Genomic DNA, 50,456 nt, shown 5'->3' with positions numbered 1-50,456 from the left:
CTCAGCTGGCCGGGCGGCGCGCGGCGCTCCCTTTTCCCCCCACCCCCCCGCGCCGCCGGCGCCCCCCCCCAATTAAAAAAAGCCATGCCCGAAACCCTGGGTTTGGGGGGCTTCGCTGTTGATCGATTGATACCAGCTTCGCGGCTTACGCCGCTCCCACAAGCAACGGCTAATGCCCGCCTGCCGATGCCGCACCCGCTCCCGCACCAAACGGCGGCTTGGCCAGCCACACCAGGCCGATGATCAACAGGAACACCCAACCCAGCAGCAGGAAAATATCGTTGAAGCCCATCTGCGAGGCCTGGTGATTGATCATCTCGTTGAGCACCGCTGCACCGTGTTGCAGGTCGCCCTGCCCCATGGCCGTCACCTGCTGATGCATGCCCGGATCGTACAGGGACACGTGTTCGGTCAGATCAGCATGGTGCTGCTGGGTACGACGCGCCCACAACCAGGTGGTCAGCGACGCCGCGAAGCTACCCGCCAAGGTACGCAGGAAGGTCGCCAGGCCGGAGCCGGCGGCGATCTCGCGGCCATCAAGATCGGACAGCAGGATCTGCAGCACCGGCATGAAGAACAGCGCCAACCCAACACCCATCAGCAACTGCACACCAGCAACGTGCTCGAAGTTGACCTGCAGATTGAAACCCGAACGCATGAAACTGGTCATCGACAACACGAAGAATGCAATCGTCGCCAGATAGCGCATGTCCACCTTGTGGCCAAACTTGCCCAGCACCGGCGCCACCATGATCGGCAGGATGCCCAATGGCGCTGTAGCCAGACCGGCCCAGATCGCGGTGTAGCCCATGTCGCGCTGCAACCATTGAGGGATCATCAAGGCCACCGAGAAGAACGCGGCGTAGCCAACGATCATCGCCAAGGTACCGGCGCGGAAGTTACGATGCCGCAGCAGCTTCAGGTCGACGATCGGGTCCTTGTCGGTCAGCTCCCAGATCACGAACACCGCCAGCATCACCACAGCAATGCAGGTCAGCACCACGATCTTGGTCGAGTTGAACCAGTCTTCCTCGTTGCCCAGGTCCAGCATCAGCTGCAGGCAGCCGACGCCGATCACCAAGGTGACCAGGCCGACGTAATCCATCTTCGGTCGTTCGGTGGTTTCAACGCGATGGCGCAGCTGGCTGCCAACAACCGCCGCGGCGATCACACCCAGCGGCACATTGATCAGGAAGATCCATTCCCAGCTGTAGTTGTCGGTAATCCAGCCACCGAGGATGGGACCGGCAATCGGCGCCACCACGGTGATCATCGCCAGCAAGGCCAGTGCCTGCCCGCGTTTCTCCCGTGGATAGATCGATACCAGCAGCGACTGGGTGATCGGGTACATCGGCCCAGCCACGAAGCCCTGCAGCGCGCGCGACACCACCAGCATGCCCATGCTCTGGGCGATGCCGCACAACAAGGAAGCGATCGAGAACGCGATGGTCGCCCAGATGAAGAGTTTCACTTCACCGAAGCGGCGGCTCAACCAACCGGTCAGCGGCAAGGCAATCGCGGTGCTGACTGCGAACGAAGTGATGACCCAGGTCGCCTGCTGCGAGCTGGCACCAAGGTTGCCGGCTATCGTCGGCAACGAGACGTTGGCGATGGTGGTATCCAGCACCTGCATGAACGAGGCCAGCGCCAGGCCGGCCGTGCACAACGCAACATTGGCTGGCCCTGCGCCGACCGTGGTGGCCGGCGCCGTGGGAGCTTGAGCGGACATGGTGACCTCAGCTGGCGCGCGCGGACTGCGGCAGGTTGTCCTGGATGATGCTGTGAATCAGCGCGTCGGCATCGTGCAGCTGCTTGGCATAGACCTGCGTGCCGTACACCGTACCCTTGGCCGCATCGGCCGGCAGCACCGTACCCTTCTGATCGTGCAGGTTGACCTCGGCCTTCATCGACAGGCCCAGGCGCAGCGGATGCTCGGCAAGCTGCTTGGCATCGACGGCGATGCGCACCGGCACCCGCTGCACGATCTTGATCCAGTTGCCGCTGGCGTTCTGCGCCGGCAGCAGCGAGAACGCCGAGCCGGTACCCAGGCCGAGATTGGTGATGTGGCCCTTGTAGGTGACGTCGCCACCGTACAGGTCAGAGCGCAGCTCCACTTCCTGGCCCAGGCGCATGTGCCGCAGCTGGGTTTCCTTGAAGTTCGCATCCACCCACATCTGCTCGGCCGGCACCACCGCCATCAAGGCGGCACCCGGCTGCACGCGCTGGCCGACCTGCACCGAGCGACGTGCGACATAACCGGTGACCGGCGCAACGATGCCGGCACGGGCGTTGTTGAGATAGGCCTGGCGCAGCTGCGCCGCAGCCGCCTGCACGTCGGGCTGGGTGGCGATGACGGTGTCGTCGATCAGCGCGCGGCTGCGCTCGACAGTCTCGCGCGAACCGGCAACGGCGGCTTCGGCAGCGGCCAGCTCATCACGGGCATGGGCCAGTTCCTCATTGGAGATGGCACCACTGGCAGCAAGGTCACGGCGGCGGGCGAAGTCTTCGCGTGCGCGCTTGACCGATACCATCCGCGCGTTCAATTCCGCCTGCGCACCCTCGGCGCTGCGGTACAGGCCGCGCACCTGGCGCACGGTGCTGGCAAGGTTGGCCTGCGCCTGCTGCATCGCCACTTCGGTATCGGCCGGGTCCAGCTGCACAAGCAATTGGCCCTGCTCCACCTTCATGCCGTCATCGGCGGCGATGGACACCACGGTACCGGTGATCTGCGGGGTGATCTGCACTTGGTTGCCGCCAACATAGGCGTCGTCGGTTTCCTCGGCCCAGCGGCCCAGGAAGTAGTACCACGCGGCAAACGCTGCCAGCAGGATCAGGATGACGAACAACAGGCCGCGCAGCAGCTTGCCGCGACGGCTGGGAGCGGCGGCTGCCGCTTCGGGGGAGGTTGTCTGGCTCATTCGGGGGACTCTCAGGAATGCGTGGTGTCGTTGCCAGCGGCAACGGCCGGCGCTGTGTCGGCGGTGGGCTGGAAGCCGCCGCCGAGGGCGGTGCTCAGACGTACCGAAGACAGCAGCTGCTGTGATTGCAGGTTGCTCAGCCCTTGCTCGGCCTGCAGCAGGCGGTCCTGGGTACTGAGTACATCGAGGTAATTGCCGATACCGGCGCGATAGCGCTGCTGCGCCAACTCGTAGGCGGTCTGCGCGATGCCACGCAGCTGCTGCTGCGCCTGCACCTGCTCGGCCAGCGAACGACTGGCGTTGACCTGGTCGGCAACGTCGCGCAGGGCCTCCACCAGGGTGTGGTTGTAGGTGGCCACGGCAAGGTCATAGTCCGCGTCACTGCTGGCCAGGCCAGCGCGCAGACGACCGCCATCGAAGATCGGCAGGCTCAGCGCCGGTGCCAGCAGGCCGAAGGTGGAGCCGCTTTCCAGCAGGCTGCCCAGGTCCTTGGACACCACCCCGCCCAAGGCGGTCAGGTTGAGGTTGGGATAGAAGCGGGTCTTGGCGACCTTGACCTGCTTGTCCGCCGCTTCCACACGCCAGCGCGCGGCAACGATATCCGGACGCCGGCCCAGCAGTTCGCTGGGAACCATACCTGGCAGCTGCAGGGCCAGCGGATTCAATTCATTCGGAACCTTGATGTCCAGGCCGCGATCCGGCCCTTTGCCGAGCAGCGCGGCCAGCGCATTGCGCGACACATCGATCTGCTGCTGCGCGGCCAGCTGCTGCTGTTGTGCGGCCGGCAGCCGGGCCTGTGCCTGCTGCACCTGCAATTCACTGTCGATACCGGCGGCGCGACGCTGGCGGGTCAGCTGCAAGGTCTTTTCGGCGCGCGCCAGTTCGTCACTGGCAACACGCTGCAGTTGACCGGCATGGGCCAGCTGCACATAGCCCTGGACGATGGCAGCAGCCAAGTCCAGGCGCGCAGCCTGCGCATCCACGGCAGCGGCGTGGCCACTGTCGACGGCGGCTTCCCAGGCAGCACGCTTGCCACCCCACAGGTCGACGCCATAGCTGAAGTTGGCCACGGCCTGCACGCTGCCCATGTAATGGCCGCCGATTTCATCACCGGCCATGGATTCGGGCAGGCGCATGCCGGTATAGCCCGGTGACAGCGACAGGTTGGGTTTGCGCTCGGCATTGCTGCTGGCGGCATGTGCCTGCGCCTGGCGCAGGCGTGCATCGGCTGCCTCCAGCGACGGAGAGCCGCGCAGGGCTTCGTCGATCAGCGCATCCAACTGCGGATCGGCGAGTGCACGCCACCAGTCGGCGGCAGGAAAGCCTGCCGCACTGAGCGGCGTACCGGCGAGGCTGCGGCTGCTGTGCAGGCTGTCGGTATCCAGCAGTCGCCCCTGCGGTTGCAGGCCACGGCTGCTGGCGCACGCGGCCAGGGCAAGAACCAGCGCCGCGGCCAGGAGGCCGCGGGCGGGTGAAACCAGGGATGTGGGGGAGGACATGGTTTTCATGGGGTCATCAAGGAGTCACGTATGCGCAGCAGCAAGGACATCAACATCTCCCGCTCCTCCGCCTGCAGGTCACGCATGGCGTCTTCCATCACCTTGTCGCCACGCTGTTTCAAGCGCAGCCACAGGGCACGGCCTTCATCGGTGAGCACGATCTGCAATGCACGACGGTCCTGCGCATGCGTCTCGCGGCGCACGCAGCCAAGTGCTTCGAACTTGTCCAGCAGACGGGTCACCGCGCTGGGGACCTGGTCCAGGCCGCGTGCAAGCTGGTTGGCGGTACAGGGCGCCATGTGCATCAAGGTCTTCAGACCGATGTAGTGGCTGAATCCAAGGCCGAGGTCTTCCTCTGCCATGGAGGCATCAAGCTGCCGGGCGAGGCCATCGCGGACTTGCCGCAGCAACAGGCCAAAGCTGGGGGGCTGGGTGGTGTCAGCACAGATCATAGGCGGGCATTTTCCTTCCAGATGGAATATTTCTCAATGGAAATATTCTACTTGGTATCAAATGCTGTGTTGCACCAATGGTGTCTGCGGCCGACCTGGAAACAGTAATGGCTGTGCTCGTGGCCCGGTAATACAATCCAGCCAATGAATGACGAAATCCAGCCAACCACAGGCGCCACACTTTCTTCGGTCCGGCGCCGGGCACCGCAGGGATTTGACATGCAGCTGCCCGCCCCGCTGCTGCGTGACCAGGAACTGGACTGGTTCGAGCGCGACGATGGCCCGCCGGTGTTCGGCTTCCGCTTCGACAGCCCGCAAGGCCTGGCCCGCGAGGTGGACTGGCACCAACACGCGCGGGCACAGCTGATCTGCGTCGAACGTGGCTTGCTGACCACCCGCACCCGTCACGGTACCTGGTCCTTGCCGGCGGGTTCGGGCGGCTGGATGCCCGCGGCCGAGCCGCATACGGTGGTGATCGACGGCCCGCTGCGTGGCTGGGGCATGGCCCTGGCCAGCCCGGTTTGCGTTGATTTACCCCACGATCCCTGCGTGATCGGCATTTCCCGCCTGCTCAATGCCTTGGCCGAGCGGATCAGCGACTGGTCGCCGGAGCAGCCGCTGTCAGCGCCCCAGCAGCACATGATGGATGTACTGCTGGACGAGATACGGCAGGCGCCGCGCCAGCGCATGCATCTGCCGATGCCGGCCGATCGCCGCCTGCTGCGGATCGCATCACAGCTGCTGGCCGAGCCCGCCGACGACCGCAGCCTTGCGCAATGGGCGCAGTGGGCGGGCCTGTCGCCGCGCAGCCTGAGCCGCCACTTCCGCGATGAGACCACCTTGAGCTTCGCCCAGTGGCGGCAGCAGGCACGGCTGGCCGAGGCGCTGCGCCGCCTCAACGACGGCCATGGCGTGGCCGACATCGCCCATTCACTGGGGTTCAGCAGCCCCAGCGCCTTCGTGATCGTGTTCCGCCGCCACTTCGGCCTGCCGCCGGGCCGCTACCAGAGCCGGGCCGATCAGGGGCTGGAAGGCGGGCTCGATCCGGTCCGTGGCTTGGCATCTCCGCCGCCATCCGGATAATCGTCGGATCAGGCAGCCGGCGGTCCCCGCCTTGGCTCCGCACAACAGGTAGCACCCACCCGCAATGACTGAGTCTGCACGCCCCGCTTACCATGGCTTCGAACAGCAGCCACTGCGCGAATACGCTGAACGCGCCTATCTCGACTACTCCATGTACGTGGTACTGGACCGCGCCCTGCCGTTCATCGGCGACGGGCTGAAGCCGGTACAGCGCCGCATCATCTATTCGATGAGCGAACTGGGCCTGGGCGCCGCCGCCAAGCCCAAGAAGTCCGCCCGCACCGTCGGTGACGTCATCGGTAAATACCACCCGCACGGTGACAGCGCCTGCTACGAGGCGCTGGTGCTGATGGCGCAGCCATTCTCGTTCCGCTATCCGCTGATCGAGGGCCAGGGCAACTTCGGCTCCAGCGACGACCCCAAGTCGTTCGCGGCCATGCGTTACACCGAATCCAAGATGACCCCGATCGCCGAGATGTTGCTGGGCGAGCTGGGTCATGGCACCACCGACTGGACCCCGAACTTCGACGGCACCCTGGAAGAGCCGACCTGGCTGCCGGCGCGCCTGCCGCACCTGCTGCTCAATGGCACCACCGGCATCGCCGTGGGCATGGCCACCGACGTACCGCCGCACAATCTCAATGAGATCGTCAGCGCGCTGGTGCGCCTGATCGACGAGCCGGACACCTCCATCGCCGAGCTCTGCGAGCACGTGAAGGGCCCGGATTACCCGACCACCGCCGAGATCATCACCTCGCCGTCGGACCTGCGGAACATCTACGAGACCGGCAACGGCAGCGTGCGCGCGCGCGCCACCTTCAAGAAGGAAGGCAGCAACATCGTCATCGATGCACTGCCGCACCAGGTCTCGCCGTCCAAGGTGATCGAGCAGATTGCCGCACAGATGCGCGCCAAGAAGCTGCCGTGGCTGGAAGACATCCGCGACGAATCCGACCACGCCAACCCGGTGCGCGTGGTGTTGATGCCGCGTTCCAACCGCGTCGACGCCGAGCAGCTGATGGGCCACCTGTTCGCCATCACCGACCTTGAGCGCAGCTACCGCGTCAACCTCAACGTCATTGGTCTTGATGGGCGTCCCCAGGTCAAGAACCTGAAGATGCTGCTCAGCGAATGGCTGCGCTTCCGCCAGGACACGGTCACCCGCCGCCTCAACCATCGCCTGCAGAAGGTCGAGCGTCGCCTGCACCTGTTGGAAGGCCTGCTGGTTGCCTTCCTCAACCTGGACGAAGTGATCCGCATCATCCGTACCGAGGACGATGCCAAGGCTGCGTTGATCGCGCGCTTCGCACTGAGCGAAGAGCAGGCCGAGTACATCCTGGAAACCAAGCTCAAGCAGCTTGCGCGCCTGGAAGAAATGAAGATCCGCGGCGAGCAGGATGAGCTGGCCAAGGAACGCGACAAGATCCTGGCCATCCTGCAGAGCAGCGCCAAGCTGAAGAAGCTGGTCAAGGACGAACTGCTGGCCGACGCCAAGAAGTTCGGCGATGAACGCCGTTCGCCGCTGGTGCAGCGCGGAGCCGCCCAGGCCATCGACGAAACCGAGCTGGTGCCCAGCGAACCGATGACCGTGGTGCTGTCGGAGAAGGGCTGGGTGCGTGCGGCCAAGGGTCACGATGTCGACGGTTCGACCCTGAACTACCGCGATGGCGACAGCCTGCTGGCGGTGGCGCGTACGCGTAGCACGCAGCAGGTGGCCTTCCTCGATACCGAAGGCCGCGCCTATTCCACGCCGGTGCATACCCTGCCCTCGGCGCGCGGCAATGGCGAGCCGCTGACCGGCCGCTTCTCGCCGGCCTCGGGCAGCAGCTTCGTCACCGTGGCCAGCGGCGACAACAACACCCGCTTCGTGTTGGCGTCCACCCACGGCTACGGCTTCGTCACCCGCTTCGAGAACCTGACCGGCCGCAACAAGGCCGGCAAGGCAATGCTCAACCTGTCCACCGGTTCGGCGGTGCTGACCCCGTCCTTGGTCGCCAACCCGGAAACCGACCGCATCGTCGCGGTCACCAGCGCCGGCAACATGCTCGCCATCCCGGCCAGCGAGCTGCCTGAGCTGGACAAGGGCAAGGGCAACAAGATCATCGAGATCCCCAAAGCCAAGCTCTCCACCGAGCGTGTGGTGGCGGTGGTCGCGGTTGGTCCGGGCAATACCCTGCAGGTGCGCAGTGGTCAGCGCACCATGAACCTGTCGTTCAAGGACCTGGAGACGTATCTGGGAACGCGGGCGACGCGCGGGCATCTGCTGCCGCGAGGGTGGCAGAAAGTGGAAGGCCTCGAAGTTCAGTAAACAGAGAAGGCCGGGCAATGCCCGGCCTTTTTTTGCTTGTGCTTGTGGGAGCGGCATCAGCCGCGAAGCTAAAGAAAAAACCGTCACCGGCAATCAAAAATCACTACAGATCCATTGCTTTCAGCTTCGCGGCTGACGCCGCTCCCACAAACAGCAAAGTAATCAGCACCGTACTCGCAACTGGAGAACCCCATGCAACCCGACTTCTGGCTGCAACGTTGGCAGAACGGTCAAATCGGCTTCCACCGCAACGAGGTGATGCCGCTGCTGCAGAAGCACTGGCCCGAGCTGCAACTCCCGCAAGGCAGTCGCGTGCTGGTGCCGCTATGCGGCAAGACCCTGGACATGCACTGGCTGGCAGCCCAAGGCCACCGCGTGCTCGGCGTTGAACTGTCACCGATGGCCATCGAGCAGTTCTTCGCCGAGGCCGGTATCACCCCGCAGCGCCACAGCAGCCAGTACGGCGAGCATTACAGCGCCGGGCCGATTGAAATCATCTGTGGCGATGCCTTCGCGCTGGATGCGGAACTGCTGGGGGATATCGCCGGCGTCTACGACCGCGCGGCGTTGATCGCCTTGCCACCACACCTGCGTCAGCACTACCGCGACACCTTGTACGGGCAGTTGCCGGTAGGCTGCCAAGGCGTGCTGATCACCCTGGAATACCCGCAGGACGAAAAGCAGGGCCCGCCGTTCTCGGTGGAGGAAGCCGAAGTGCAGCGCCTGTTCGCCAGCCCGTGGCAGGCCGGCCTGCTGGAGCGGCGCGACATCCTCGACCAGCAACCGGATTTCCGCGCCGACGGCGCAACCGCGCTATCCACCGCCGTCTACAGGCTGCAGCGCCTGTAATGCCCGTAGTGCCGACCCATGGTCGGCAGGGGCGTTACCGATAGATTCAAATGCCGACCATGGGTCGGCACCACAGAATCAATGCGCCGGGGTGCCCTTGGCGTCCATCTTGCTCAGCTGGTACAACTCAAGACCAATACGCTTGATCAGGCCCAGCTGCTTCTCCAGCCACCAGGCATGGTCTTCCTCGGTGTCACGCAACTGCAGCAGCAGGATGTCGCGGCTGACATAGTCACCCTGTGCTTCGCACAGTTTCACACCGGCGGCCAGGTTGGCACGCACCTGGTATTCGACCTGCAGATCCTTCTCCAGCATCTCCATGACGGTCACGCCCGGCTCGAAGGTGTGCGGACGCATGTCCGGATTGCCACCAAGGAACAGGATGCGGCGCAGCAATGCGTCGGCGTGTTCGGTCTCTTCTTCCATCTCATGACCGATACGCTCGTATAGCGCCAGCAGGCCCTGATCCTCGTAACGACGGGAATGGATGAAGTACTGGTCGCGCGCGGCCAGTTCGCCGCGCAGCAGCTCCTTCAGGCACTCAACGACTTCGGGTTTGCCCTGCATGGGGGGATGCTCCTGATGATTCGATGTGCATAGGGTGCCCCATCTGCAAACCCAATGATCTAATCGGAATCACTTTCAGTTGCGATTCCCTCTCCTTCGGCTTCACAAGCTGTCTACAATCGCGACAGAACCGCTACCGGGGGTAGGCCTGTGCTGCGTTGGCTGCTGCGTTCGCTTTGGATTGTATTGGGGCTTTTGCTGGTAGTGCTGCTGGTCATCTGGGGCTTGCTGCGCGGCAGTCTGCCGCAATTGGACGGGGAGCTGGCCCTACCGGGGCTGTCTGCGCCGGTCAGCATCCAGCGCGACGCGCTGGGGGTGCTCACCGTCGAAGCCGCCAATGAGACCGATATGGCCCGCGCCCTGGGCTATGTCCATGCGCAGGAACGCTTCTTCGAGATGGACCTGATGCGGCGCTCGGCCGCCGGCGAGCTGTCCGAGCTGTTCGGCGCCAAGGCCTTGCCGCTGGACAAACGCATGCGCGTGCAACGCCTGCGCGCCCACACCCAGCAGAACCTGGGCGCGGCCCTCGGCGACAAACGCGGCGTCATCGAGGCCTACCGCGACGGCGTCAATGCCGGCCTCGCCGCGCTGCCGGTCCGGCCCTGGCCTTACCTGCTGCTGCGCCAGCAACCACGCCCGTGGGAACTGGAGGATTCGGTGCTGACCGGGCTGGCGATGTACGCCGACCTGCAGGACCCCGCCAATACCCGCGAACTGGCGATGGCACGCATCCGTAGCGTGGTGCCGCCAGCCCTGTACGCATTGCTCGCCCACGACGGCAGCAGCTGGGATGCGCCCTTGTTTGGCGAGCCCCGTGGCGATGCCGTGTTACCGGATGCGGCAACGCTGGACCTGCGCATGCAAACTGGCACTGCGCCACCTGCGCCGGTCGCGGCGGACTCTGATGTCCTAGGTAGCAACAACTTCGCAGTAGCAGGAGCTCTGACTCCCGACGGCCGCGCCATCATCGCCGACGACATGCACCTGGGCTTGCGCGCGCCGAATATCTGGTTCCGCGCACGCCTGCGCTATGCCGACCCGACCGCGCCGGAAGGCAAGGTCGATGTTGCTGGCTTCACCCTGCCCGGCCTGCCTGCGGTCATCGTCGGCAGCAATACGCGGGTGGCCTGGGCCTTCACCAACAGCTATATCGACACCGCCGACTACACCCCCCTGCCCGCGAACACCCCGCTGCGCACTTTCAACGAGTCCATCGTCGTCGCCGGCGCCCGCCCGGAGTTGCTGCTGGTGCGCGAAAGCGATTGGGGGCCAGTGCTGCATGAGGAGCCCGGCGGGCAACTGCTGGCCCTGCGCTGGGTTGGTCAGCAGGCCGGCGCGGTGCGCCTGGATTTCGCCGACATGGCAAAAGCCGCCGATCTGGACTCTGCCTTTGCAGTAGCCGATCGCTCAGGCATCCCCGCACAGAATCTATTGGTCGCCGACCGCAGCGGGCGCATCGCCTGGCGCCTGATCGGCGCGCGCCCTGCGCGTGACCCGACCTGCCATGCCGATGCAGCCATGCAGGTCAGCTGCACGCCATGGCCAATCCGCACCGATCAGGCACCAGCGCTGATCGACCCACCCGATCACCGCCTGTGGACCGCAAACGGTCGCGTGCTCGATGGCGCTGCACTGGCCGAGGCCGGTGACGGCGGCTATGACTTCGGCGCACGCGCCAAGCAGATCCGCGACGGCCTGTTCGCCCGCGAAAGCTTCAAGGAAAGTGACCTGCTGGCAATCCAGCTCGACGACCGTGCCCTGCTGATGGAACGCTGGTGGAAGCTGCTGCGGCAGACCGTCGAGCACAGCGATGATCCGGCGCTGAAGCGACTGGAAGTCGCCAGCCGCCAGTGGCAGGGCCGCGCTTCCACTGATTCGGTCAGTTACCGGATGGCGCGTGGCTTCCGCGGCATCCTGATGGACAACATGGAAGGCACGCTGCTGGCGCCGGCCAAGGAACAGTTGGGCGAACGTTACATCCCCCCCAAACTGGCCCAGTTCGAAGGCGTGCTGTGGCCTTTGCTCAGCGAACGTCCGCCGCACCTGTTGCCACCGCCTTATGAGAGCTGGGATGCATTGCTGGCCGACAGCGCCCGCCAACTGGAAAAAGATCTGGCCGAACAGGGCCCGGATCTGGCGCAACGCAGCTGGGGCGAGCGCAACACGGCCGCGATCTGCCATCCAGTCTCGGTAGCGTTGCCCGGCCTGTTCAAACGCTGGCTATGCATGCCGGCCCAGCCATTGGCAGGTGACGACAACATGCCGCGCGTGGTCGGCCCCAAGTTTGGTGCATCCGAGCGCATGGTGGTGTCGCCCGGTCACGAAGCCGACGGCATCGTGCACATGCCCGGCGGCCAGAGCGGCCATCCGCTGTCGCCGTTCTGGGGCGCAGGCCACGACGACTGGGTGGAAGGCCGGCCAACTCCGTTCCTGCCAGGTAAGGCAGCGCATAGCTTGAGTTTGAGCCCGCGCTGAGTAACCAGCACATGGCTGCCATCTGATTGTGGGAGCGACGAGCTTGGGTGTCACCGCTTCAGCTGGCGTCTGAGTGTGGGAGCGGCGTAAGCCGCGAGGCTGGAGTTAGCGAAGCCACCGATGCATCTGCGACCTGATGGTGTTTCTGCTTCGCGGTTTACGCCGCTCCCACAAACGGCTAATACGCGCTTACTTCAAACGCACCGTCCACTCCACTTCGAGCTTGGCTTCGGCGTCGAACAGGCGGCTGATCTGCACCCAGCTGGCGGCCGGATACTTGCCGTCGGCGAAGAAGGTCTTGCGATCGGGAATGGCCTTGATCAAACCATCCATGTCGGTGGTGAACACGGTTTCCTTCACCACCTGGCTGCTGTCGGCATTGAACTGCTGCAGGATCTTCGTCAGTTTGCCGTAGCAATCGCGCACCGCGACGTGCATGTCCGCGCCTCGGCACGGAACGCCGGAGATATGCAGCGTGTCACCGTCGCGTACCACGCCGGTGTAGCCGATATCTGTTTCCCAGCTGCCAAGCTGATGCCGCTCCAACGGCACTTCGCCGGCGTGGGCGAACGAACTGCAGAACAGGCCAAGCATCACCAACGCACAAGCGCGCATCGGAAGTCCTTTTTGTTGGATGTAGAGGGAGGAACTGCAGTTTCCTGATCAGGCAGATGGATTGTGCAACCTGTAGAGCGGCCCTTTTCCGGTCCCTCCCCGACGGCGAAGAGGGACCTTGAAGCCAATGCAGGCCGATACATCCAATGACCATCTGATCGACTTGCTGCTTAGCCCGCCAAGGCCTGCTCGTGCACGCCGGCTACAGCGCGGCCGGAAGGATCGGCCATGCTGGCGAAGCTGGCATCCCAGGCAATCGCCGCCGGTGACGAGCAGGCAATCGACTTGCCACCCGGTACGGTTTCCGACGCCGCATGGCTGGGGAAGAACTGCTCGAACACGTGGCGGTAGTAGTACGCCTCCTTGGTCTGCGGCGAATTGTGCGGGAAGCGCTTATCGGCCGCTGCCAGCACGCGGTCACTGACCTGCGCTTCGGCGTGCGCCTTCAAACCGTCGATCCAGCCGTAGCCGACGCCATCGCTGAACTGCTCCTTCTGCCGCCACAGGATCTCCTTGGGCAGATAGCCCTCGAAGGCTTCGCGCAACACCGCCTTCTCGATGCGGCCGCTGGCCTTGTCGACCATCTTGTGGCGCGCGTCCATCTTCATCGCCACATCGAGGAACTCGCGGTCCAGGAACGGCACGCGCGGCTCCACGCCCCAGGCCATCATCGACTTGTTCGCGCGCAGGCAATCGTAGTTGTTCAGCGCATCGAGCTTGCGCACCAGTTCCTCATGGAACTCACGCGCGTTCGGCGCCTTGTGGAAGTACAGATAGCCACCGAAGATCTCGTCACTGCCTTCACCGGACAGCACCATCTTCACGCCCATCGCCTTGATACGTCGCGCCAGCAGGAACATCGGCGTTGATGCGCGGATGGTGGTGACATCGTAGGTCTCGACGTGGCGGATCACTTCCGGCACCGCATCCAGGCCTTCCTCGAAGGTGTACTCGAAGCCGTGATGCACGGTGCCCAGCATTTCCGCCGCCACCTTGGCCGCGGCCAGGTCGGGCGAGCCTTTCAAGCCGATGGCGAAGCTGTGCAGGCGCGGCCACCAGGCTTCACTCTGGCCACCATCTTCGATGCGGTTGCGTGCATAGCGCGCCGCAACCGCGGCGACCAGGGACGAATCCAGGCCGCCGGACAGCAGCACGCCGTACGGTACGTCGGTCATCAGCTGGCGATGCACGGCGCGCTCGAAGGCCTCGCGCAGTTCGGTCAGCGATACGTCCACACCTTCCACCGCCTCGTACTCGCGCCACGGACGCTCGTAGTACTTGCTCAGCGTATCGGTGCTGCTGTCATACCAATGGCCGGGCGGGAACTGCGCGACATCGGCGCAGGTGTCGGACAACGACTTCATTTCCGAAGCCACGCACAGCCGGCCCTGCTTGTCGTGGCCCCAGTACAGCGGCACCACGCCGATCGGGTCGCGGGCGATGATCACGCGCTGCTTGGCGCGGTCCCACAGCGCGAAGGCGAAAATGCCGTTGAGCCTGTTCAAGTAGGACGCCGGTTCGTCTTCGCGGTACAGCGCGTTGATCACTTCGCAGTCCGAGCCGGTCTGGAAGGCGTAGGGCTGGGTCAGTTCCTTCTTCAGCTCCTGGTGGTTGTAGATCTCACCGTTCACCGCCAATGCCAGCTGGCCGTCGTCGGACAGCAACGGCTGCGAGCCGCCGGCCGGGTCGACGATGGCCAGGCGCTCGTGCACCAGGATGGCGCCGTCGTCCACGTAGACGCCGCTCCAGTCCGGGCCGCGATGCCGCTGGCGCTGGGATTGTTCAAGCGCCTGCCGACGCAGCGCCTGCAGGTCGTCACCGGATTGCAGGCCAAAAATGCCGAAGATGGAACACATGGGAAAGCTCCTGGGTTGTGTGGGGACAAACATTGGAAGCAACAGCCTCAAGACCTGCAGCCGCTCGGTGTTCCCGCCCCGGCCACAAAAAAACCCGCATCGGCCGATGCGGGTTTTCTGGTGTCCTGAGCGTGTTGCCTGTTCTAGCTCTGGTCGCAGTCCCGCAGTGGCCGCGCACGATTATTCGCGCGCAGATTATTGCGGTTGTTATTGTTGACGGCGGTGGCCAGGAACGAGGACATGGCGCTGACCGTATCCCGCTTTCGGCGTCGGCGCAACTGTTGCTTTGGCAACCGATTCAGCGGCCGGGCCGGCGCACTCCGCGATAATCGCCCGCCCATTGCCCGGACCCGCTGGATGCCCCGTCCCACACCCCGCGTGCTGCTATACGCCCTACCCCTGTTCATCCTGCTCGGTTGCGCGACAAGGCCCAGCACCCGCCCGCCCAGCGACAGCGAGCGCGATGCGCTGTCCGCAGCCGCCGATGGCCAGTTCGATTCCGCCCTGCGGGTGGCAAAGATGTATCAGGCCTGGAACGATCCGCGTGCATTGGACTGGTACGCGCGCGCAGCGGCGACAACGCCGCGCACCCACCGCAGCACCGCCGCCGAGGAGCAATTGGGCAGGATCCTTGAGCGCGGCCGCCTGGACAGCAGTGACGAACCGCAAAAGCCCGAGGACGTCCGCTTCAAGCCATCGCCACGCAAGGCATGGCGCTGGTACCAGAGTGCCGCCTACCACGGCTCGCCGTATGCCATGTCCGATCTGGCACGCTGGTACGAAGGCCAAGGTGACATGGCGGGCGCACTGCGCTGGCGCCTGCGTTCGGCGGTGTACATGCGTGAGCTGTACAAGCTGGACGCATTGCGCAAGGCAACCCTCGCCTCAACCGAAGCCACGCGCCTTGCCCCCGACCAGCCCTCCTCCAATGCGACCATCGCCCGCATCCAGCGGCGTGCCGCGCGCGGTGACGCCGAGGCCCAGGTCGATCTTGGTGCCTTGCACGAAGCGGGCATCGGCATGCCCGCGGATATGCGCGAGGCGCTGCGCTGGTACCAGCGCGCGGGTGAGCAAGGCAATGTCTATGGCCAGTACTTCAGCGGCTTGGCGCTCGGTCGCGGCAGCAAGGGCCTGCCGAAAGATGAGACGGCAGCAGCGGCATGGTTCGCGCGCGCCCAGGCTCAGGAGTTCTATCTGGCCGAGGAGTCGTACTGGCGCAGGGCCATCGCGCCGCCGTTCTTCATCTTCGAATAGATCGATCAGGTCTGTACACACAACGTCCGCCGCAACAAGACTGCATCAGCAGAGCGATGTCGCGCAGAATGACGCACAAGTACCTGCAGAGTTGGACATGACGACTACCCCGGTTTTCCACGAAGAAACCATCGACCGCGCGCGCATGCAGCAGATCATCCGTGCGCATCCGCGTGCAGCGGTGTTCGAATCCTGCACCATGGACGAAGGTGATTTCTCGCGCCTGGACATGGATGGCTACCAGTTCAAACAATGCTCGCTGACCAAAACAAACTGGCTGGCTGCATCGCTGGAAGAAAGCCAGTGGCAGAAATGCCGTGGCAGCCAATGCGATTTCAGTTCAGCTCAACTCAGTGACTCGCGCTTCGATCATTGCGACCTCAACAACAGCTTCTGGCGCCGCGCAACGTTGTCGTCGGTGCAGTTCAAGGACTGCAAGCTGACCGGCGCCCACCTGCAGGAAGTAAGCGGCTGGGCATTGGAGTTCCGCGACTGCCTGCTGGTCAGTGCCGACCTGCGCGGAATGTCGTTCCGCAAGGCAGAACTGGAAGGCATGGATTTCTCCGATGCAGACCTGTCCGGCTGCGACTTCCGTGATGCCGTGTTCAGCGGCGGCAGCCTACGCAACGCACAGACCCGGCTGACCCGCTTCGAAGGCGCCGACCTGCGCAATACCGATATCAGCGGGCTCAACGTGATGGACGCCAAGTATTTCAAGAAAGTGGTGATCTCACAGCGGCAGGCTGCAGCGGCGCTGGCGGCGTTTGGATTGATTGTTGATTGACTCCAGAGCCGTCGGCCAGACGGCTTTGCTGGACTTACAGCGAGAGGCTGTAAGCAAGAAATTCGGCATCAAGCACCCAGCCCTCGGATACATACAGCGCCTGTGCGGATTCATTGCTGACAGCCGTGGACAGTGAAAGCCGTATTGCCCCAACTGCACGCCCATAGTCTGCCGCAGCCCCCAACAGCTGGGCAGCAACCCCGGTACGCCGCGCCTCAGGAACTACAAACAGATCGTTGAGGATGAAGCTGCGGGCCGCGGAAACGGACGAAAAACTGGGATAGAGCTGTGTGAATCCGACTGCAGCACCGCTGTCCTGGAGCGCAAGAAAGATCACGGACTGGTTGTGCTGGAAGCGCTCCAGCAGGAAGGCGCGCGCCAGCGCCAGATCGCTGGGCTTGCCATAAAAGACCCGATAGGCGTCAAAGAGCGCAACCAGCGCCTCGATATCCGCAACGCTGGCTTGCCGTATCTGAAAGTTCTGTATCTGATTCATATTTTCCTTGGACCAGGTTCGAGTCAAGCCGATATAGCGCAACAACTAAATATGTTGGCGCGCAGGAAAGCCCCCTGGTGGCTCAAGCGCCGCGAACGCCCTTGATTCCGGAAATCTGGAATCAAAATGCGGCATGAACACGGTGACCATGGACTGCGGCCCCCGCGAAAGCAAGGTGTTTGCTGCACCTGGGCGCAGCAAACACCCCAACGCTGACCTGCATCACGTCCCACTGCCGCAGGCAGACAAACAGCCAAGCCCCAATGTACTTGGTCCAAAGATGAGATCGGTGACTCTCGATCACCACCTCCTGATAAATCTCGCCCGCTTCCCTCGAACCCTGCGACCTACCACTGCGCGCGCAGCCCTCTCAATCTGCAATTCGGCCGCGCTAGCGAGCGCAGGAATACTCCTTGGCGCAAGCAAAATATCCAACACTCCGTTTCTACCGACTCGCTTTCCGCCCGCAGCAACAACCAACGCCAGAAACCCAGCAGAAGAACCACGCACATTGGCTCAACCTGCACGGCTTTCCTCGTCATCTTGCTCAGCCCCGCTTCGCCAGCACGCCGCCGTTCTAGAGGTGCTGTGAGCACCAGCACAGCCATCACTGTTTTGCTGACCGCGCGACTTTCCGTACCCCACAAACAGGCGCTGAATCAGCTCGGTACAGCTCAAATATCCAATGTCTGTTTTTGCACTTGATTCTGAACCTGCTCGATGTAGCTTTCGACGAGCTGTCAATCAAGCCGCTTCGATAGAACCAACAAAGTGAGGGAGTCAAGATGGGCGTTCTAGATGGGAAAGTTGCGCTTGTAAGCGGGGGTGCACAAGGTATCGGAGCTGCAATTGTGCGCCGTCTGGTGGAGGAAGGCGCCCTCGTTGTTTTCGGCGATGTTCTCGATGACAAGGGCAGCAGGCTGGCAGAGCATCTGGGCGAACACACCCGCTTTGTTCACCTTGACGTCACCAGTCCCGACAACTGGGCCGCGGCGGTAAAGCTGGCGCTGAATGCATTCGGAAAGCTGGATATCCTCGTGAACAACGCTGGCATCGCCAAAAACGGGCCGTTCCTGGATCTGAGCATCGATGACTGGAGCGCCGTGATCAATGTCAATTTGAACGGTGTCTTTTACGGGATGAAAGCTTCTGCAGAAGCACTGATCGCATCTGGAGCCGGATCCATAGTCAACATATCTTCTATTGCCGGATTTATCGGATACGAAGCGGTTGCTCCTTACTGCGCCTCCAAGTTCGGCGTACGTGGCCTTGGCAAATCCGCCGCCTTGGAACTCGGCCGGTATGGGGTGCGGGTCAACTCCGTGCACCCAGGTTTGATCGATACTCCAATGGCTGCATCGCTGGTAGCGCAGGATCAGAGTCACGTCGCTCTCAACCGCTTGGGAAGGCCACAGGAGATCGCCAACCTGGTTGTGTTCCTCGCCAGCGATGCATCAAGCTTCTCCACCGGGGCCGAGTTTGTTGCCGACGGCGGCGCACTGGCCGGAATGGTCGGTCAGCTGAGCAACGTGGAACCATAGGAAAGACCGGAAAACGCTGAAGAAATCCCAATCGCGCAAACCTTTGGAACACAGTTACTTCCGTCGGCCATTCGGGCGTGTTTCCGCGCGGCACCGACCAGCTCATGCTGCCATGAGCCGGTCAGCCAAGCGCCTAGAGCGGCCGGGCCAGACTGCAATCCAGCAGATGTACGCGTAGAGGCGGACCATTATCTATTGGTGCGGGCACCAGCCACTTTCACGGATTGCCGCGGCCCTCGGGCTATGACTCTGGCTTTCCATTGCCAACTTGCTTCCATTTGAAACGCATGATCTCCGACTTCGCAACTAGAGTTGCGTGCGTCTGTGGTCACGCAAATACTGTGGGCGCGCGAGTGCCCCACGCCCCGGCTTCGCCAACAGCAGGGTAGAGGCTTTAATGCAGGAATTTCCTCTCCGATCTTGTTGCCACTTGCTGAAGGCATGCAACCTCCACCCGGTTGCGCCCGCCGCGTTTAGCTGAATAGAGCGCCTGATCGGCACAACGCACCAGGACCATCGGGTCTTCCTCAAGCACAGGAATGCCGACCGCAACGCCGACGCTGATGGTCACCCGCCGTCCTGCAGCAGCACTCGCCTGCTCCACCGCGCTACGCAGGCGCTCACCACGCGCAAGCGCAGCGTACCGGTCGCAATGCGGCAGAATCAGCACGAACTCCTCACCACCATAGCGCGCCACCAGTTCATCAGCATCCATCACCTGCGCGGCCAGGGTCTGCGCGACGCGGCGCAACTGCAGGTCACCGATGTGGTGGCCGTGGGTGTCATTGAGCTGTTTGAAGTGGTCTACGTCGATCATCATCACCGCCAACGGCTGCTGCTGTTCCGCGCAGCGCTGCCATGCCCGTGGCAGGGCTTTCTCCATCGCGTGGCGGTTGGCAATGCCGGTGAGCCCGTCGGTGACGGCCAGCGCAGAGAGCCGCGAATTGGCGCTCTGCAGCTCGGCCGTGCGTTCGTTGATCCTCCGCTCAAGCAGTCGGTTCTGCGCATTGATTGCGCGGGTGCGCAGCCGCACCACCGCCACGACGAACAACAGACCAGCTACGCCAAAGCCCACCCGAACCCAGGGCCGCTGGTACCAGAACGGCGCGACCTGCAGCGGGTAACTCATCACTTCGGTTGGCGCAGCACCAAGAACGCGCGCCTGCAGCTGGAAGTCGTAAGTGCCGGCTGGCAAGCGCTGGTAGGTCAGCTCGCGCCCAGCCGTCCATGGCGACCATTCGTCGTGATAGCCCGGCATCCGATAACGGAACTCGACTTCCGGCTCCATGCTCTGCACGCCGAAGCGCAGGGCCAAGCCCGCCCCGGCTGGCAAGTGCGGCGTTGTTTTTGGCAACAGCGGCAACAGTACGGGCGGATGGTTCGGTCCCTGCAGCTCGATGCGATCCAGCCGCGCCTGTGGTGGTGCCGCGACCGACTCAATCGCAGCAGGATCCAACTGCAACACGCTGTCGCGGGTAACCACGCGCAGTTGGCCATCGCGATGCAGGGCAACCGTCATGAAGCCCGGCACGCGGCTATCACTGACCTGCTGCAGTTGGAACGTGGTCGCACCGGGCTTGCGCCACCACAGCTGTCGCGCCGTCCAGGCAAAGCTGCCCTTGGCGTTATCCTCGCCTTCCAGCTCCATGGGTGCTTGCAATCCGATGAGCACAGGCAACTCGGCCGCAACAAACCGGTCGCCCTGCAGACGGTGCACCTGATTGCCCGTGATCCCATACAGAACGCCGCCAATGCGGACCAGCCGCGTCCCTTGCTTTGCCGCGTCGGGCAGCCCTTGCGCCGCGCCATAACGCTGATCGCTGAGCAATTGACCACTATCAGCATCGAAGCGCCAGCGATGCGCACCACCGACCGCGTCACCAGCCCATATCTCACCCGCTGCGGTCTCATACACACCATGGACTGCCTTGCCGTCGGTCTTCCATTCCGCCACGACCTGCCAGCGCCCGCTGCGCTGGCCAAGCACGATGATCCGGTTGCTGGCCATGGCAAACATCAGCCCTGGGTCGAACGCCGAAGCCAACAACCTGCTGACGCTGTCACCCAAGGTCGCTGCCAGCAGCCGACGCGGCTGAGACTGTCCCGCGTCCAGCACCGACAGACCGTAACGATCACCGATCAGCAGACCCGCAGACGTACCCTCCAGTGCAAACGTCTCAAGATCCCGATGCGGCCATTGCTGTTGCGAAAATTCCGGCGTCGCCGTGGTCGAGGCCTGCGCACTCCACACACCCATGCTTGCCACCCACAGGCGGCCGTCATACCAGGTGCTGTCGAAGATGCGTCCGTTCAGGCCATGCAGGCGGCCATAGCGCGTCCATGGCAGCGACCAGCGCAGGCGCGCGATGCCGTTCTCGCCCGAGATCCACACCGCGCCTTCGCGATCCTCCACCAGGTCGTGCATCTCACCCGCACACGCCGCAAAGCTGTCGAGCAGCCGCAAACCGGGCGAGAAACGCATGATCGTGCCGTCGAAACTACCAATGGCGAAGCCGCCATCGGCAAGTGCGATACCGGTGTACGGCTCGTGCAGACGGAAAGCCGCGTCGGCCTCCGAGTCGAGCTTGCGCACGCGCGTGCCATCGCTGAAATGGAAGCCATCGGCCGCGGCAAACAACAAGCCGCCACGGTACGGCCAGGCCGCGGGAATACGCAGCTTGGCGAGCGACTCCATGCCTTCGACCAGCACCATCGCCGCCTTGTCGACCCGGTAAAGCCCTTGCCCGGGAACCCGGAAGAAGACCTCGTCGCCAGCCACCAACGGGCGTGTCCGTGCGCCAGCGGGAAGCTGCATGCGCGTGGTGCTACCGTCCCTCTCGAGTACGAACAAGGCACCGGCGCTTACCGCGTGCACGCCACGCGAGGTTTCCCCCAGCGAGAAGACCTCGACCGGTCCTTGCACCAGACCCGCACTGGCCAAACGTGGCAGCAGGTCAATGAATTTGTGGGTGCCATCCGCCTGCCGCAGCAAGCGCCCGAACACCCCCGCGCCGGCGACATGGATGCTGCCATCGCGTGCCAGCATGATCGAGTACACCGGCGCCTCGCCCGATGCCTCCAGCAGCTCCCATACGCCGCTGCGGAAGATCATCACGCCTTCGCCACTGGCGGCATAGAGGTTGCCTGTGCGGTCGACCACCACGCCGGGATAGGTTGGCGCGGCGGGCAACTGGCTTACCCCGAACTGACGCAGCAGCGGCAAGCCATGCATTGTGGTGGTGGCGTGCGCGAATGGCAGCACGCACACCAGCACAAAGAGCATCAGCCCGTTTCGGAACCACATTTGAACACTGTCCATCTCGCCCCCCCGGCAAGATTGTGCACCTGCACCGTAACAGCTCAGTCCAGCAGTTTTTCGATCAGTGTCCGGTACAGGTCAGGCAGCGCTTCCAGGTCGGCGACGCGCACGTTCTCATCGACCTGGTGGATGCTGGCATTGACCGGCCCCACCTCGATGCACTGTGCGCCCAACGGGGCAATGAAGCGGGCATCGGAGGTACCACCGCCGGTGCTTTCTTCGGGTGTGGCACCGGCGAATTCGGTCAGTACGTCGCGGGCAACACTGCGCAGGCGGCCTTCGGGTGTGTAGAACGGCTCGCCGCTGCGGTGCCAGTGCAGGTCGTAGTCCAGACCGTGTCGATCCAACAGCGCGCTGATCTCGGCCTCCAGCTTGTCCGCATTCCAGTGCGGGTTGTAGCGCAGGTTGAACATCACCTGCAGCTCGCCGGGGATCACGTTGTTGGCGCCGGTGCCGGCATTGATATTGGAGATCTGCAGGCTGGTGGACGGGAAGCTTTCATAGCCATCGTCCCAATGACGGGCGGTCAGTTCGGCCAGGGCCGGCGCAGCCAGATGGATAGGGTTCTTCGCCTTGTCCGGATAGGCGACATGACCCTGCACGCCTTTGATCCGCAGCTTGGCCGAGAGGCTGCCACGGCGGCCGACACGCAGCAGGTCACCGAGCTTGGCGGTGGATGACGGCTCACCGGTGATGCACCAGTCGATGCCCTGCCCGCGTTCGACGAAGAGCTTGGCAACATGGCGCACGCCATCGATGGCATCCCCTTCCTCGTCGCTGGTCAGCAGCACTGCCAGCGTACCGGGATGGTTCGGATGCGCGGCAACAAACTGCTCGGCCGCAACCACGAAGGCGGCTACGCTGCCCTTCATGTCGGCAGTGCCGCGCCCGTACAGCACGCCATCGCGCACCTCCGGCTTGAACGGGTCGCTGCTCCAGGCCTCTACCGGGCCGGTCGGCACCACATCGGTGTGGCCGAGCAGCACCAGTACTGGCGCGCCGTTACCGTGGGTGGCCCATAGATTGTCGACTTCGCCCAGGCGCAGGTGCTCGCAGTTGAAGCCGGCAGCCTTGAGGCGGCCGGCGATCAGTTGCTGACAGCCGGCGTCTTCCGGGGTAACCGAGGGGCGTGCGATCAGGTCGCAGGTCAGGGCGAGTACGTCGTTCATGGCGGCCTTTTGGATCGGTGGCTTCGCGGCTCGCGCCGCTCCCACAATTTTGTTGGAGGACGGATCAGGCGATGTTGAAGCGGGCCTTGAAGCCGTTGTCGCTGAAGCCCTGGCTCAGGGTCCCGTCGTCGGTGATCACCAGCGGGCGCTTGATCAACTGCGGGTAGTCGCGCAGCAGCAGCTTCCACTCGGCATCGGATTCGGGCGACTTGCGGTTGTCCGGCAGCTGCCGCCAGGTGGTCGAGGATTTGTTGATCATCGCGGCGAAACCGCCAGCCTTGCCGGCCCATTCGAGCAGGGTTTCCGGGCTGGGCTTGTTGTCGCGGTAATCGACGAAGGTGTAGGCGACATTGAAGCGATCCAGCCACTTGGTGGCTTTCTTGCAGGTGTCGCAGTTTTTTAGTCCGTAGATGGTGGTCATTCTGAATTCCAAAGCCCGCATGACAAAGCCCCTCTCCCGCTTGCGGGGCGAACCCGAGTCGCGTGGGGACCAAAGGTTAGCGGCGCGGGGCGCGCCCACGCGGGCGCGCGCGGGGCGGGGGCCGGCGGGGGGGGGGGGGGGGGGGGGGGGGCGTCTAGCCCGGGGTGAAACCGGCCCACCCCCAGAGCCAGAGCGAAGCAAAAGCTCCCCTCATCCGCCCTTCGGGCACCTTCTCCCGCTGGCGGGAGAAGGGAACAGCCTCGCTACCGGCCGGCTTAGTCCGCCAACCCACGCAGCAGGTCATTGACGCTGGTCTTGCTGCGGGTCTTGGCGTCCACCTGCTTGACGATCACCGCGCAGTACAGCGAATGCGTGCCGTCCTTGGACGGCAGCGAGCCGCTGACCACCACGCTGTACGGCGGTACATAGCCATAGGTCACTTCGCCGGTGGCACGGTTGTAGATGCGGGTGCTCTGGCTCAGGAACACGCCCATGCCGATAACGCTGTGGTGGCCGACAACCACGCCTTCCACCACTTCCGAACGGGCACCGATGAAGCAATGGTCCTCGATGATGGTCGGGCTGGCCTGCAGCGGCTCCAACACGCCACCGATGCCGGCACCGCCGGACAGGTGGCAGTGCTTGCCGATCTGCGCGCAGGAACCCACCGTGGCCCAGGTATCAACCATGGTGCCTTCGCCCACGTGTGCACCGATATTGGTGAAGCTCGGCATCAGCACCACGTCCTTGCCGAAGTGCGTGCCGCGGCGGGCAATCGCGCCCGGCACCACGCGTACGCCGGCCTGGCGGAAGGCCGCTTCGTCATAGCCTTCAAAGCGCGACTCGACCTTGTCCCAGAACGGGGCCGGAGCGCCGTCCATCACTGCCATGTCGTTGACACGGAAGTACAGCAGCACTGCCTTCTTCAACCACTCGTTGACCTTCCAGCCGCCGTTGCCATCGGGCTCGGCAACGCGGAACTCACCGGACTCCAGTCCGTCAATGACGCGGTTGACCAGCGCGCGGGTCGAACCTTCGATCTCGTCCATGGTCAGCATGGTGCGGCGCTCGAATGCGCTTTCAATGCTGAACTTCAACTCGGCCACACCCGGTGCCGGCGGCTTGCGCAGGCTGCGCGGTCCTACCGACGGCGTCACCGGCTTGGTCGACTTCGGCTTGGCAGCAGCAACCTTCTTGACCGCTGCCTTGACCGTCTTCGCAACAGGCTTGGCGGCCGCCTTGGTCGCTACTGCGGCTTTATTCTTCGGCGCAGCCTTTGCAGGCGCTGCCTTCTTGGCGGTCTTCCTGGTCACGGTCTTCTTGGTTGCGGGCTTGCTTGCCATCAGTGGGGGTCTCCTGGCTTGTTGTCGGGATCCAGGCAGGCGAGCAATGCGTCACGCAAGGCCTGCATGGAGGTATCGGTAAGGGGGTGATCGTGGCGATCGGTAAGCTGGAACTGATCCTCGGCGCGCTCGCCGAACGTGGCGATGCGCGCATCCTGCACGCGCAGGCGCTGGTCACGCAGCACATGCGCTACATCGGCAAGCAGACCGGGGCGGTCTGGTGCCACCAGATTCAAGACAGTCCGGTTCTCATGACTGGAATCGAGAAACTCGATGCGCGGGGCGAAGCGGAAATGCTTGAGCTGACGCGGCATCACCCGTCGCGACGGGCGCAGTATCAGGATATTGCCGGCCAGGGCCTTGCGCAGCACGGTCTCCAGGCGCGCGGCATCGCCATCGGCGAAGCTGCCAGCAGGCGTCACTTCGAAGGTATCGAAGATGGTGTCGTCCGGGCCATCCAGCACGCGCGCACGATGGATGCCGTAGCCGGCACGATCCAGGGTCATCACGATGGCGGCGAACATGCCATCGCGGTCCGGTGAATGCACGAAGACTTCCAGCGCATCACTCTCGGGCGTGATTCGCCGCACCTTGACCAAGGTGCCGCCTTTGTGGATTTCCACCAAGGACGCCGCCTGCCAGACCAGCTGTTCGGGACGGAAGCGCACGAAGCTTTCATCGGGCATGGCCGCAAACTGGCGATCGATCACCGCATCGTCATGGCCGAGCAAACGCATCTGTTCGCGCACGTTGTCGCGCGCCTCCTGGACCCGCTCCGCTTCCGGTAGCGGATGCTCCAAGCCCTCGCGCAGCGCGCGGCGGGTGGCGAAGTACAGGTCGGCCAACAGCCGGTCCTTCCATGCATTCCACATCTTGGGGCTGGTGCCGGCGATGTCGGCGCAGGTCAGCAGGTAGAGGTAATCCAGACGGTCACGGTCGCCGACCAGGCCGGCAAAACGGTGGATCACATCGGGATCGGTGATGTCCTGCTTCTGCGCGGTAATCGACATGCGCAGGTGCTGCTCGACCAGCCACGCCACCAGCTCGGTGTCGGAACTGCCCAGCCCGTGCAGGCTGCAGAACTCGCGCGCATCCACCGCACCCAGTTCGGAGTGATCACCACCACGGCCCTTGGCGATGTCATGGAACAGGCCAGCCAACAGCAACAGCTCCGGCTTGCGCAGGCGCGGCCACACTTCATGGGCGATGGAGAAGCGCTCGTCAGCGCGGCCTGAGGCAAACAAGGCCATGTTCCGCAACACCATCAAAGTGTGCTGGTCCACCGTGTAGACATGGAACAGGTCGAACTGCATGCGCCCGGATACTGCGGCGAATGCGGGAATCCACTGGCCCAACACGCCAAGGCGCGCCATCCGCGCCAGCGTATCGACCGCGCGCGGGCCGCGCAGCAAGGCCATGAACTGCTCGCGGACATCGTCATCCACGGCGGTATAGGCGGGAATTTCGTCCAGCATCTCGGCCAGACCGCGCGCAGTCATCGAGTGCAGGCCGCGCACATCGGAGCTGCGTGCCCAGCAGGCGAACAACGCAAAGATGCTGCGGATATCACCATGCGGCCAGAACGGATCGTCGGCGGACAGATAGCCGCGACGCAGCGAGAAGCCCTCGCCTACCGGCAGCGGCGTGGCCTCGCCATCGAACTGTTCTTCAAAGCGTTGCAGCAGGCGGTCGCTGATGCGGCGGATCACCGTCGCGCTGCGATAGAAGCCCTGCATCATCTTCTCCACGCCCAGGCTCTCGGCGTCGTCGCCAAAGCCCATGCGCGCTGCCAAGGTCTTCTGGTAATCGAAACGCAGCCGCTCTTCCGGTCGCTGTGCGACCAGGTGCAGGCCAAAGCGCAACCGCGCCAGTACCAGGCGCTCGCGCTTCAGTGCCGCGGCCTCGTCCAGACCCAGATGACCCAGCCCGACCAGCGCATCGATATTGCTGACGCCGAAGGCGCGCAGCGCCATCCAGCCCAGCGTATTGAGATCGCGCAGACCGCCCGGGCCATCCTTGATGTCCGGCTCGAGGTTGTCGGCGGTGTCGCCGAAACGCTGGTGTCGCGCCAACAGTTCCTCGCGTTTGGCCAGGAAGTATTCGCGCGGCGGCCATACCAGGCTCGGCGCGATCGCACGTGCCAGACCATGCTGGGCGGTCGCGTCGGCAACCAGCGGGCGTGCCTCGATCAAGGCAGTCAGTACAGTCTGGTCGGCAGCGGCTTGCACGCACTGGGTTGCCGAGCGCACCGCATGGCTGGCCGGCAGACCGGCATCCCATAGCAGGGCGAACAGGCGCGCCAAAGCGGCTTCGTGGCGCTGCTGCACTTCGGTCTCGGCCAGCACCAGCAGGTCGATGTCCGAGCGCGGGAACAACTCGCCACGGCCATAGCCGCCGACCGCGAACAGTGCCAGGCCAGCCGCCGCAGGAATGCAGCGCTGCCAGGCTTCAATGATCAGTTGATCGACCGCGCGCGCGCGCAGGCCGGGCAGACGTTCGACATTGTCGGTCTGCTCGAAACGCTTGCCCAGGCGGGCATCGGTGTGGGCAAGTGACTGCCGTGCATCGGCAGCCCATTGCGCGTCACCGGCAGAATCTGCCGGCGTGTCCAGACTCGGGCCCGCCGGCAGTGAGGTCATGCCTGCGCGGTTTCGGCCGGTGACAACGTCAGCACTTCAACGCCGTCCTCGGTCACCACAATGGTGTGTTCCCACTGTGCCGAGAGCTTGCGGTCCTTGGTTACAACGGTCCAACCGTCCGGCAGCACCTTGGTGTAGCGAGTGCCTTCATTGATCATCGGCTCGATGGTGAAGGTCATGCCCTGCTTGAGCACCAGGCCCTGGCCGGGACGGCCGTAATGCAGCACCTGCGGCTCGTCGTGGTAGACCTTGCCGATGCCGTGGCCGCAGTACTCACGCACCACGCTGAAACGCTCGCCTTCGGCGAACTCCTGGATCGCATGGCCCACATCGCCCAGGGTCGCGCCCGGCTTGACCGCACGGATACCGCGCCACATGGCTTCCTTGGTGGTTTCCACCAGGCGCTTGGCCATCACCGACGGCGTGCCGACGTAGTACATGCGGCTGGTATCACCGTGCCAGCCATCCTTGATGACGGTCACGTCGATATTGACGATGTCGCCATCCTTGAGCACCTTGGCTTCGCTGGGAATGCCGTGGCAGATGACGTTGTTGACCGAGGTGCACACGGTCTTGGGGAATCCGCGGTAGCCCACATTGGCCGGAACGGTGCCCTGCACATTGACGATGTGGTCGTTGCAGATGCGGTCCAGCTCCTCGGTGGTGACACCGGGCTTGACGTGCGGGGTGATGATGTCGAGCACCTCAGCCGCCAGACGGCCGGCGATGCGCATCTTCTCGATTTCTTCGGGGGTTTTCAGTTGGATTGCCATGTGCCGATTATCCCCCATTTGGGCTATTTCGCTAAGTATTTCACATTAATGAACGCGTAATCGGCCGCTGAGCCGCCTGCCCTGGCCTGCCGCGACCGGCCCGCCCGCAGCCGACCGAGCCCGCACCTGCACCAACCCTTCCATACCCATGCGAATCGTCCTATCGGGAGCAGAAAAAGGCGCGGAAACCCTGTCAAATCAGCGCTGAAATCACGCATGCGCATCACAGAAATTCTACGCTTGGGACATATCTCATACCCTCGCCATCCCCCCTGGGAACAGACTCAATCCGCACCTGTCGCAGCGTGCCAGGCCAATGAAAAGGACTGGACGAAGCAGGGCAGGCGCGCTGTCTCTTTCCAAGGATCGCCATGAAACTCCGCAACCTCCCCCTGCTCGCCTGTATCGCCACCGCCGCCACAACCGGCGCCGCCCACGCAGCGACAGACACCACGCAGTTCCAGGTCAAGATCACCATTACCGAGTCCTGTGACGTGCATACCGTCAATGCCACGGACATCGATTTTGGCACCCACATCCGCTCCACCTCCGCCACCCCGATCGACAACCAGGGCACGCTGCAGCTCAACTGCAGCCGCGGCACCCCTTACCAGATCGCGCTGGACCCTGGCCTCAATTCCAGCAGTCCCACGGCAGCAGCCGACAATCGCCGCATGACCAGTGCCGATGGCGGTTTCGTACCTTACGGCTTGTACCGGGACGCGGCCCGCACCCTGTTCTGGGGCCGGGTACTGGGGACCAACACAGTGGGCGGCATCGGCACCGCTGCGCAGCAGTCAATCCCGGTCTACGGCCGGGTACAGGCTACCGACGTCGCCGCTGGCGTCTACCTGGACACCATCACCGCCACCGTCACCTACTGAGCAGGCCAGTGACGTGAACCATCGCCACCCGCTCCGTTTGCGGGTGGCGAGCCTGGCATGGCTCGCCACCACCGCTTCTGTACTGACCCTGCCGTCCTGGCTCCCCGCTCACGCGGGCAATCTGCAAGTCGCCCCTATCCTGCTGGAATTCGGCAACAAACAAAGCTCGCAGACACTCTGGCTGACCAATTCAGGCACCGAGCCCTTGCGCGCACAGCTCCGGGTGCAGCATTGGACCCAGAACAACGGGCAAGAGCTGCTGCAGCCTTCCGATGTATTGCTCGCCAGCCCACCACTGGTCGATATCGACGCTGGGCGCAGCCAATTGGTGCGCATGCTGCAAGCCCAGCCCGGCAGTCAGGCCAGCGAGAATGCATTCCGGCTGATCGTGGATGAATTACCCGATACCGCCAGCGGCGCCAGCTCAGGTCTGCGCTTTCTGCTGCGCTACTCCATCCCTGTGTTTGTGCTGCCTGCAGGCGCCACACCCCAGTTGGAACGCCGCAGCAAGCGCGAGCCTACCGACGCCAGTCAGCTGCAAGGCGATTGGTCGGTGCACGACGGCAGCGCCACGCTGTCGCTGCACAACCGCGGCACACAGCGCATCCGCATCAGTCAACTGAGCTGGACGCAAGCATCCGGCGCAGCCATCGACATCACCCCGGGCTTGCTGGGCTACGTCCTGGCTGGCCAGCAGATGCGCTGGACGCTCCCATTGCCGACGGCTTTGCCAGTCAACGGCACCCTTCTGGCCAGACTCAATGACGATGCCGACCCTCAACCTCTACCGCAGGTCACTACTGGCCGTTAGCGCGGGGCTTGCGATTGCCGCCGCAGCCTCGGCGGCTGCGCTCGCCGAAGGGCCCGGCAATGCATCACTCGCACATCAGGACGATACCGGCGAGTACGAACTGCATCTGCAAGCCAGCGTCAACCAAGCCGACATCGGTGGACTGACCCGTTTTGTGGTTCGCCAGGACGCATTGCTTGCCAGCCCTTCCAGCCTCCGCCTGCTGGGTATCAAACTCCCCGTCGAAGCCAGCAGACACGCATTGATCCCGTTGTTGTCGGTGCCCGGCGTCAAGCTCCACTACGACGTTCAACTCCAACGTATCCATCTGCAGGTACCGGTGGACATGCTCGATCGTCCACCGACCTACCTGGACCTGCGCCACATTGACCACCCTCGCCCTGATCCAGAGCAGCGCGCAGCCGGTGCTGCGTTCAACTATGACGTGTACGCGCAACACAGCGGCAATGCGGGCAGCGTAAGCAGCTTCAGCGAGCTGCGGCTGTTTGGCAGGGCTGCCGGCGTCTGGAGCAACACCATGGCCCATGCTTTCAACAACAGTGATGGCCACCGTCAGCGTGGCACCAGCAGCACGCGACTTGACAGCAGCTGGCAGCAGGATTTCCCCGAAGCAATGCTCAGCCTGACCGTTGGCGACAACGTATCCGCGGCCCATGAGTGGTCGCGCGCGCTCCGCTTTGGCGGCGTGCGCCTGTCACGCAACTTCTCGCTGCAGCCTTATCGAACCACCACCCCGCCAGCCTCGTTCGCTGGAGAAGCAACCTTGCCTTCCACGGTGGATCTGTATATCGACGGCATCCGTCAATCCAGCCAGCAACTGCAACCGGGGCGTTTCCAGCTCGACAGCAGCCCATCGCTCAATGGTATCGGCCAGGCCACACTGGTCATCACCGACATCAACGGCCAAAGCCGGACGCTGGGTTTCCCTCTGTACGGAACGCCCGAGCTGCTGCAGGCCAGGCTGACAGATTGGTCACTGGAACTGGGGGCGATCCGCCGCGACTATGGCCAGCACTCATTTGCCTACGGCAATCACCTCGTCGCCAGTGCCAGTCTTCGCCACGGTTTGAGCGACAGCGTGACCTTGCAATGGCATGCCGAAAGCAGTCAAGGCATTGATCAGGCCGGACTGGGTGTGGTGATGCTGCTTGGCCGGCGCGGCGGCGTACTGAGCGGATCGCTGGCCAGCAGCCATGCACGGACAATCAGTGGACGCCAGCGAGGTCTTGGCTACCAGTGGAGTTCACGCCAGTTCACCCTGTCCGCCAGTACCCTCAGGCGCAATGCGGGCTACCGCGACGTTGCTGCGGCACATGAGCGGACGTCCCTGCCGCAGCGCAGCGAGCAGGCATTTGCGGGGGTCAGCACGCCGCTTGGACAACTCGGCATCAGCTATGTCTCGCAGCGGTATCGCGAATCCCAACCCAGTCGCTATGCAAGCATCAACTGGTCACACAGCTTCCCTGACAACAGCCAACTCAACCTCGGCTTCAACCGTGACCTGAGTGACAGGCGTGGCGATAGCGCGTTCGCGTATTGGTCACAACCGCTGAATCGCAACACCAGTCGTGCCGCCACGCTCCGTCATACCAGCAACGGCAATCAACTGTCAGTGGAGGCCAACCATACCGCCGCGCGTCAAGGTGAACTCAACTGGCGCACCCAGCTCAGCGGTAGTGATGATCGTCGCGGCATGCGTGCGGAGGTAGCCCGTCGCGGGCAGCATGGTCAATGGACCGCAGGCCTGGACCATGACAATGCACAGCGCAGCAGCACACAGATTCATGCCAGTGCCAACGGCGCACTGGCGTGGCTCGGCGGCCATGCGCATGCGCTGCCGCGTATTGACGATGCGTTCGCGCTGATTTCGACCCCTGGCATGGCCGACGTTCCGGTACAGCTGGACAACCGCGACATCGGCCGCACAAACAAGCACGGGCAACTACTGGTGCCCCAGCTCAATGCGTGGCAGCGCAACCAACTGTCCATCGATCCGCAACACCTGCCAGCCGACATGCAACTTGGCAGCACCAGCATGAATGTGGTGCCCGAGACCCGTCGCGGCGTGCTGGTGCCATTCAGCATGCGCCGCACATTGGCATTACATATAGGTATACGCGACCGCCATGGTCGATGGCTACCAGCCGGCAGCCAGATCAGCATCGAAGCACCGGGCCTGCCACCTGCCGTCAGTCGTGTCGGCCACGAAGGAAAGGTCTATCTACTCGACCCACCCGCGCGCGCGCGGCTGCGATTCAACGCTGATGCAGGCGGATGCACCGCGACACTACCAGTGCTTACCGAGCAGCAAGGCCGCATCAACCTGGAGGATGTGACTTGCGAATGATGCTGCAACCAAATCAGACAATATCGCCATCACGCCATGGCCGGCGGGGGCGCATAGGTGCATTGTTGTTGCTCGCCGCACTCTGGCTGCCATCACTGCACGCCCTTGCTGCGCCATATTGCTCAACATCAAGCTCACCGACCCTCAACTTCGGCACGGTATCCAGCGCGGGCTACCAGGACACCCAGACGTCGTTGGTACTGAACTGCAACGGCGGCACTGCCACCTTGTTGACTGCTGCACTGGTCAGGGTCTGCCTGTTCGTCGGCAGCGGCACGGCAGGCGCATTGGAACCAAGGCTGATGTCAAACGGAGACGGTGCTTTCATGAGCTATGGCCTGTATGCAGATACTGCCCGCAGCCAACTTATCGGTCCTCACTCAAGCAGCTATCCGCTGTACAGCATCAGCTTCCGGATCGCGCCGCGCGAAAACCTGAGCATCAGAGTCCCCATCTATGGCCGCGTTCCTGCCGGCCAGAATTTGCCCGGAAATCTTCCTTACAGTGATGTGCCGTACAACTCCTACATCCGCTACAGCTATGGCTACATACATGCTCCACTGGCCAGCGATTGCCGCGACCGTAACCCCGGCCATCTCGGCGGCGCCGGCGACATCAGTTTCAACTGGAGCGGCGTACACGCAACCGTACTGCGCAGTTGCCGCATCAGCGCCCTCTCCAACATGGATTTCGGCACCACATCCGGACTCAGGGCAGCACGCGAACAGACCACTTCGATGCAATTCAAATGCACCCCCAACGTTGCCTGGCATGCCACCCTTGACGATGGCTTGCATGCGCAATCAGGCAAGCGTCACATGGCCGCCGCTGACGAGCGCATCAGCTATGAGCTCTACAGCGACCCCACCCATCGGAGCCGCTGGGGAAGTGCCCAAGTTGGCGGCGTAAGTGGTGTCGGCACCGGGGCAATACAGGAACTGACCGTATACGGTCGCGTGCCGGAGCAGGCAGGTGCGACGCCTGGCACCTATCAGGACACCATCACCCTGAACCTGACTTACTGAGCGCAGCGGTATCGACGAAACTACCCAAGCCACGGTAGCCAATCATCCGACCGGCGTGCGGGCTTGGCGCAACGCCCTCTTGGGTTTGGGCGACCAGCACGGCAAACGTCATTTGCGGCAATGAATGCCATCCTGTCGATTGACTGAACTTAGCAACATCGCCTGTTCAGACAGACCGACCTGCATGAATTCGCGCCAGTTGATCGCTGGCGTGCTTAGCTTTGCGCGCAGGCCGATGTCACCCCGTGCCATTGGTTCTGCCGTCAATCGCCGGGAGAATCGACATGCTCACGCGCAGGTTTTTCATCACCGCAGCCAGCATTGCCCTGACAGGAATTGCCGGCTTGGCGCCGGCCGCAACTCAGACCGCACAGTTCCAGGTGCGCATCGTCATCACCGAGTCCTGCGATATCCAGACCGTCGCCGCTGGCGACATCGACTTTGGCAGCCTGGCCCGCGCAACCGGCACCCCGGTTGATGCCCAAGGGACACTGGAGGTGAACTGCAGCAACGGCACGCCCTACACCATCGGCATGAATCCCGGTGCCAATGCCACCAGCACCACGGCCGCCGCCGACAACCGGCGCATGAGCGACGGGGCCAGTAATTTCGTCGCCTATGGGCTGTACCGCGATGCCGGACGGCAGAACTTCTGGGGCGAGGTGATCGGCACCGATACGCTTGCCGGCACCGGCACGGCCAGTGCACAGACCATCCCGATCTATGGCCGCGTGCCTTCCACCGATGCGCCAGCCGGCAGCTACGGCGACACGGTGATTGCCACGATCACCTATTGAGTGCTGGCCAGATGCAACTGCCCTGCCCGCGCCCACGCAACACCGCGCTGCGCACCTTGCTTTGGGCATCTTGGGGCCTGCTGCTGATAGCCCCATTGGCGAGCACCGGCGATCTGCAGGTCGCACCAATCCTGCTGGAGTTCAGCGATGGCGTGCAGGCGCAGGCATTGTGGCTGGAGAACAGCGGCGATCAGCCACTGCATGCACAGGTGCGGGTACAGCACTGGACCCAACGCAATGCAGCTGATGTGCTTGAGCCATCGCAGTTGCTGCTGGCGCGTCCTGCCATCGTCCAGATCAGCCCCGGCCAACGGCAGTTGGTACGTGTGCTGCGGGCTAGCCCCTTGCCGGCAAGCGGCACCCAGGAACAAGCCTATCGCCTGCTGGTGGATGAACTGCCCGGCATCCACGCCAGACCCCGCCAGGGTTTGAACTTCCTGCTGCGCTACTCCATCCCGGCATTCGTACTGCCCACTGGCGCAAGTCCGCGCGAGCTGGGAAGCAAGGCTGCTGCTGACACATCCGGGCTGCACGCCAACTGGCGGGTGGACGCCGGCCGGTTGACCCTGATCGTGCACAACACGGGCGTCCAACGCCTACGCCTGAGCCAGCTGCGCTGGCTACCCGAGAACGGCGCACCGATCGAGCTGACACCCGGCCTGCTGGGCTATGTGCTGGCGGGCCAACAAATGCAGTGGACGCTGCCGCTACCACCCTCCTTCCCCCTCACCGGAACTTTGCAGGCCAGGCTGAACGATGCCGCCATCCCGCAGCCGTTGCGCTCTGCTGAGCTTTGACCTTGCGATGCTCATGGCGAGCAGCCCCCTCGTTTCCGCCACGCCACCGGCCTACCCGGAAGGGCTGCCCGCCAGTGTTGGCAAACAGCTGCCGCAGGAGCTGTATCTGGAAGTAAGCATCAACCAGAGCAGCAGCACCCAGCTTGCACGCTTCATCGTTATCGGACAGCAGCTGTCTGCCAGTGCGGCAACATTGCGGGAACTCGGCCTGCACCTGCCGGCGAACGTCGAACCCGACCAGCAATTGGTCGATCTGGCGCAACTGGCGGATATCGAGATCAGCTACGACGCCTCCAACCAGCGCCTCGCACTGCAGCTGCCGCTGACTGGACTGGATCGACCGCTCACTCACCTGAGCCTTGGCACGGCCCCCGTTGCGCTTGCAGCAAGCGACAGCAGCCCCGGCCTTCTGCTCAACTACGACCTGCATGCACAACAGCAACGCGGCTTCCGCAGCGCCGGCAGCTTCACCGAGCTGCGCCTGTTCGGCGTGGGAACAGGCATCTGGTCCACCACCCAGAGTACACGCCTGGATGCCAGCCGCGGCCACTGGCAAAGCCGGAACATCCGCCTGGACAGCCACTGGCAACTCGACCTGCCCGGTCCGATGCTCAGCCTGAGCATTGGCGACAATGTAACCGGCGCACTCGAATGGTCGCGCGCCGCACGCATCGCGGGTGTGCATCTATCGCGCAACTTTTCCCTGCAGCCGTACCGGGTCACCACGCCGCTGGCTTCGTTCACCGGCGATGCGGTACTGCCGTCCACGGTGGACCTGTACATCAATGGTATCCGCCAGGCCAGCCGCAACGTGCAGCCTGGGCGGTTCCAGCTGGATACAGCTCCCTCGCTCAACGGCAGTGGCCAGGCGCAGCTGCTGGTGACCGATATCAATGGTCAGCAGCGCATGCTGGAGTTCGCGCTGTATGGCACACCCACCCTGCTGCAGGCCGGCCTGAGCGACTGGTCGCTGGATATTGGCGTGTTGCGTGAGGACTACGGACTGCGCTCCATCGCCTACGGCGGCAGGCCGATGGCCAGCGCCAGCCTGCGCCACGGCCTGCACCAACAACTGACCGTCGAAGCACATGCCGAGCTCAGTACGGACCTGCAACTGGCAGGCATAGGCGCGGTGGCCCTGCTTGGGAAGCGCGGCGGGATACTGAGCGGCTCATTCAGCAGAAGTCACGCTGGCAGCGCGCCTGGACACCAACATGCGCTTGGCTATCAATGGAACGCACACGGTTTCAGTATCTCGACGCGTACCCAGCGCCGCAGCGCCAACTTTCGCGATGCACCAGCACTTCTTGCCAATGCGCCGTTGCCCCGCCGTACCGACCAGTTCTTTGTAGGTATGGGCAACGCCCACAGCGGCCAGTTCAGTCTCAGCTACGTGTCGCAGGAATACCCCGGCAGCACACGTACCCGTCTGAGCGGACTTGGATGGTCACGCAACCTGCGCACCAATACCTGGCTCAGCATGCAGTTCCAGCACGACCTGGACAACCGCCAGGCGGACAGCGCCAACCTGTATGTCTCCCTGCCATTGGGACGACTTACCAAGCTCAGTAGTTCGCTGCGCCACGGCAACGACGGTAACGTGCTCGCACTGGAGGCCAATCGCAGCCTGCCTGCAGATACAGGCGGCTGGGGCTGGCGCGCGCAGGCCGACGTGGGCACACGCGGCAGCGCCAACGCCGAGCTGAGCCACCTGGGCGGCGCCGGCCAATGGCGTGTTGGCATGGACTACAACGCCGATGCCGGCACGGCTGGATACGCCGACGCGAATGGCAGCGTCGTGTGGTTCGGCCGAGGCATACACACGCTGCGCCGGGTTGACGATGCATTCGCGCTGGTATCGACCAATGGCGTGGCACAGGTCCCGGTACGGTTGGAGAACCGTTTGATCGGCCGCACCGATGCGCATGGTCAGTTGCTGGTAACACCGCTACGCGCCTGGCAGCGCAACCTGATCAGCATCGACACCCTTGGCCTGCCAATGGACATGCTGCTGGATGATCCACAGCGTCAGGTGGTACCCATATCCGGTAGTGGCGCGAGCGTGGTGTTCAAACTGCAGCCAAGCCACCCGATGCCTCTGCAGATTCGCGGCGCGGATGGCCAATGGCTGGGTATGGGCAGCGCGATCACCGTCGAACTTGCAGGCCAAACCGTGGCAACCACCGTCGTTGGCCATGGCGGCGAGGTGTATCTACAGGACCCACCTGCCGGTGCAGTCCTGCGCATCTCGCTGGACGAGAGCCACGACTGCGTGCTTCCCCTGCCAAGCGCGGCACAACGCGCCGACCCGACCCAGGTGACAACACTGCGGTGCCAACCATGAGCCACACAGCCACGTCGTCACTGCGAAACCTGGGCATCACAACGAGACTCATCCTGCTGCCGGCACTGGCATGGCACCCGCTTGCTGCTTCGGCACAAAGCTGTCAGGTAACCCGCAGCCCGAATATTGACTTCGGCGAAATTCAAGGCACCGCCACCACCGATACAGCGGCCACCGTCATCGTGACTTGCCAAGGCCTGGCACCGTTCGGCAACCAGATCACCGCCTGCATTTTCCCTGGCGAGGGTATCCCCAGCGGCGTGGCACCACGCCGCATGACAAACGACGCAGGCGCCATGATGAACTACGATCTCTATGCAAACCCCGCGCAGACACAGCTGCTCGGCCCACTGGGTGGCAGCCAGCCCGTCTATGCCATCTCAGTCCAGGCAGGTGCACTGAGCCCGCAGCAGATCTCATTCAACATCTATGCCCGCGTCCCGGGCGGCCAGGTATTGCCAGCAGCCTATCTGTACGAAGGCAATCCAGGACCTTCCGTCCTGCGATACAGCTATGGCCCGCCACTGCTGGCACCGCCCACCGCAGCGAACTGCCGCGATGGCACCTTTCCATTGCTGGGAGGGGCTGGCCAATCCCAGTTCTTTTTCGGCACTGTCAGCGCACAAGTAGCCAACGCATGCCTGATCAGCATCGCCAACGATCTGGACTTCGGCAGCGCCACGCGCCTTGATACCCCGCGCGACCAGACATCATTGATCCGCATGCGTTGTGCCATCGGTACCGCATGGACGATGACCCTGAGCAACGGCAGCAACCCCGCCAACGGGCAACGCCGGATGGCATCCAACGGCAATTTCCTGCCCTATGAGCTTTACCTGGACCCAGCGCTGCTCATCCCCTGGGGCGACTCCAAGGCCACCGGTGCCAGTGATGTCGGCGAAAATGCCGATGTCTCGTTCCCCGTCTACGGCCGGGTGTTCCCACAGGCGGCACCCATTCCAGGCACTTACAGCGACACAATCACGGTGACGCTTACCTATTAAGCCAGCCAGAATCAGCTACCGGCCCGGTAAATTGCGTCCAGTCCAGCCAGGGGCTATACTTCGCCGGCTTTTTCGGGCTCCTGCCCTTTGAAGCGCGCTGACACCGGGCGTCAACCGGTGAATCCTCACCTGTTGCCCCCATCCGTGCCGGGGTGCCCTGTCCTTCAGGGTTCGGCCACGGAGGCATCAGGGAAGCCCAACCCCGGAACTGTTTGCGCGCTCCATATATGAAGCCGCGCATCGCAGCACGACTCCAACAAACCGGTCGCGCGCGGTGTCAGTTCCACCATCAGGAGTTTTGCAATGCCCCAGATCACCATGCGTCAGATGTTGGAAGCCGGCGTCCACTTCGGCCACCAGACCCGTTACTGGAACCCGAAGATGGGCCAGTACATCTTTGGCGCCCGCGGCAAGATCCACATCATCAACCTGGAAAAGACCGTCCCGCTGTTCAACGATGCGATGAACTTCATCTCCTCGGTTGCCCAGAAGCGCGGCACCATCCTGTTCCTGGGCACCAAGCGCAGCGCGCGCGACGCCATCAAGGAAGAAGCCGAGCGTTGCGGCATGCCGTTCATGAACCAGCGCTGGCTGGGCGGCACCCTGACCAACTTCGCTACCGTGAAGAAGTCGGTTGCCCGCCTGAAGGAACTGGAATCCGGTGAAACCGACGGCAGCTTCGACAAGCTGGTCAAGCACGAAGTGCTGGGCCTGCGCCGTGAGCGCGACAAGCTGGAAGCCTCGCTGGGCGGCATCAAGGAAATGAACCGTCTGCCCGACGCCATCTTCGTCATCGACATCGGTCACGAAGACATCGCCATCAAGGAAGCCAAGAAGCTCGGCATCCCGGTGATCGCCGTAGTTGACACCAACTACAACCCGGAACTGGTCGATTACGCCATCCCGGGTAACGACGACGCCATCCGTGCCGTGCAGCTGTACGCTCGCGCCGCTGCTGACGCCGTGCTGGAAGGCAAGGCTGCTGCTCCGAACGCCGCCACCGTGCGCGAAGAAGAGTTCAGCGAAGCCGCTGCTGGCGAAGAAGCCAAGCCGGCTCGCCGCGCTCCGGCCAAGAAGGCTCCGGCCAAGAAGGGCGACGAGGCTTCGGCCTGATCCCCCTGGCGGGTGCAGCCCCTGCACCCGCTCCCCTGCGCTGGCGCCGAAGGCGCTGATCGCTGACAGGGCTGCGTAACAACGGCCGGCCATCATGGCCGGCCTACCCCTTTCTATTGATGAGGTAATTCCATGGAAATCACTGCTTCCCTGGTCAAGGAACTGCGCGAGCGCACCGGCGCCGGCATGATGGAGTGCAAGCGCGCTCTGTCCGAGACCAATGGCGACATCGACGCAGCGGCTGAAGCCCTGCGCAAGTCCGGCGCTGCCAAGGCCGACAAGAAGTCCGACCGCGTCACCGCTGAAGGCCGCGTTGGCGTCGCCAGCAACGGCGGCAAGGCTGTGCTGGTCGAAGTGAACTCGGAAACCGACTTCGTTGCCAACGACGTCAACTTCAAGGCGTTCGTCGACGCCGTTGCCGCAGCCGCCCTGGCTTCCGGCGCCGCCGACGTTGAAGCCCTGAAGTCGGTAAAGCTGGCCACCGGCGAAACCGTCGAAGAAACCCGCGCCACCGCGATCCAGAAGCTGGGTGAAAACATCCAGATCCGCCGCCTGGTCAAGATCGACGGCGACAACACCGTTGGCACCTACGTGCACAGCAACGGCAAGATCGGCGTGCTGGTCGAACTGGCTGGCGGCAACGCCGAGCTGGCTTCGGGCCTGGCAATGCACGTGGCCGCGATGAACCCGCCGCACAACAAGGCTGCCGATGTTCCGGCTGACTTCGTTGCGAAGGAAAAGGAAATCGAGCTGGCCAAGATGACCGACAAGGACAAGGCCAAGCCGGCCGACATCCTCGAGAAGATCATCAGCGGCAAGATCAACAAGATCATCAGCGAAGTCACCCTGTACGGCCAGAACTACGTTCTGGACGGCGACAAGACCGTTGAGCAGGCCGTCAAGGCAGCTGGCGGCGACGTTGTCGGCTTCCAGCGCCTGGCTGTCGGCGAAGGCATCGAGAAGGTGGTGGAAGACTACGCCGCCGAAGTTGCCAAGGCGATGCAGGTCTAAGCACCCGCTACCAGCAACACCTGAGAAAGCCGCGGACATCCGCGGCTTTTTCTTTGCCTCAAGCCGCCCGCACCGGCACACTCCAGGCACTGGACTGCAATCGCCGTCTTTGCTTAAGGCATCCTGTATGCTTGGCCCACTGCCGACTGCTTTTTTGACATGTCCCCCGAGCTCACCGCAGCCCTGTCCCTCTGCCGCAACCTGCCCTCGCCACCGGCCATCGCTGTCCGTTTGATCGAGCTTGCGCAGGATCCGGAAACCGACATCGCCAGCGCCGCCGACGTCATAGCACTGGATATGGGCTTGAGCGCACGCATGATGCGCATCGCCAATTCACCGCTGTACGCCAGCCGCCGCCGCATTGAAAACCTTGGCCAGGCATTGACCATGCTTGGCCTCAACGCCACCCTTCAGCTCGCACTGGGCTTCAGCCTGTCGCGCGCATTGCGCGAAGACGAAGACCACGCCCACCTGTTGCAGGCCGTCTGGCGCCGCAGCATCCTCAGCGCGCTGGCTGCCCGCTACCTCGGCTTGGCCCGCAACGTGCGCCGCGTGGAAGAACTGATGCTTGCCGGCCTGCTGCAGGACATCGGCATTCTTGCCCTGTTGCAGCTGCGTAGCGACAGCTATCCGGCGCTGCTTGCCGGCGCTGCCAACAATGAAGAACTGCTGGCCCACGAACGCACCATCCTCGACTGCAGCCATGCCGATATCGGCGCACAGCTGTGCGAGCAATGGGGCCTTCCGCCCTATCTGGTCGATGCAATCAAGCACAGCGAAGCCCCGGCCGAACCGACCGACCTGTTCGGCCGCTGCGTTGCGCTGTCAGGCAGCATTGCCGAAATCTGGCTGAGCAAGGATACCGACCAAGCCCGTGACCGCGCCCTGCGCCTGGTACATGCGCAGCTGGAAATGGACAGCAGTCAGTTCGAGCTGGTGCTGCAACAGGTCAGCCAGATGCTGCCGGAAATCAGTGCGCTGTTCGACGTGCCGGTACCCTCGCCCGCCCGCATCACCTACCTGCTCGATCACGCCGCTGAGTTGATGGCCCTGCGCAACCTGCGCGAGCTGCAGGACGCCAGTGCTGCCAAGCGCCGCGCCGATGATTTCGAACAGCAGGCACGCCGCCTGACCGAACAGGCACACTTGGACGCACTCACCGGGCTGTTGAACCGGCGCCAGCTGGAAGTCGTGCTGGCACAGGAATTCGACCGCGCTGGCCGCGCCGATCGCCCCCTGTCAGTGGCCTTCATCGACCTGGACGATTTCAAGAAGATCAACGACCAGCATGGCCACCTGGTCGGCGACCAGGTATTGCAGGCGTTCGCCAGCCAATTGCAGGGCCAACTGCGCGGCAGCGACACCGTGGCGCGCTTCGGTGGCGAGGAGTTCGTGGTGCTGTTCCCCGGTACCAACGAGCAGACTGCGCTGGACGTGATCCGCCGCGTGCTCGTCGCCATCACCCAGTCCCCGATCGTCACTGTTGCCGACATGCCGCTGCACGTGACCTTCTCGGCCGGCGTGGCCACCCATGGCGCCTACGAGCGTTTCACGGACATGCGCGACCTGCTCAAGGCCGCCGATGACGTGCTGTACCGCTCCAAGAACCTCGGCCGCAACCGGGTAATTGCCCGCGCACCGGACCCTCACCCCACCGCCTGCTGAACCAGATTGCGATTGACCGGCTTTTTGTCGCTGCGCTGCAACAATAGATGTCACCTGAAACTGCGGCATCCGTTAGAATCCCCCGCGTTTTCCAGCCATCTGAGGTCACCATGTCCAAGCTCGCCTACCGTCGCATCCTGTTGAAACTTTCCGGGGAGGCGCTGATGGGGGACGAGGACTACGGCATCGACCCCAAGGTCATCAACCGCCTGGCCCATGAAGTCATCGAGGCCCAGAACGCCGGCGTCGAGATCGCACTGGTGGTTGGCGGCGGCAACATCTTCCGCGGCGCAGGCCTGGCCGCAGGCGGCATGGACCGCGTCACCGGCGACCACATGGGCATGCTGGCCACGGTCATCAACGCCCTCGCCATGCAGGACGCGCTTGAAAAAGCCGGCGGCAAGGCCCGGGTGATGAGCGCGATCAAGATCAATGACGTGTGCGAGGACTACATCCGCCGCCGCGCCATCCGCCACCTTGAAAAAGGCCGCCTGGTGATCTTCGCCGCCGGCACCGGCAACCCGTTCTTCACCACCGATTCGGGCGCTGCGCTGCGCGCGATCGAGATCGGCGCCGACCTGCTGCTCAAGGCCACCAAGGTCGACGGCGTCTACGACAAGGACCCGAACAAGCACGCCGACGCGGTCCGTTACGAGAGCCTGAGCTACGACCAGGTCATCAGCCAGGGCCTGGAAGTCATGGACACGGCCGCCTTCGCACTGGCCCGTGACAGCGACCTGCCACTGCGCGTTTTCGACATGAGCCAGCCCGGCGAACTGCTGAAAATCCTGCACGGCGAACACATCGGCACCCTGGTCCACGGCCGCGACGCACACTAAACCCCGCTTCCGGCACGGTGGGCAGGGGTAATCGCCTATAATCGGCCGGTTCTAGAAACATCCAGGATTCGGCCGATGATCAACGATATCAAGCAAGATGCGCAGGCGCGCATGACCAAGAGCATCGATGCTCTGCGCCATACCCTTACCACCATCCGCACCGGCCGCGCTTCACCGGCCCTGCTGGACGGCATCAAGGTCAAGGCCTACGGCACCGACACCCCCCTGAATCAGGTGGCCAGCATCAGCGTGTCCGAAGGACGCTCGCTGGTGATCACCCTGTTCGACAAGAACATGATCAAGGAAGTGGAAAAGGCCATTTACGCCTCCGACATCGGCATCACCCCCACCACCATGGGCACCGTGATCCGCCTGAACCTGCCGCCGCTCACCGAAGAGCGCCGCAAGGAACTGGCCAAGTCGGTAAGCAAGGAAGGCGAAGAAACCAAGATCGCCATCCGCAACATCCGCCGTGATGCCAACCAGGAAGTAGCCAAGCTACTCAAGGACAAGGCGATCACCGAGGATGACGACCGCCGCAGCCAGGAAGACATCCAGAAGCTGACCGACAAGGCGATCAAGGACGTCGACGAAGTGGTCAAGCTCAAAGAACAGGAACTGATGGCGGTCTGAGGCGTGTCCTCCGTCCCGCATAGCGACACTGCCGCCGTTGCCGTGCCCGGCCACATTGCCATCATCATGGATGGCAATGGGCGCTGGGCGCAGCAGCGTCGGCGACCGCGCATGATCGGCCATCGCGCCGGCGCGCGCGCAGTCAATCGCACCATCGACTTCTGCCTTGAACGCGGCGTCGGCGCACTGACCCTGTTTGCGTTCTCCAGTGAAAACTGGGGCCGCCCGCAGGAGGAAGTCGATTCGCTGATGAAGCTGTTCCTCGGCGCACTGGACCGCGAGGTGGACGAGCTCCACCGCCGCGGCGTGCGCGTGCGCTTCATCGGCGACCGCAGCCGCTTTGCCGCTGGCATCGTCCAGCGCATGGACAAGGCCGAGCTGCGTACCCACGGCAATACCGCGATGACCCTGAGCATCGCCGCCAGCTACGGCGGCCGCCAGGACATCGCACAGGCCGCACGCCATCTGGCCGAACAGGTTGCCGCCGGCACCTTGTTGCCCGAGCAGATCGACGAGCAGGCCCTGGGCCAGCACGTCGCCTTGGCCGACATGCCGCCACCGGACCTGTTCATCCGCACCGGCGGCGATACCCGTATCAGCAATTTCCTGTTGTGGCAGCTGGCCTACAGCGAGCTGTGGTTCACTGACGTGCTGTGGCCGGATATCGACGCGGCCGTCCTTCAACAGGCACTGGACGACTATGCAGGGCGCGAGCGCCGCTTTGGTCTGACCAGCGCCCAGATTGCCGCCAACACGGCAAAGAGCGCCCATCCATGACCAAGACCCGTGTGATTGCAGCGCTGATCATGGCCCCGGTGGCGATCTGCGCGATCCTGTTCCTGCCCTCGCAGTGGCTCGCCGCCGCTGCAGCACTGGTGTTCCTGATCGGCCTGTGGGAATGGCTCAAGCTCACCGGCGTGGTTGGCCTGCCGCGCACCATCCTGGTGGTGCTGAACCTGCTGCTGATGGTGCTGCTGGTGTGGGCCTCGGACGGCAGCATGGTGCTGTTCCAGCTAGCCGCACTGGTTGGCGTCGGCTTCTGGCTGTTGGCGCTGCTGTGGCTGCGGTTCTTCGACTTTGGCGCGCATGAAGAAAGCAGCGCGCGCATGCTCAAGCTCGCCGCCAGCAGCCTGGCAATCATCCCGGCCTGGGCCGCATTGGTACTGATTCATGCCGGACCCAACGGCCACCTGTGGCTGCTGACCGCACTGACCTTGGTCTGGGCAGCCGATTCCGGCGCTTACTTTGCCGGTCGCGCCTTCGGCAAACACAAGCTGGCACCGCGCATCAGCCCAAACAAGACCATTGAGGGCCTGCTTGGCGGCCTGGTTGCCGGTCTGGTCACCGCTGGCGTGTTTGGCTGGTTTGCCGGCGTGCAGATGTCGCAATTTGGCTGGTTGATGCTGGTCACTGCCGTGGCGGTGCTGGCCTCGGTACTGGGCGACCTGTTCGAGAGCCTGCTCAAGCGCCACGCCGGCGCCAAGGATTCCGGGCACATCATCCCCGGCCACGGCGGCGTGCTGGACCGCATCGACGGCGTGCTCGCTGCCCTGCCGGTATTTGCGCTGGGCAAGGAAATCTTCGGCTTCTAAGCATGCCCACCTCCTCCTTACGTCAGGTCGCCATTCTTGGCGCCACCGGCTCCATCGGCACCTCTGCGCTGGATGTGATCGCCCGCCATCCGCAGCAGATGCGCGCCAGCGTGCTGGCCGCTGGCAGCAATGTGGATGGCCTGATCGCGCTGTGCCAGCAGCATCGCCCGGACCACGCTGCCATTGCCGACCCGGCCCTGTTCACGCGCCTGCGTGACGGCCTCAAGCACGCCGGGCTGGCGACCGAAGCACACGCCGGCCATGACGCCATCGACGCATTGGCCGCCAGCGACTGCTGCGACACCGTCGTCGCGGCCATTGTCGGCGCCGCCGGCCTGTCCTCGACGCTGGCCGCCGCCCGTGTCGGCAAGCGCCTGTTGCTGGCCAACAAGGAATCACTGGTCCTGGCCGGCGAGCTGCTGACCCGCGAGGCCGCCAACGCCGGCGCCGAGATCATCCCGATCGACAGCGAACACAACGCCATCTTCCAATGCCTGCGCTCACGTGACGCGCGACTGGAAGCCGGGGTGCGCCGGATCATCCTGACCGCCTCCGGCGGCCCGTTCCGGGGCCGCACCCGCGCCGAGCTGGAAACAGTGACCGTGGCCCAGGCCGTTGCCCACCCGAAGTGGTCAATGGGACCGAAGATCTCGGTCGATTCGGCGACGTTGATGAATAAAGGGCTCGAAGTCATCGAGGCCCATCATCTGTTCAACGTGCCCGGCTCGCGCATCGACGTACTGGTACACCCGCAGAGCCTGGTGCATTCGTTGGTCGAATTCATCGACGGCTCGACCTTGGCCCAGCTTGGCCTGCCGGACATGCGTACCACCCTGGCGGTCGGCCTCGGCTGGCCGCAACGGATCGAGTCCGGCGTTGGCGGGCTGGACCTGCTGAGCCAGGGCCGGCTGGATTTCGAGGCGCCTGACATGGACGCCTTCCCCTGCCTGCGGCTGGCCTGGCAGGCGATGGAGGCCGGTGGCAGCGCCCCGGCGATCCTGAACGCCGCCAACGAAGTCGCCGTTTCAGCGTTTCTTCAGGGGCGCATAGGCTTCCTGTCGATCCCGGCACTGGTGGAACACACGCTATCTACCCTGCCCTACGTGGCGGCCGATACACTGGACGTCCTGTTGGCAGCCGATACCCAGGCCCGCCATATCACCGAAACCGCCATTGCCCGCCTGCCGAATGTCTGATTCCACCCTACAACCGAGCTGCGCCCATGGCTGATTTCCTGGGGTCCGTGTGGTGGATGATCGTCAGCCTGGGCGTGCTGGTGACGTTTCATGAGTTCGGCCATTACTGGGTTGCCCGCCGCTGCGGGGTAAAGGTGCTGCGCTTCTCGGTGGGCTTCGGCAAGCCACTGTGGAGCCGTCGCAACCGCAACGGCACCGAGTTCGCCATCGCCGCCATCCCGCTGGGTGGCTACGTGAAGATGCTCGACGAGCGCGAGGTCGAGGTGCCGGCGGGTGAACGCGCCGTCGCCTTCAACAACAAGACCGTCTGGCAGCGCATCGCCATTGTCGCCGCCGGCCCTGCCGCCAATCTGATCCTGTGCATTGCCCTGCTGTGGGCGATGTTCGTGATCGGCCGCCAGGACTATTCGGCCACCATCGGCCGCACCACCGGCATGGCGGCCCAGTCAGGCTTCGTCGCCGGTGACCGCATCCTCGCCGTCGAAGACCGCACTGTCGACACCTGGGCCGAGGCCAGCATGGCCCTCACCACCGCTGCCATGGACCGCCAGGATGCCCACGTGCGCGTCCGCGACAACCTCGACAACGAGCGCACCCGGGTGCTGCCGCTGTCGCAGCTGCCGGCTGGCTTCGATGAGCGCCAGGTACCGATACTGGCGGGGTTTGCCTGGCAGTTCTCGCTGCAGCCGGCTCGGGTGACCAAGGTCGCGGCCGATTCAGCCGCAGCCAACCTGATCCAGCCCAACGACCTGATCCTGGCCGTGGACGGCCAGCGCGTGGACGATGCAGGACTGGTACTGCCCCTGATCCAGCAATTGGGCCAGCGAGGCGGGCCGGGCATGATCGAGGTCGAGCGTGCCGGTGAACGGCTGGCGCTGGAGATCACACCACAGCCTGGCAAGGCCCCGGACGGTAAACCGATCTGGCGTATCGGCCTGGAATTCGCCACCGGCCAGATGCCGGCCTACGACGCCCGCCAGCAGTACGGCGTACTTGCCGCCTTCCCCGCCGCCGTGCGCGAAACTGGCAAATTGGCATCAGATTCGCTGGGTATGATGCGCCGCATGCTCACCGGCCACGCCTCGGTAAAGAACATTTCCGGACCGATCACCATCGCCCGCGTGGCCAATGCCTCGGCTGAACGCGGGCTGGATTGGTTCCTGTATTTCCTGGCTTTGCTGTCGCTGAGCCTGTGCATCATCAACCTGTTGCCGATTCCCGTCTTGGACGGCGGCCACCTGCTGTATTACCTTATTGAGTTGGTCAAGGGCAGCCCGCTTAGCGAGCGCGCCATGGCCGCCGGCCAATACATCGGTCTGGCGCTATTGGCGGGGTTGATGGGGTTGGCGTTCTACAACGACATCCTCAGCCTGGTCCCGCGATGAACTTTTTCCCGTTGTCGTCGTCTTACGCCGGCACTCACGCATTATCGAAATCGACTCCAACCGGACGTGATATGACGCGACTTCCCAATCGCCGCTTGCTGGCCCTCGCACTTGCTGCCGGTCTGGCCCTGCCTGTCCTTGCACAGGCGGCCGAGCCCTTTACCGCCAGCGACATCCGCGTGGACGGCCTGCAGCGCATTTCCTCCGGCACCGTGTTCACCTACCTGCCGGTGGAACGCGGCGACACGGTGGACGACGCCAAGATCGGCGACACCATCCGCGCCCTGTACAAGACCGGCTTCTTCGAAGACGTGCAGCTGGACCGCCAGGGCGACATCCTGGTCGTCACCGTCAAGGAGCGCCCGGCGATCAACAAGTTGACCGTCACCGGCAACAAGGACATCAAGAGCGAGCAGCTGCTCAAGGGCCTGGCCGACATCGGCCTCAGCGAAGGCGGCACCTTTGACCGCCTGAGCCTGGACCGCGTGACCCAGGAGCTGCGCCGCCAGTACAACGACCGCGGCAAGTACAACGTGGAGATCACCCCGACGGTGAGCCCGCTGGACCGTAACCGCGTCGACGTTGCCATTGCCGTCAAGGAAGGCAAGGCGGCCAAGATCCGCCACGTCAACCTGATCGGTACCGAGAAGTTCCCGGCCGAAGACATCATGGACATCTGGGAGTCCAAGGAGCACAACTGGGCCTCGTGGTACCGCCGCGATGACCAGTACTCCAAGGAAAAGCTGTCCGGCGACCTGGAAAAGCTCAACTCCTGGTACCTGGACCGTGGCTATGTCGACTTCAGCATCGACTCCACCCAGGTCTCGATCAGCCCGGACAAGCGCGACATGTTCATCACCGCCGGCGTGACCGAGGGTGAGCAGTACAAGATTTCCGAGATCAAGGTCACCGGCGACACCATCCTGCCGCAGGAAGACGTCGAGAAGATGGTCATCCAGAAGAGCGGCGATACCTTCTCGCGCGCCCTGCTGGAGTTCAGCGCGGACGGCATCACCAACAGCCTGTCCAACGTTGGCTATGCCTTCGCCAAGGTCAACCCGATCCCGACCAGCAACCGCGCCGACCGTACCGTGGCAGTGAACATGCAGGTGGTACCGGGCCCGCGCGTGGCCGTGCGCCGCATCGTGTTCAAGGGCAACTCGCGCACCAGCGATGAGGTCTTGCGCCGTGAAATGCGCCAGTTCGAGAACAGCTGGTACTCGCAGGCGGCGATCGACCGTTCCAAGATCCGCCTGCAGCGCCTGGGCTATTTCGAGTCGGTTGACGTCGAGACCCAGCCGGTGACCGGCAGCAATGACCAGGTCGACGTGGTCTACAACGTCAAGGAAACCACCTCCGGCAGCTTCGTGTTCGGCCTGGGCTATTCGCAGTCCTACGGCATGACCACCTCGGTGCAGCTGTCGCAGAACAACTTCCTCGGCGGCGGTAACCGCGTGTCGGTCGAAGCCTCGCGCAGCAGCTACCTGCAGCGCTATGGCTTCAGCTACACCAACCCCTACTTCACCGATGACGGCGTCTCGCTGGGCTATAACCTGTCCTGGCGCGAGCTGGATTACTCCGACTTCAACACCGCCCAGTACAACAGCACCAACGGTTCTGCGCAGGTGGTGTTCGGCATTCCGATCACCGAGAACGATGCGTTCTCGCTGATGTTCGGCATCGACAGCAACCAGATCACCACGTACCAGGGCTACACCCCGCAATCGATCATTGATTACATCAATGCTGTCGGAGCCCGTACCTTCCACTCCTGGCGTTCGGAGCTGGGCTGGGCACGCGACACCCGCAACGACTACTTCATGCCGACCCGTGGTACCTACCAGCGCCTCGGCCTTGAAACCACGTTGCCGGGCTCAACGGTTGAGTACTACAAGCTGAGCTATCAGTTCTCCAAGTACTGGCCGATCATCCCGTCGCTGGTGATCAACACCCGTCTTGAGCTGGGCTACGGCGATTCGTACGGCAAGGACAAGATCGGCGAGGCATGCTGGATTGATATCCCCGCTACCAGCACCACCTCGGCAGGCACCCAGGTTGTCGACTGCGCAACCAATCCGACCGCCAATCGTCGCGAGCTCCGTGCCACCGGCCTGCCGTTCTTCGAGAACTTCTACGCCGGCGGCACCAACTCGGTACGTGGCTTCGAAGACAACACCCTGGGCCCGCGCTCGGAAGCCATCGGCGGCTATTACAACGGCCAGCCGCTGGGTGGCTCGGTGAAGACCGTCGGCTCGATCGAAGCCTACTTCCCGAAGCTGTTCGACAGCCCGTCCGCGCGCGTTTCGGCCTTCGTCGACTTCGGCAACGTGTTCAACGGCACCAGCAACTTCAAGGCCAATGAGCTGCGTGCGTCGGCCGGCGTGGCCCTGCTGTGGCGCGCTCCGGTCGGCCCGATCTCGATCAGCTACGCCATCCCGCTGAAGAAGGAAGAAGGCGACGAGATTGAGCGTCTGCAGTTCACCTTTGGTGGTCAGTTCTGACGAACTGACCCGCTGACCCGGGGTGAAGCCCCGGGTACCCCCAGTGATTGCCCACGCAAGGCAGTGGGGCGCGCGCCGGGTGCCCCCATTCCCCCCCCCCGGGGGGCGCCCCCCGGTAGAAAGGGGGGGGGCCCCCGCCTATACCCCACAA

39 protein-coding genes are annotated in these 50,456 nt (G+C 63.7%); 25 read left to right on the top strand and 14 right to left on the bottom strand.

Going from position 1 to position 50,456, the window contains the following annotated elements; all coding sequences use genetic code 11:
* Positions 1–169 precede the first annotated feature (169 nt).
* From ACVOLV_RS11110 to ACVOLV_RS11095, 4 genes are read right to left on the bottom strand one after another with little or no spacing between them, the layout of a single operon-like run.
* On the bottom strand, positions 170–1,729 hold the full coding sequence (locus tag ACVOLV_RS11110; protein WP_481554456.1) for a DHA2 family efflux MFS transporter permease subunit: 1,560 nt from the start codon (positions 1,727–1,729) through the stop codon (positions 170–172).
* A 7-nt stretch (positions 1,730–1,736) separates the two neighbouring features.
* Positions 1,737–2,918 carry a multidrug transporter gene (locus tag ACVOLV_RS11105; RefSeq protein WP_481554455.1) on the bottom strand — a complete coding sequence of 394 codons (1,182 nt, stop codon included), beginning with the start codon at positions 2,916–2,918 and terminating at the stop codon, positions 1,737–1,739.
* Positions 2,919–2,929: 11 nt separating this feature from the next.
* Positions 2,930–4,417 carry an efflux transporter outer membrane subunit gene (locus ACVOLV_RS11100; protein WP_481554454.1) on the bottom strand — a complete coding sequence of 496 codons (1,488 nt, stop codon included), beginning with the start codon at positions 4,415–4,417 and terminating at the stop codon, positions 2,930–2,932.
* A gap of 5 nt (positions 4,418–4,422) precedes the next feature.
* Complete coding sequence (locus tag ACVOLV_RS11095) at positions 4,423–4,869, bottom strand: MarR family winged helix-turn-helix transcriptional regulator (protein ID WP_313169384.1); 447 nt, start codon at positions 4,867–4,869, stop codon at positions 4,423–4,425.
* Positions 4,870–5,088: 219 nt separating this feature from the next.
* Here ACVOLV_RS11095 and ACVOLV_RS11090 point away from each other — a divergent pair, with 219 nt between their 5' ends.
* The 3 genes from ACVOLV_RS11090 (at position 5,089) to ACVOLV_RS11080 (ending at position 9,109) form a co-directional block, all read left to right on the top strand.
* Positions 5,089–5,952 carry a helix-turn-helix domain-containing protein gene (locus ACVOLV_RS11090; RefSeq protein ID WP_481554453.1) on the top strand — a complete coding sequence of 288 codons (864 nt, stop codon included), beginning with the start codon at positions 5,089–5,091 and terminating at the stop codon, positions 5,950–5,952.
* 64 nt (positions 5,953–6,016) lie between these two features.
* A complete protein-coding gene (gene parC / locus ACVOLV_RS11085; protein WP_481554452.1) occupies positions 6,017–8,260 on the top strand; it encodes a DNA topoisomerase IV subunit A in 2,244 nt (747 codons plus the stop codon).
* Between the two features lie 192 nt (positions 8,261–8,452).
* Positions 8,453–9,109, top strand: a complete 657-nt coding sequence (locus ACVOLV_RS11080) for a thiopurine S-methyltransferase (RefSeq protein ID WP_481554451.1) — start codon at positions 8,453–8,455, stop codon at positions 9,107–9,109.
* Positions 9,110–9,187: 78 nt separating this feature from the next.
* Here ACVOLV_RS11080 and ACVOLV_RS11075 read toward each other — a convergent pair whose 3' ends face one another.
* Entirely contained in the window at positions 9,188–9,676 is a 489-nt protein-coding gene (locus tag ACVOLV_RS11075; RefSeq protein WP_481554450.1) for a bacterioferritin, read from the bottom strand.
* Positions 9,677–9,826: 150 nt separating this feature from the next.
* Between ACVOLV_RS11075 and ACVOLV_RS11070 the strand changes: the two genes are divergently transcribed.
* Positions 9,827–12,151 carry a penicillin acylase family protein gene (locus ACVOLV_RS11070; protein WP_481554449.1) on the top strand — a complete coding sequence of 775 codons (2,325 nt, stop codon included), beginning with the start codon at positions 9,827–9,829 and terminating at the stop codon, positions 12,149–12,151.
* A gap of 189 nt (positions 12,152–12,340) precedes the next feature.
* Here the strand turns inward: ACVOLV_RS11070 and ACVOLV_RS11065 are convergent, their stop codons facing one another.
* Positions 12,341–12,766 (bottom strand): RidA family protein, encoded by a 426-nt coding sequence (locus ACVOLV_RS11065; protein ID WP_481554448.1) that lies wholly within the window; start codon positions 12,764–12,766, stop codon positions 12,341–12,343.
* Between the two features lie 170 nt (positions 12,767–12,936).
* Positions 12,937–14,622 carry an asparagine synthase B gene (gene asnB, locus ACVOLV_RS11060; RefSeq protein WP_481554447.1) on the bottom strand — a complete coding sequence of 562 codons (1,686 nt, stop codon included), beginning with the start codon at positions 14,620–14,622 and terminating at the stop codon, positions 12,937–12,939.
* Positions 14,623–14,979: 357 nt separating this feature from the next.
* On the opposite strand from asnB, the gene ACVOLV_RS11055 reads away from it, so the two are divergent.
* Both ACVOLV_RS11055 and ACVOLV_RS11050 read left to right on the top strand, forming a co-directional pair.
* The gene (locus tag ACVOLV_RS11055) at positions 14,980–15,876 is read left to right on the top strand and encodes a tetratricopeptide repeat protein (RefSeq protein WP_481554446.1); all 897 of its coding nucleotides are present in this window, start codon (positions 14,980–14,982) and stop codon (positions 15,874–15,876) included.
* Positions 15,877–15,973: 97 nt separating this feature from the next.
* A complete protein-coding gene (locus ACVOLV_RS11050) occupies positions 15,974–16,660 on the top strand; it encodes a pentapeptide repeat-containing protein (RefSeq protein ID WP_481554445.1) in 687 nt (228 codons plus the stop codon).
* 34 nt (positions 16,661–16,694) lie between these two features.
* Here the strand turns inward: ACVOLV_RS11050 and ACVOLV_RS11045 are convergent, their stop codons facing one another.
* Entirely contained in the window at positions 16,695–17,201 is a 507-nt protein-coding gene (locus ACVOLV_RS11045; RefSeq protein WP_481554444.1) for an N-acetyltransferase family protein, read from the bottom strand.
* 740 nt (positions 17,202–17,941) lie between these two features.
* Here ACVOLV_RS11045 and ACVOLV_RS11040 point away from each other — a divergent pair.
* The gene (locus tag ACVOLV_RS11040) at positions 17,942–18,697 is read left to right on the top strand and encodes a glucose 1-dehydrogenase (RefSeq protein ID WP_481554443.1); all 756 of its coding nucleotides are present in this window, start codon (positions 17,942–17,944) and stop codon (positions 18,695–18,697) included.
* A gap of 394 nt (positions 18,698–19,091) precedes the next feature.
* Here the strand turns inward: ACVOLV_RS11040 and ACVOLV_RS11035 are convergent, their stop codons facing one another.
* From ACVOLV_RS11035 to map, 6 genes are all read right to left on the bottom strand, one after another.
* Positions 19,092–22,001, bottom strand: a complete 2,910-nt coding sequence (locus ACVOLV_RS11035) for a GGDEF domain-containing protein (RefSeq protein ID WP_481554442.1) — start codon at positions 21,999–22,001, stop codon at positions 19,092–19,094.
* 56 nt (positions 22,002–22,057) lie between these two features.
* Complete coding sequence (gene dapE / locus ACVOLV_RS11030) at positions 22,058–23,185, bottom strand: succinyl-diaminopimelate desuccinylase (RefSeq protein WP_481554441.1); 1,128 nt, start codon at positions 23,183–23,185, stop codon at positions 22,058–22,060.
* A gap of 64 nt (positions 23,186–23,249) precedes the next feature.
* Positions 23,250–23,606, bottom strand: a complete 357-nt coding sequence (locus tag ACVOLV_RS11025; protein ID WP_481554440.1) for a Spx/MgsR family RNA polymerase-binding regulatory protein — start codon at positions 23,604–23,606, stop codon at positions 23,250–23,252.
* Between the two features lie 275 nt (positions 23,607–23,881).
* Complete coding sequence (gene dapD / locus ACVOLV_RS11020; RefSeq protein WP_481554439.1) at positions 23,882–24,949, bottom strand: 2,3,4,5-tetrahydropyridine-2,6-dicarboxylate N-succinyltransferase; 1,068 nt, start codon at positions 24,947–24,949, stop codon at positions 23,882–23,884.
* On the bottom strand, positions 24,949–27,588 hold the full coding sequence (locus ACVOLV_RS11015; RefSeq protein WP_481554438.1) for a [protein-PII] uridylyltransferase: 2,640 nt from the start codon (positions 27,586–27,588) through the stop codon (positions 24,949–24,951). The genes dapD and ACVOLV_RS11015 overlap by 1 nt, the downstream gene beginning before the upstream one ends.
* Positions 27,585–28,361, bottom strand: a complete 777-nt coding sequence (map, locus tag ACVOLV_RS11010; protein WP_481554437.1) for a type I methionyl aminopeptidase — start codon at positions 28,359–28,361, stop codon at positions 27,585–27,587. The genes ACVOLV_RS11015 and map overlap by 4 nt, the downstream gene beginning before the upstream one ends.
* Positions 28,362–28,732: 371 nt before the next feature.
* Between map and ACVOLV_RS11005 the strand changes: the two genes are divergently transcribed.
* From ACVOLV_RS11005 to bamA, 18 genes are all read left to right on the top strand, one after another.
* The gene (locus ACVOLV_RS11005; protein WP_481554436.1) at positions 28,733–29,245 is read left to right on the top strand and encodes a Csu type fimbrial protein; all 513 of its coding nucleotides are present in this window, start codon (positions 28,733–28,735) and stop codon (positions 29,243–29,245) included.
* Positions 29,246–29,258: 13 nt separating this feature from the next.
* Positions 29,259–30,056: a fimbrial biogenesis chaperone gene (locus ACVOLV_RS11000; protein ID WP_481554435.1), complete on the top strand. Its 798-nt coding sequence runs from the start codon at positions 29,259–29,261 to the stop codon at positions 30,054–30,056.
* The gene (locus tag ACVOLV_RS10995) at positions 30,007–32,403 is read left to right on the top strand and encodes a fimbria/pilus outer membrane usher protein (protein WP_481554434.1); all 2,397 of its coding nucleotides are present in this window, start codon (positions 30,007–30,009) and stop codon (positions 32,401–32,403) included. The genes ACVOLV_RS11000 and ACVOLV_RS10995 overlap by 50 nt, the downstream gene beginning before the upstream one ends.
* Positions 32,331–33,428, top strand: coding sequence for a Csu type fimbrial protein (locus ACVOLV_RS10990; RefSeq protein WP_481554433.1), 1,098 nt, complete (start codon positions 32,331–32,333; stop codon positions 33,426–33,428). The genes ACVOLV_RS10995 and ACVOLV_RS10990 overlap by 73 nt, the downstream gene beginning before the upstream one ends.
* Before the next feature lie 284 nt (positions 33,429–33,712).
* The gene (locus ACVOLV_RS10985) at positions 33,713–34,225 is read left to right on the top strand and encodes a Csu type fimbrial protein (protein WP_481554432.1); all 513 of its coding nucleotides are present in this window, start codon (positions 33,713–33,715) and stop codon (positions 34,223–34,225) included.
* Between the two features lie 11 nt (positions 34,226–34,236).
* Positions 34,237–35,022 carry a fimbrial biogenesis chaperone gene (locus tag ACVOLV_RS10980; protein ID WP_481554431.1) on the top strand — a complete coding sequence of 262 codons (786 nt, stop codon included), beginning with the start codon at positions 34,237–34,239 and terminating at the stop codon, positions 35,020–35,022.
* A gap of 13 nt (positions 35,023–35,035) precedes the next feature.
* Positions 35,036–37,366 carry a fimbria/pilus outer membrane usher protein gene (locus tag ACVOLV_RS10975; protein ID WP_481554430.1) on the top strand — a complete coding sequence of 777 codons (2,331 nt, stop codon included), beginning with the start codon at positions 35,036–35,038 and terminating at the stop codon, positions 37,364–37,366.
* Positions 37,363–38,370: a Csu type fimbrial protein gene (locus ACVOLV_RS10970; protein ID WP_481554429.1), complete on the top strand. Its 1,008-nt coding sequence runs from the start codon at positions 37,363–37,365 to the stop codon at positions 38,368–38,370. Before ACVOLV_RS10975 ends, ACVOLV_RS10970 begins: the two co-directional genes overlap by 4 nt.
* 303 nt (positions 38,371–38,673) lie before the next feature.
* The gene (rpsB, locus tag ACVOLV_RS10965) at positions 38,674–39,483 is read left to right on the top strand and encodes a 30S ribosomal protein S2 (RefSeq protein WP_481554428.1); all 810 of its coding nucleotides are present in this window, start codon (positions 38,674–38,676) and stop codon (positions 39,481–39,483) included.
* Positions 39,484–39,615: 132 nt separating this feature from the next.
* Positions 39,616–40,494: a translation elongation factor Ts gene (gene tsf / locus ACVOLV_RS10960; RefSeq protein WP_481554427.1), complete on the top strand. Its 879-nt coding sequence runs from the start codon at positions 39,616–39,618 to the stop codon at positions 40,492–40,494.
* A gap of 159 nt (positions 40,495–40,653) precedes the next feature.
* Positions 40,654–42,159 carry an HDOD domain-containing protein gene (locus tag ACVOLV_RS10955; RefSeq protein WP_481554426.1) on the top strand — a complete coding sequence of 502 codons (1,506 nt, stop codon included), beginning with the start codon at positions 40,654–40,656 and terminating at the stop codon, positions 42,157–42,159.
* Positions 42,160–42,269: 110 nt separating this feature from the next.
* Positions 42,270–42,998 carry a UMP kinase gene (gene pyrH / locus ACVOLV_RS10950; protein WP_481507894.1) on the top strand — a complete coding sequence of 243 codons (729 nt, stop codon included), beginning with the start codon at positions 42,270–42,272 and terminating at the stop codon, positions 42,996–42,998.
* Positions 42,999–43,073: 75 nt separating this feature from the next.
* The gene (gene frr / locus ACVOLV_RS10945) at positions 43,074–43,631 is read left to right on the top strand and encodes a ribosome recycling factor (protein ID WP_481507893.1); all 558 of its coding nucleotides are present in this window, start codon (positions 43,074–43,076) and stop codon (positions 43,629–43,631) included.
* 3 nt (positions 43,632–43,634) lie between these two features.
* Entirely contained in the window at positions 43,635–44,408 is a 774-nt protein-coding gene (gene uppS, locus ACVOLV_RS10940; RefSeq protein WP_481554425.1) for a polyprenyl diphosphate synthase, read from the top strand.
* Positions 44,405–45,223 (top strand): phosphatidate cytidylyltransferase, encoded by an 819-nt coding sequence (locus tag ACVOLV_RS10935; protein ID WP_481554424.1) that lies wholly within the window; start codon positions 44,405–44,407, stop codon positions 45,221–45,223. The genes uppS and ACVOLV_RS10935 overlap by 4 nt, the downstream gene beginning before the upstream one ends.
* Positions 45,224–45,225: 2 nt before the next feature.
* A complete protein-coding gene (locus ACVOLV_RS10930) occupies positions 45,226–46,419 on the top strand; it encodes a 1-deoxy-D-xylulose-5-phosphate reductoisomerase (RefSeq protein WP_481554423.1) in 1,194 nt (397 codons plus the stop codon).
* 26 nt (positions 46,420–46,445) lie between these two features.
* Complete coding sequence (rseP, locus tag ACVOLV_RS10925; protein WP_481554422.1) at positions 46,446–47,804, top strand: RIP metalloprotease RseP; 1,359 nt, start codon at positions 46,446–46,448, stop codon at positions 47,802–47,804.
* Positions 47,805–47,875: 71 nt separating this feature from the next.
* Positions 47,876–50,305, top strand: coding sequence for an outer membrane protein assembly factor BamA (gene bamA, locus ACVOLV_RS10920; protein WP_481554421.1), 2,430 nt, complete (start codon positions 47,876–47,878; stop codon positions 50,303–50,305).
* Positions 50,306–50,456: the final 151 nt, after the last annotated feature.

It is taken from the genome of Stenotrophomonas sp. STEN023 (assembly GCF_056760135.1).
This window is presented reverse-complemented; position numbering and strand designations above follow the sequence as displayed.

Coding starts and splice junctions, on each gene's coding strand:
- ACVOLV_RS11110 (WP_481554456.1), bottom strand. CDS start 1,729: ATGTCCGCTCAAGCTCCCACGGCGCCGGCCACCACGGTCGGCGCAGGG.
- ACVOLV_RS11105 (WP_481554455.1), bottom strand. CDS start 2,918: ATGAGCCAGACAACCTCCCCCGAAGCGGCAGCCGCCGCTCCCAGCCGT.
- ACVOLV_RS11100 (WP_481554454.1), bottom strand. CDS start 4,417: ATGTCCTCCCCCACATCCCTGGTTTCACCCGCCCGCGGCCTCCTGGCC.
- ACVOLV_RS11095 (WP_313169384.1), bottom strand. CDS start 4,869: ATGATCTGTGCTGACACCACCCAGCCCCCCAGCTTTGGCCTGTTGCTG.
- ACVOLV_RS11090 (WP_481554453.1), top strand. CDS start 5,089: ATGCAGCTGCCCGCCCCGCTGCTGCGTGACCAGGAACTGGACTGGTTC.
- parC (WP_481554452.1), top strand. CDS start 6,017: ATGACTGAGTCTGCACGCCCCGCTTACCATGGCTTCGAACAGCAGCCA.
- ACVOLV_RS11080 (WP_481554451.1), top strand. CDS start 8,453: ATGCAACCCGACTTCTGGCTGCAACGTTGGCAGAACGGTCAAATCGGC.
- ACVOLV_RS11075 (WP_481554450.1), bottom strand. CDS start 9,676: ATGCAGGGCAAACCCGAAGTCGTTGAGTGCCTGAAGGAGCTGCTGCGC.
- ACVOLV_RS11065 (WP_481554448.1), bottom strand. CDS start 12,766: ATGCGCGCTTGTGCGTTGGTGATGCTTGGCCTGTTCTGCAGTTCGTTC.
- asnB (WP_481554447.1), bottom strand. CDS start 14,622: ATGTGTTCCATCTTCGGCATTTTTGGCCTGCAATCCGGTGACGACCTG.
- ACVOLV_RS11055 (WP_481554446.1), top strand. CDS start 14,980: ATGCCCCGTCCCACACCCCGCGTGCTGCTATACGCCCTACCCCTGTTC.
- ACVOLV_RS11050 (WP_481554445.1), top strand. CDS start 15,974: ATGACGACTACCCCGGTTTTCCACGAAGAAACCATCGACCGCGCGCGC.
- ACVOLV_RS11040 (WP_481554443.1), top strand. CDS start 17,942: ATGGGCGTTCTAGATGGGAAAGTTGCGCTTGTAAGCGGGGGTGCACAA.
- ACVOLV_RS11035 (WP_481554442.1), bottom strand. CDS start 22,001: ATGTGGTTCCGAAACGGGCTGATGCTCTTTGTGCTGGTGTGCGTGCTG.
- dapE (WP_481554441.1), bottom strand. CDS start 23,185: ATGAACGACGTACTCGCCCTGACCTGCGACCTGATCGCACGCCCCTCG.
- ACVOLV_RS11025 (WP_481554440.1), bottom strand. CDS start 23,606: ATGACCACCATCTACGGACTAAAAAACTGCGACACCTGCAAGAAAGCC.
- dapD (WP_481554439.1), bottom strand. CDS start 24,949: ATGGCAAGCAAGCCCGCAACCAAGAAGACCGTGACCAGGAAGACCGCC.
- ACVOLV_RS11015 (WP_481554438.1), bottom strand. CDS start 27,588: ATGACCTCACTGCCGGCGGGCCCGAGTCTGGACACGCCGGCAGATTCT.
- map (WP_481554437.1), bottom strand. CDS start 28,361: ATGGCAATCCAACTGAAAACCCCCGAAGAAATCGAGAAGATGCGCATC.
- ACVOLV_RS11005 (WP_481554436.1), top strand. CDS start 28,733: ATGAAACTCCGCAACCTCCCCCTGCTCGCCTGTATCGCCACCGCCGCC.
- ACVOLV_RS10995 (WP_481554434.1), top strand. CDS start 30,007: ATGACGATGCCGACCCTCAACCTCTACCGCAGGTCACTACTGGCCGTT.
- ACVOLV_RS10990 (WP_481554433.1), top strand. CDS start 32,331: ATGCACCGCGACACTACCAGTGCTTACCGAGCAGCAAGGCCGCATCAA.
- ACVOLV_RS10985 (WP_481554432.1), top strand. CDS start 33,713: ATGCTCACGCGCAGGTTTTTCATCACCGCAGCCAGCATTGCCCTGACA.
- ACVOLV_RS10980 (WP_481554431.1), top strand. CDS start 34,237: ATGCAACTGCCCTGCCCGCGCCCACGCAACACCGCGCTGCGCACCTTG.
- ACVOLV_RS10975 (WP_481554430.1), top strand. CDS start 35,036: ATGGCGAGCAGCCCCCTCGTTTCCGCCACGCCACCGGCCTACCCGGAA.
- ACVOLV_RS10970 (WP_481554429.1), top strand. CDS start 37,363: ATGAGCCACACAGCCACGTCGTCACTGCGAAACCTGGGCATCACAACG.
- rpsB (WP_481554428.1), top strand. CDS start 38,674: ATGCCCCAGATCACCATGCGTCAGATGTTGGAAGCCGGCGTCCACTTC.
- tsf (WP_481554427.1), top strand. CDS start 39,616: ATGGAAATCACTGCTTCCCTGGTCAAGGAACTGCGCGAGCGCACCGGC.
- ACVOLV_RS10955 (WP_481554426.1), top strand. CDS start 40,654: ATGTCCCCCGAGCTCACCGCAGCCCTGTCCCTCTGCCGCAACCTGCCC.
- pyrH (WP_481507894.1), top strand. CDS start 42,270: ATGTCCAAGCTCGCCTACCGTCGCATCCTGTTGAAACTTTCCGGGGAG.
- frr (WP_481507893.1), top strand. CDS start 43,074: ATGATCAACGATATCAAGCAAGATGCGCAGGCGCGCATGACCAAGAGC.
- ACVOLV_RS10935 (WP_481554424.1), top strand. CDS start 44,405: ATGACCAAGACCCGTGTGATTGCAGCGCTGATCATGGCCCCGGTGGCG.
- ACVOLV_RS10930 (WP_481554423.1), top strand. CDS start 45,226: ATGCCCACCTCCTCCTTACGTCAGGTCGCCATTCTTGGCGCCACCGGC.
- rseP (WP_481554422.1), top strand. CDS start 46,446: ATGGCTGATTTCCTGGGGTCCGTGTGGTGGATGATCGTCAGCCTGGGC.
- bamA (WP_481554421.1), top strand. CDS start 47,876: ATGACGCGACTTCCCAATCGCCGCTTGCTGGCCCTCGCACTTGCTGCC.